Annotated in this window: 54 protein-coding genes (1 of these 54 running past the window's edge); 35 read left to right on the top strand and 19 right to left on the bottom strand. The window is 49.8% G+C overall.

The genetic code is table 11. The annotated features are described in order from the left end of the window. The 7 genes from rpsF to ACFVTB_RS21405 all read left to right on the top strand — a co-directional run. Positions 1-275: the 3' portion of a 30S ribosomal protein S6 gene (rpsF, locus tag ACFVTB_RS21435; protein WP_387753768.1), read on the top strand. 10 nt of this gene lie to the left of the window's left edge; the window shows 275 of its 285 coding nt (coding positions 11-285); its start codon lies beyond the left edge, outside the window; its stop codon occupies positions 273-275. 40 nt (positions 276-315) lie between these two features. Further along, entirely contained in the window at positions 316-852 is a 537-nt protein-coding gene (gene ssb / locus ACFVTB_RS21430) for a single-stranded DNA-binding protein (protein WP_387753765.1), read from the top strand. Positions 853-871: 19 nt separating this feature from the next. After that, positions 872-1,156, top strand: a complete 285-nt coding sequence (rpsR, locus tag ACFVTB_RS21425) for a 30S ribosomal protein S18 (RefSeq protein WP_042169765.1) — start codon at positions 872-874, stop codon at positions 1,154-1,156. Between the two features lie 480 nt (positions 1,157-1,636). After that, the gene (locus ACFVTB_RS21420; protein ID WP_387753761.1) at positions 1,637-2,071 is read left to right on the top strand and encodes a DUF1641 domain-containing protein; all 435 of its coding nucleotides are present in this window, start codon (positions 1,637-1,639) and stop codon (positions 2,069-2,071) included. Between the two features lie 35 nt (positions 2,072-2,106). Then, a complete protein-coding gene (locus ACFVTB_RS21415; RefSeq protein ID WP_387753758.1) occupies positions 2,107-3,285 on the top strand; it encodes an NAD(P)/FAD-dependent oxidoreductase in 1,179 nt (392 codons plus the stop codon). 255 nt (positions 3,286-3,540) lie between these two features. Continuing rightward, on the top strand, positions 3,541-4,719 hold the full coding sequence (locus tag ACFVTB_RS21410; RefSeq protein WP_387753755.1) for an AI-2E family transporter: 1,179 nt from the start codon (positions 3,541-3,543) through the stop codon (positions 4,717-4,719). A 134-nt stretch (positions 4,720-4,853) separates the two neighbouring features. Further along, entirely contained in the window at positions 4,854-6,026 is a 1,173-nt protein-coding gene (locus ACFVTB_RS21405) for a cation:proton antiporter (RefSeq protein ID WP_387753753.1), read from the top strand. Positions 6,027-7,168: 1,142 nt separating this feature from the next. Here ACFVTB_RS21405 and ACFVTB_RS21400 read toward each other — a convergent pair. Then, positions 7,169-8,500, bottom strand: coding sequence for a hemolysin family protein (locus tag ACFVTB_RS21400; protein WP_387753750.1), 1,332 nt, complete (start codon positions 8,498-8,500; stop codon positions 7,169-7,171). A 250-nt stretch (positions 8,501-8,750) separates the two neighbouring features. Here ACFVTB_RS21400 and ACFVTB_RS21395 point away from each other — a divergent pair, with 250 nt between their 5' ends. Together ACFVTB_RS21395 and ACFVTB_RS21390 are read left to right on the top strand one after the other, a co-directional pair. Next, a complete protein-coding gene (locus tag ACFVTB_RS21395) occupies positions 8,751-9,512 on the top strand; it encodes a DUF1836 domain-containing protein (protein ID WP_387753748.1) in 762 nt (253 codons plus the stop codon). 16 nt (positions 9,513-9,528) lie between these two features. Further along, positions 9,529-9,864 carry an MmcQ/YjbR family DNA-binding protein gene (locus tag ACFVTB_RS21390; RefSeq protein ID WP_387753745.1) on the top strand — a complete coding sequence of 112 codons (336 nt, stop codon included), beginning with the start codon at positions 9,529-9,531 and terminating at the stop codon, positions 9,862-9,864. 52 nt (positions 9,865-9,916) lie between these two features. On the opposite strand, the gene ACFVTB_RS21385 is transcribed toward ACFVTB_RS21390, so the two are convergent. After that, the gene (locus ACFVTB_RS21385; RefSeq protein ID WP_387753742.1) at positions 9,917-10,270 is read right to left on the bottom strand and encodes a DUF4870 domain-containing protein; all 354 of its coding nucleotides are present in this window, start codon (positions 10,268-10,270) and stop codon (positions 9,917-9,919) included. 223 nt (positions 10,271-10,493) lie between these two features. Here ACFVTB_RS21385 and ACFVTB_RS21380 point away from each other — a divergent pair, with 223 nt between their 5' ends. The 8 genes from ACFVTB_RS21380 to ACFVTB_RS21345 all read left to right on the top strand — a co-directional run bounded on the left by ACFVTB_RS21380 (position 10,494) and on the right by ACFVTB_RS21345 (position 20,700). Further along, the gene (locus ACFVTB_RS21380) at positions 10,494-11,567 is read left to right on the top strand and encodes an LCP family protein (RefSeq protein ID WP_387753740.1); all 1,074 of its coding nucleotides are present in this window, start codon (positions 10,494-10,496) and stop codon (positions 11,565-11,567) included. Positions 11,568-11,687: 120 nt separating this feature from the next. Continuing rightward, on the top strand, positions 11,688-12,113 hold the full coding sequence (locus tag ACFVTB_RS21375) for a CBS domain-containing protein (RefSeq protein ID WP_387753737.1): 426 nt from the start codon (positions 11,688-11,690) through the stop codon (positions 12,111-12,113). A gap of 120 nt (positions 12,114-12,233) precedes the next feature. Further along, entirely contained in the window at positions 12,234-14,225 is a 1,992-nt protein-coding gene (locus tag ACFVTB_RS21370) for an amidohydrolase family protein (RefSeq protein ID WP_387753734.1), read from the top strand. Between the two features lie 261 nt (positions 14,226-14,486). Then, a complete protein-coding gene (locus tag ACFVTB_RS21365; protein WP_387753731.1) occupies positions 14,487-15,398 on the top strand; it encodes a DUF2232 domain-containing protein in 912 nt (303 codons plus the stop codon). Between the two features lie 17 nt (positions 15,399-15,415). After that, positions 15,416-17,377, top strand: a complete 1,962-nt coding sequence (locus ACFVTB_RS21360) for a DHH family phosphoesterase (protein ID WP_387753728.1) — start codon at positions 15,416-15,418, stop codon at positions 17,375-17,377. Beyond that, the gene (rplI, locus tag ACFVTB_RS21355) at positions 17,374-17,820 is read left to right on the top strand and encodes a 50S ribosomal protein L9 (protein WP_387753726.1); all 447 of its coding nucleotides are present in this window, start codon (positions 17,374-17,376) and stop codon (positions 17,818-17,820) included. The genes ACFVTB_RS21360 and rplI overlap by 4 nt, the downstream gene beginning before the upstream one ends. A 28-nt stretch (positions 17,821-17,848) precedes the next feature. Further along, complete coding sequence (gene dnaB / locus ACFVTB_RS21350) at positions 17,849-19,213, top strand: replicative DNA helicase (RefSeq protein WP_387753723.1); 1,365 nt, start codon at positions 17,849-17,851, stop codon at positions 19,211-19,213. 200 nt (positions 19,214-19,413) lie between these two features. Beyond that, entirely contained in the window at positions 19,414-20,700 is a 1,287-nt protein-coding gene (locus ACFVTB_RS21345; protein WP_387753721.1) for an adenylosuccinate synthase, read from the top strand. Positions 20,701-20,732: 32 nt separating this feature from the next. On the opposite strand, the gene ACFVTB_RS21340 is transcribed toward ACFVTB_RS21345, so the two are convergent. From ACFVTB_RS21340 to ACFVTB_RS21315, 6 genes are read right to left on the bottom strand one after another with little or no spacing between them, the layout of a single operon-like run. Further along, positions 20,733-21,878 (bottom strand): GerAB/ArcD/ProY family transporter, encoded by a 1,146-nt coding sequence (locus ACFVTB_RS21340; RefSeq protein ID WP_387753718.1) that lies wholly within the window; start codon positions 21,876-21,878, stop codon positions 20,733-20,735. 19 nt (positions 21,879-21,897) lie between these two features. Beyond that, complete coding sequence (locus ACFVTB_RS21335) at positions 21,898-22,125, bottom strand: hypothetical protein (RefSeq protein ID WP_387753715.1); 228 nt, start codon at positions 22,123-22,125, stop codon at positions 21,898-21,900. Next, positions 22,122-23,255 carry a GerAB/ArcD/ProY family transporter gene (locus ACFVTB_RS21330; RefSeq protein ID WP_387753713.1) on the bottom strand — a complete coding sequence of 378 codons (1,134 nt, stop codon included), beginning with the start codon at positions 23,253-23,255 and terminating at the stop codon, positions 22,122-22,124. The genes ACFVTB_RS21335 and ACFVTB_RS21330 overlap by 4 nt, the downstream gene beginning before the upstream one ends. 16 nt (positions 23,256-23,271) lie before the next feature. Further along, positions 23,272-23,508 (bottom strand): hypothetical protein, encoded by a 237-nt coding sequence (locus tag ACFVTB_RS21325; protein WP_387753710.1) that lies wholly within the window; start codon positions 23,506-23,508, stop codon positions 23,272-23,274. Beyond that, positions 23,505-24,692 (bottom strand): Ger(x)C family spore germination protein, encoded by a 1,188-nt coding sequence (locus ACFVTB_RS21320; RefSeq protein ID WP_387753707.1) that lies wholly within the window; start codon positions 24,690-24,692, stop codon positions 23,505-23,507. Before ACFVTB_RS21320 ends, ACFVTB_RS21325 begins: the two co-directional genes overlap by 4 nt. Before the next feature lie 5 nt (positions 24,693-24,697). Further along, a complete protein-coding gene (locus ACFVTB_RS21315; protein WP_387753704.1) occupies positions 24,698-26,260 on the bottom strand; it encodes a spore germination protein in 1,563 nt (520 codons plus the stop codon). Between the two features lie 190 nt (positions 26,261-26,450). On the opposite strand from ACFVTB_RS21315, the gene ACFVTB_RS21310 reads away from it, so the two are divergent. From ACFVTB_RS21310 to ACFVTB_RS21280, 7 genes are all read left to right on the top strand, one after another. After that, entirely contained in the window at positions 26,451-27,152 is a 702-nt protein-coding gene (locus ACFVTB_RS21310) for a hypothetical protein (protein ID WP_387753702.1), read from the top strand. A gap of 243 nt (positions 27,153-27,395) precedes the next feature. Then, a complete protein-coding gene (locus ACFVTB_RS21305) occupies positions 27,396-28,961 on the top strand; it encodes a peptidoglycan DD-metalloendopeptidase family protein (RefSeq protein WP_387753700.1) in 1,566 nt (521 codons plus the stop codon). A 204-nt stretch (positions 28,962-29,165) separates the two neighbouring features. After that, positions 29,166-29,930, top strand: coding sequence for a response regulator YycF (gene yycF, locus ACFVTB_RS21300; RefSeq protein ID WP_387753697.1), 765 nt, complete (start codon positions 29,166-29,168; stop codon positions 29,928-29,930). Further along, positions 29,927-31,774 (top strand): cell wall metabolism sensor histidine kinase WalK, encoded by a 1,848-nt coding sequence (gene walK, locus ACFVTB_RS21295; RefSeq protein WP_387753694.1) that lies wholly within the window; start codon positions 29,927-29,929, stop codon positions 31,772-31,774. Before yycF ends, walK begins: the two co-directional genes overlap by 4 nt. Continuing rightward, positions 31,771-33,348 carry a YycH family regulatory protein gene (locus ACFVTB_RS21290; RefSeq protein WP_387753692.1) on the top strand — a complete coding sequence of 526 codons (1,578 nt, stop codon included), beginning with the start codon at positions 31,771-31,773 and terminating at the stop codon, positions 33,346-33,348. The genes walK and ACFVTB_RS21290 overlap by 4 nt, the downstream gene beginning before the upstream one ends. A 55-nt stretch (positions 33,349-33,403) precedes the next feature. Continuing rightward, complete coding sequence (gene yycI / locus ACFVTB_RS21285; protein WP_387753689.1) at positions 33,404-34,156, top strand: two-component system regulatory protein YycI; 753 nt, start codon at positions 33,404-33,406, stop codon at positions 34,154-34,156. 58 nt (positions 34,157-34,214) lie between these two features. Further along, a complete protein-coding gene (locus ACFVTB_RS21280; protein WP_387753858.1) occupies positions 34,215-35,021 on the top strand; it encodes an MBL fold metallo-hydrolase in 807 nt (268 codons plus the stop codon). On the opposite strand, the gene ACFVTB_RS21275 is transcribed toward ACFVTB_RS21280, so the two are convergent. Continuing rightward, positions 34,990-35,226: a hypothetical protein gene (locus tag ACFVTB_RS21275; RefSeq protein WP_387753686.1), complete on the bottom strand. Its 237-nt coding sequence runs from the start codon at positions 35,224-35,226 to the stop codon at positions 34,990-34,992. The two genes, ACFVTB_RS21280 and ACFVTB_RS21275, sit on opposite strands and share 32 nt — an antisense overlap. A gap of 137 nt (positions 35,227-35,363) precedes the next feature. On the opposite strand from ACFVTB_RS21275, the gene ACFVTB_RS21270 reads away from it, so the two are divergent. The 3 genes from ACFVTB_RS21270 (at position 35,364) to rlmH (ending at position 37,850) form a co-directional block, all read left to right on the top strand. Further along, a complete protein-coding gene (locus tag ACFVTB_RS21270) occupies positions 35,364-36,842 on the top strand; it encodes a S1C family serine protease (RefSeq protein WP_387753684.1) in 1,479 nt (492 codons plus the stop codon). A 160-nt stretch (positions 36,843-37,002) separates the two neighbouring features. Beyond that, a complete protein-coding gene (locus ACFVTB_RS21265; protein ID WP_387753681.1) occupies positions 37,003-37,170 on the top strand; it encodes a CxxH/CxxC protein in 168 nt (55 codons plus the stop codon). 200 nt (positions 37,171-37,370) lie between these two features. Then, complete coding sequence (gene rlmH / locus ACFVTB_RS21260) at positions 37,371-37,850, top strand: 23S rRNA (pseudouridine(1915)-N(3))-methyltransferase RlmH (protein WP_387753856.1); 480 nt, start codon at positions 37,371-37,373, stop codon at positions 37,848-37,850. Positions 37,851-38,261: 411 nt separating this feature from the next. Here the strand turns inward: rlmH and ACFVTB_RS21255 are convergent, their stop codons facing one another. From ACFVTB_RS21255 to ACFVTB_RS21240, 4 genes are read right to left on the bottom strand one after another with little or no spacing between them, the layout of a single operon-like run. After that, a complete protein-coding gene (locus tag ACFVTB_RS21255) occupies positions 38,262-39,194 on the bottom strand; it encodes a DsbA family protein (protein WP_387753678.1) in 933 nt (310 codons plus the stop codon). 1 nt (position 39,195) lies between these two features. Continuing rightward, positions 39,196-39,612, bottom strand: coding sequence for a RidA family protein (locus tag ACFVTB_RS21250; RefSeq protein WP_387753675.1), 417 nt, complete (start codon positions 39,610-39,612; stop codon positions 39,196-39,198). Positions 39,613-39,640: 28 nt separating this feature from the next. Then, complete coding sequence (locus ACFVTB_RS21245; protein WP_387753673.1) at positions 39,641-40,285, bottom strand: helix-turn-helix transcriptional regulator; 645 nt, start codon at positions 40,283-40,285, stop codon at positions 39,641-39,643. 44 nt (positions 40,286-40,329) lie between these two features. Continuing rightward, on the bottom strand, positions 40,330-40,713 hold the full coding sequence (locus ACFVTB_RS21240) for a YybH family protein (protein ID WP_387753670.1): 384 nt from the start codon (positions 40,711-40,713) through the stop codon (positions 40,330-40,332). A 178-nt stretch (positions 40,714-40,891) separates the two neighbouring features. Here ACFVTB_RS21240 and ACFVTB_RS21235 point away from each other — a divergent pair, with 178 nt between their 5' ends. The 3 genes from ACFVTB_RS21235 (at position 40,892) to ACFVTB_RS21225 (ending at position 45,054) form a co-directional block, all read left to right on the top strand. Next, positions 40,892-42,124: a pyridoxal phosphate-dependent aminotransferase gene (locus tag ACFVTB_RS21235; protein ID WP_387753667.1), complete on the top strand. Its 1,233-nt coding sequence runs from the start codon at positions 40,892-40,894 to the stop codon at positions 42,122-42,124. Then, positions 42,117-43,589, top strand: coding sequence for a Na+/H+ antiporter NhaC family protein (locus ACFVTB_RS21230; RefSeq protein WP_387753664.1), 1,473 nt, complete (start codon positions 42,117-42,119; stop codon positions 43,587-43,589). The genes ACFVTB_RS21235 and ACFVTB_RS21230 overlap by 8 nt, the downstream gene beginning before the upstream one ends. Positions 43,590-44,184: 595 nt before the next feature. After that, the gene (locus ACFVTB_RS21225) at positions 44,185-45,054 is read left to right on the top strand and encodes a DUF4085 family protein (RefSeq protein WP_387753661.1); all 870 of its coding nucleotides are present in this window, start codon (positions 44,185-44,187) and stop codon (positions 45,052-45,054) included. Between the two features lie 236 nt (positions 45,055-45,290). On the opposite strand, the gene ACFVTB_RS21220 is transcribed toward ACFVTB_RS21225, so the two are convergent. Then, positions 45,291-45,464 (bottom strand): hypothetical protein, encoded by a 174-nt coding sequence (locus ACFVTB_RS21220; protein WP_387753658.1) that lies wholly within the window; start codon positions 45,462-45,464, stop codon positions 45,291-45,293. A gap of 337 nt (positions 45,465-45,801) precedes the next feature. Between ACFVTB_RS21220 and ACFVTB_RS21215 the strand changes: the two genes are divergently transcribed. Next, positions 45,802-48,867 carry an ATP-binding protein gene (locus ACFVTB_RS21215; RefSeq protein WP_387753655.1) on the top strand — a complete coding sequence of 1,022 codons (3,066 nt, stop codon included), beginning with the start codon at positions 45,802-45,804 and terminating at the stop codon, positions 48,865-48,867. 313 nt (positions 48,868-49,180) lie between these two features. Here the strand turns inward: ACFVTB_RS21215 and ACFVTB_RS21210 are convergent, their stop codons facing one another. From ACFVTB_RS21210 to ACFVTB_RS21190, 5 genes are read right to left on the bottom strand one after another with little or no spacing between them, the layout of a single operon-like run. Further along, a complete protein-coding gene (locus ACFVTB_RS21210; protein WP_387753652.1) occupies positions 49,181-49,477 on the bottom strand; it encodes a spore coat protein in 297 nt (98 codons plus the stop codon). A 13-nt stretch (positions 49,478-49,490) separates the two neighbouring features. Next, complete coding sequence (locus ACFVTB_RS21205) at positions 49,491-49,694, bottom strand: hypothetical protein (RefSeq protein WP_387753650.1); 204 nt, start codon at positions 49,692-49,694, stop codon at positions 49,491-49,493. A 31-nt stretch (positions 49,695-49,725) separates the two neighbouring features. Next, positions 49,726-50,862, bottom strand: coding sequence for a zinc-dependent alcohol dehydrogenase (locus tag ACFVTB_RS21200; RefSeq protein WP_387753648.1), 1,137 nt, complete (start codon positions 50,860-50,862; stop codon positions 49,726-49,728). Continuing rightward, positions 50,859-51,245: a spore coat protein gene (locus ACFVTB_RS21195; protein ID WP_120749736.1), complete on the bottom strand. Its 387-nt coding sequence runs from the start codon at positions 51,243-51,245 to the stop codon at positions 50,859-50,861. Before ACFVTB_RS21195 ends, ACFVTB_RS21200 begins: the two co-directional genes overlap by 4 nt. A 12-nt stretch (positions 51,246-51,257) precedes the next feature. Beyond that, positions 51,258-51,500 (bottom strand): spore gernimation protein GerQ, encoded by a 243-nt coding sequence (locus ACFVTB_RS21190; RefSeq protein WP_387753644.1) that lies wholly within the window; start codon positions 51,498-51,500, stop codon positions 51,258-51,260. Between the two features lie 347 nt (positions 51,501-51,847). Here ACFVTB_RS21190 and ACFVTB_RS21185 point away from each other — a divergent pair, with 347 nt between their 5' ends. The 4 genes from ACFVTB_RS21185 to ACFVTB_RS21170 all read left to right on the top strand — a co-directional run. Further along, positions 51,848-52,981, top strand: coding sequence for an L-dopachrome tautomerase-related protein (locus ACFVTB_RS21185; protein ID WP_387753641.1), 1,134 nt, complete (start codon positions 51,848-51,850; stop codon positions 52,979-52,981). Positions 52,982-53,589: 608 nt separating this feature from the next. Beyond that, positions 53,590-53,865 (top strand): AbrB/MazE/SpoVT family DNA-binding domain-containing protein, encoded by a 276-nt coding sequence (locus ACFVTB_RS21180; RefSeq protein WP_387753638.1) that lies wholly within the window; start codon positions 53,590-53,592, stop codon positions 53,863-53,865. Next, the gene (locus ACFVTB_RS21175; RefSeq protein WP_387753636.1) at positions 53,866-54,189 is read left to right on the top strand and encodes a type II toxin-antitoxin system PemK/MazF family toxin; all 324 of its coding nucleotides are present in this window, start codon (positions 53,866-53,868) and stop codon (positions 54,187-54,189) included. It abuts the gene before it with no gap. A gap of 340 nt (positions 54,190-54,529) precedes the next feature. Continuing rightward, positions 54,530-57,671 (top strand): X2-like carbohydrate binding domain-containing protein (locus ACFVTB_RS21170; RefSeq protein ID WP_387753633.1); only part of this gene is annotated, 3,142 nt, incomplete at its 3' end.

Raw genomic sequence — 57,671 nt, 5'->3', positions numbered from 1 at the left:
ATGAAGTGATGTACATCATTCGTCCAGAAGTAGAGCAAGAAAACCTTCAAGCTCTCGTTGACAAATTCAATGGCATCATCAACAACGGCGGTGAAGTTACGAAAACCGATGTAATCGGTAAACGTCGTCTTGCGTATGAGATCAACAAGATTCGTGATGGTTACTACGTTCTGGTTCATTTCAATGCTACTACTGAAGTAGTGAACGAACTCGACCGCATCATGAAGATTACGGATGAAGTTATCCGTTCGTTGATCGTTAGAGACGTAGCCTAAGCCACGTTAGGATTGATTGTTCGATTGGAGGTCTGGAACGATGTTGAACCGTGTAATATTGATTGGCCGATTAACGAGAGACCCCGAATTGCGGTATACGCCAGCCGGCGTAGCTGTGACGCAGTTTACGATCGCGGTCGACCGTCCGTTTACGAGCGGACAAGGCGAACGCGAAGCGGATTTTATTCCGGTCGTAACATGGCGCCAGCTTGCTGAGACTTGTGCCAATTACTTGCGTAAAGGCCGCTTAACAGCGGTTGAAGGACGCATTCAAGTGCGGAACTACGAGAACAACGAAGGCAAACGCGTCTATGTGACGGAAGTCATTGCCGACAACGTTCGCTTCTTGGAATCGAACCGCGACAATAATGCTCCGCGTGAAGAGAATGGCGGCGGTTTTAGCGGCGGTGGCGGTGGAAGCAATAACGGCGGCGGATCTTTCGGCGGCGGCGGCTCCTCTTATGGAGGCGGCAGCGGCGGAAGCCGTTCGAACAACAACTCACGCAACGACAGCCGTGATCCGTTCTCGGATGACGGACGACCAATCGATATATCCGAAGATGATTTGCCATTTTAATTGAAAGGACGGAGAACTCATGAGCTTTAAGCAAAGAGAAGGCGGAGACGGAGAGCGTCCAGAACGCAAATTCGGCGGCCGCAAAGGCGGACGCAACAAGCGCCGTAAAGTTTGCTACTTCACAGTAAACAAAATTACTCACATTGACTATAAAGACACGGACTTGCTTCGCAAGTTCATCAGCGAGCGCGGCAAAATCTTGCCACGTCGTGTAACAGGCACAAGCGCGAAATATCAACGCCTGCTGACTGTTGCTATCAAACGCTCCCGTACGGTTGCGTTGCTTCCTTACACAACTGAGTAGGAAGTGCAATAAAACCCAGATGAGGACACTGAAAAGTGCCTTGTCTGGGTTTTTTGTGTTTTATAAGGAGTGTTTGACGACGGTATTTCACCGTTCTGAGAATATCCGTTAAAGGATGGCTTCAATATACGGTGCTTTATAAAGGCATAATAGTCATGATAAGAATCAAGTGTTTTATAAGAAAAAAATTCCAGAAGCGGATTAGAGGAGATGGCAATTCGTCCCAAAGTTACACACATGCTACGCAAATTCCACAGCTTTTTGTTTTATTTATGAGTTGTCCAGCGATAAATGTGACATTTCATAAAATAGGAATTGAACATTTTGCGAAAGAGGACTACAATGAACATATTGATTAGCTAGAGTCGTTCTCATGTTGGGCAAGGCTTGTGAATGTTTTCACATTTCACCGTTCCTATTCTTGAACGGAAAACGAACGGCTCTAATAACACAGCAAGGATAAGGGAGGCTGCAATTCGTATGTCCGAAACAGTAACGAAACAAACCGAAGGTGCTGAAGCAGTATCTGTACGTGAACTGGATGTGCTTGAACAATTGTTGAAGCCGGAAGTTCAAAGCTCGCTGAATGTGCTGGTGGAAAACCTGCCAAAGCTGGCGGAAATGGTTACGCTGCTCACGAAAGCTTATGACGTGGCATCGACCGTAGCGAATGACAAAGTATTGATGAACGACATGACACACGGCATTACTGAGTTTGCAAAACCGATCGTAGACAAAGCGAAAAACGTTGCTGCAGCAGCGGTAGAAGCCAATGATCGCGCACAAGCCGAAACGGCGACTATCGGCCTGTTTGGTCTGCTTAAAATGCTGAAAGATCCGCAAGTACAATCGACGTTCCGTTTCGCGCAGGCGTTTCTGGATGTATTGTCCGAACGTAACAAGAACGCCAATTAATCTGCATTAATACAAGAACGGAGGATAAGATTAGCATGGCTAAACAAATTTTGATTCTCGGTGGCGGCTACGGCGGTTTGCTTAGCGCCCTGACTGCACGCAAATATTTCACGCCTCAAGAAGCTGAGATTACACTCGTAAACCGTGTACCTTACCATCAAATCGTAACGGAATTGCATCGTCTGGCTGTTAGCGGTTTGAACGAGGGCAACGTTGCGCTCCCATTGAATAAGCTGTTGAAAAATAAATCGATCCAACTCATCATCGACAATGTTGAGAACATCGATCCAGAGAAAAAACAAGTTCGTTTGCTGGCAAGCGGCAACCTGGGCTACGACAAGCTCGTTGTTGCACTCGGCGGCGAAACAGCTTTCTTCGGCATTCCTGGTCTGGAAGAAAACAGCATGACGCTGAAATCGGTTGAAGAAGCGAAAAAAGTGTCTGCGCATATTCAAGCGCGTCTAGACGCTTATGCAAAATCGAAGGACGAGAAGGACGCTACCATCGTTATCGGCGGCGGCGGCTTGACCGGTATCGAGTTGACGGGCGAAATCGTCGACATGCTGCCAAAATGGTGTGAGAAGCGCGGTATCGATCGCAGTGAAATCAAACTGCACAACATCGAAGCAGGTCCAACGATTCTGGCAGGCTTCCCAGCTGAACTGCTCGAGCGTGCGAAAGAAAGCTTGACCAAACGCGGCGTTAACCTGATCATGGGCGTTGCAGTTACAGAAGTGCAAGGCACGAAGGTTATGCTGAAAGACGGCAGCTCGATCGATACGAATACATTCGTATGGACCGGCGGCGTAACAGGCAACCCAGTCGTTGCAAACTGCGGTATCGAAGTTAACCGTGGCCGCGCTACGGTGAATGAGTTCCTGCAATCGACATCCCATTCCGACGTATTCCTTGCCGGCGACAACGCTGTTGTATTCGGTCCGGAAGGCCGTCCTTACCCGCCAAGCGCGCAAATCGCATGGCAAATGGGCGAAGCGATCGGTTACAATCTGTATGCTGATTACAAAGGCATTCCGTTGCAATCGTTCCAATTCGTTAATTCCGGCGTTCTGGCGAGCCTTGGCCGCAAAGACGCAATCGGCACGGTCGGCGCAAGCCAGCTTCGTCTGAGAGGCCTGTCTGCTACGCTGATGAAGGAAGCGAGCAACGTGCGCTATCTGCAGCATGTTAACGGCCTCTCTTCGATTCTTCATTAATTAATTGAGACGGCCATAGCCGTCCGGAGCCCCCGTCCCCGTGACGGGGGCTTTTTTAACATCTCAATCAGCGACCAAAGCGGATCAAAAACGATTTTAAAACCTTTGCTACTTAATGGGCGGACAATCGTATATACAAGAGATGGGGCGTTAAAAGAAGACGTTTATTCGCGTCCTGCAGGGCGATAATGGTAAGTAGCACAACAGCTTGGACGCGACGCCTTACGAACGGCCGAGAAAGAATGGAGGAACGCAATGGAACCGCAACAGACAGGAGCAAGCCGCTTTAAACAATTTATATTGAACAATAAATTTGTCATCTTTTTGCTAGTGCTGCTGCTCATCGGCCTGAATATTTTCATATTCACCAAAATCTCTTATATTTTTACACCGCTGACCGTTTTATTCAAAACGATTTTGCTGCCAGTTTTGCTGGCCGGGGTGGTCTATTATCTGTTGAATCCTATCGTGGATGCGCTTGAGAAGCGAAGGGTGAAGCGGGTCTATTCGATCATTATTTTATTTTTACTAATCGTTGGCATTATAACCGTGCTGCTGGTGTCCGTAATTCCGCTTATTACGGATCAGATCACCAATCTGATTCACGATTTGCCGAAATTTGCGGAGACACTAAGGGTGCAGTTCGACGATCTGACAGACAGTGCGTTGTCTACGCAACTGCAGCAGTGGTTTGATTTCAACTCAGCTGAGATGACCGGCAAAATAACCAGTACCTTCACCAACTGGCTTAACAGCGCCTGGTCTAGCGTCGGCTCTTTCGTTCACACGTTGAAGGAAGTGGTGCTGGCAATTGTAACGCTTCCGTTTATTTTGTTCTACTTGTTGAAAGATGGTAAAAAGCTGCCGAAAAGAATTGTAGGCTTCTTACCGACAAGGCTGCGGAAGTCTTCGCTGGGTGTATTCGGCGAAATGAACGAACAAATCAGCAGCTACATTCGAGGACAGATTATTATAAGCTTCTGTATCGGCGTGCTGCTCTACATTGGCTACATTATCATCGGGCTCAAATATTCGCTCGTTTTGGCGTTAATTGCAGCCTGTACGGCCGTTGTCCCTTACCTTGGACCTGCGATCGCGATTACGCCTGCGCTTATCGTTGCGGCGGTCGATTCGCCGATCATGCTGTTGAAAATGGTCGTTATCTGGACGGTCGTTCAATTGATCGAAGGGAAGTTCATTTCTCCGCAAATTATGGGCAAGTCGCTGCAAATTCACCCGATTACGATCATCTTCGTTATTTTGACGGCCGGCAATTTGTTTGGCGTTGCGGGGGTCATTTTAGCGGTACCGGGCTACGCGGTGCTTAAAGTGTTTTTCACGCACCTATTCGGCTACTTTACTTCGAGATCGACGCTTTATGATGACGATAAGGAATCGGTTTCCATTGAAAGCGGTAAGGGTGCCGGTGTATAATTAAGGAAATGAATAAGCACGGAAGAGGAGGAGCCTGCCACAGCGGGCTCTCTCTGTCTTTTTGGAGCGGTATGGGGCCTGCATAATTGCAGGCTCTTTTTCTTATGCTTATAACATCAAAGGGGGCAATCTTGTTGGCATTCATTCTTACTCTTGTCATTGTCATTGCGGCTACCAAGCTAGCCGGAGCTTTATCAGTGAAACTTGGTCAGCCATCCGTACTAGGTAAACTGCTGGCTGGGGTTCTGCTCGGACCGGCCATTCTCGGCTGGGTGCAGCCGAATGAATTCATTCATTATTTTTCAGAGATTGGCGTCCTGTTGCTTATGTTTATTGCCGGTCTAGAAACAGATTTAGAACAGCTGAAGCGCAATTGGAAGTCGTCCTTCGCGGTAGCAGCGGGAGGGGTGGTGCTGCCTTTAATCGGTGGTTATGCGGTTGCTTCCGGGTTCGGCCTGAACCCGTCGGAAGCATGGTTTATCGGGCTGCTCTTGTGTGCTACTTCGGTCAGTATTACCGTTCAGACATTGAAGGAGATGGACCGTCTTGGCTCGCGTGAGGGAACGACTGTGCTTGGAGCGGCAGTAGTCGACGACGTCATCGTTGTTATTATGCTGGCTGTTATGCTGAGCTTTCTTGGGGAGGGTGCTGCTGCTGACGTATCGATCGGTTTGCTGATCGGCAAAAAGGTTGTTTTCTTCGTTGCTGTCCTGCTCGCCGGATGGTTCATTGTGCCACACTTCCTGAAGCTGTTCGCGCCGTTCCGTGTGACACAGGCGGTGATGAGCGGCGGATTGATCGTTTGCTTCGCCTTCTCGTACTTTGCCGAGAAAATGGGCATTGCCGGCATTATCGGCGCTTTCGCGGCGGGGTTGGCGATATCGCAAACCGCTTATAAAAAGGAGATTGAAACGAAAACGGAACCGATTGCCTACACGCTGTTTGTACCTGTTTTCTTCGTCAGTATCGGACTTAACATTACGTTCGAGGGCGTGGGCAGCCAGCTTCCGTTTATTATCGCAATGACGGTGCTGGCGATTCTGTCGAAGCTGATTGGCGGAGGTCTCGGCGCAAGGTTGACTGGCTTCGATACCAGATCGTCAATTGCTGTCGGAGCGGGTATGGTATCACGGGGAGAAGTGGCGCTTATTATCGCGTCGACCGGATTGGTTGGCGGTCTGCTGCATCCGGCGTATTATACGTCCATCATCTTAGTTGTCATCCTGACAACGCTTGTTACGCCGCCGCTGCTGAAAGCCGTGTTTCCAAAACCAGTCGAGGGTGGAGTGGCTGACATCAATCGGTAAGGATGATGGAGTTGATGGAGAGGAGTGGCCGCACGAGGTTTGACCGCCGACGTGTGACCGAGCACCGCGTGCCGTAATGGCACCGCACGCCAGAAGGCGCACGATGCGGAAAAACGCTAGTAGGATGGCTGGTGGTTGGTGAAAAGCAACTTAGCTCGCAGTCGTGCAAATGAAAAGCTGTGACAACGTACGATGAGGTTGCGCGCTTGCGCAGTGTGGTTTGTCTCCCAAGGGTAGAGGTGCACGATTGTCCGATTAATTAAAGAAGATGATTTTAAATAGGTAAACTGCCGAATGCATAAATACATGCACATTCAAAATTATTTTGAAAATTACATTTAAAATTCCGGCGCCCAAGGTCGCTCCTTCATCCTTCGATGGGAGTAGTGGGGCGCTTTTTCGTGCTCCATAACATATTCGTGGCTGACATTGGCGTGGAGTGGTTGTTGCGTTATATGCTAGGCTTTAATATAGAACGCCAAGTGGCAGAGTGCTGGAAAATAAGTGCAGTATTGCAGTTATTTTTTCACTATCAAGGCCAATCGGAGCAATAACTGCAAAAAGGATGTTATTGTCCGATGGTTTAGGTTAAATAAGACCCCGGAGGACGAAATAACTGCAAAAAGGCAGTTATTGCTCTTTTAACACGAGTTTTGGGACAGAATAACTGCCTTTTTGCAGTTATTGGGTATAGGGACGGATTCTGAGTAGAGGAAGGGCGCAGATGTGTTGTACGAGAAGAGGGAATAGGGGCGTAATACAGTCTTGTACGTTTGGTTAGCATGCAACAAGGTCAAAACCTGCCACTAGGCAGGTTTTGACCTGAGCGGACAGGCTCTGCATCAAAATCAGTACCTGACTGAAAAGGAGAGAGCAGCGAAGGGGCAGAGGGATTCTGGAGAAACGGTAGTGGTCGCTTTTAAAGCCAGATTCCTACCGCAACCTCTATAAAATAAAAGGAATCAGGCTTTAATGGCGATCGGAAGAACCCTCTGACCCGCAGCGCTTGCCATCACCTATAGTCAGGCACTAATTTCCATTCTGAGCTATAAAACAATACAGGCTGTCGAGAGTATCTCGACAGCCTGTAGGTATTCGTCCCGCTTGAAGCGGGGCGATGATTATAGTTGTTGAAGCTGGCCTTAAGCCGTTACGAATTCGGGCTCTTGTGCCTGCGATTCGTCTTCGATAATAAGCTCGACTTTCTTAATTCGATGCTTCGCCACTTCGCGGACGATGAAGCGCATATTCTCGTGCTTCATCTCTTTGCCCGGTTTCGGGTCGAGCATAATACTGTACAGCCAACCGCCGACCGTATCGACTTCTTCGTGATGCAGATTGACGCCGGTCAGGTCGCTAATTTCGTCGAGCAGCACTTTGCCGTCGAGCAAGTAGCAGTTGTCGTCCAGCTTCTCGATTTCGCGGCGCTCGTCGCCGTCGAATTCGTCGCGGATCTCGCCAACGATTTCTTCGAGAATGTCCTCGATCGTAATCAAACCCGATGTACCGCCGTATTCGTCCATCAGAATGGCGATATGAACGCGTTCCTGCTGCATCCGCTTAAGCAATGTCTTGACCGGAAGCACCTCGGAGACGGTCAGAACCGGATAAATAAGCTTTTTGAAGTCAAACTCGCGGTTGTCCTGGAATTCCAGAAACAGCTGCTTCGTATTGATCATGCCGACAATGTTGTCTTTGCTTCCTGTAGCGACTGGAAAGCGTGTATATTGTTCCTTGCGGATAATATCCATATTCTCGATCAACGAATTATTGGTATAAAGGCAGATCATGTCGGTGCGCGGCACCATAATTTCTTTTGCCAGCATTTCGTCGAATGCGAAGATGCGGCTTACGTATCCGTACTCGGTGTTGTTGATTTTACCGCTTTGGAAGCTGTCATTCAGAATGATCTGAATTTCTTCCTCGGAATGGGCTTCTTCATGCTCTTTCGCCGGCTTCAGGCCGAACATGCGCGTTACCGCATTGGCGGAGCCGTTCAATACCCAGATAAACGGGAACATCATTTTATAGAAAAAGATAATCGGTTTAGCGACGGCAAAACTAATAAATTCGGCCTTTTGAATCGCCCAGGTTTTCGGTGCGAGCTCGCCGATCACGACGTGAAGAAATGTAACGACGGAGAACGCGATGATAAAGGATAAAATATGGCTGATATCGCTGTTGATGTGCATGCTTTCGAATACTGGCAAAAGAATTTTCTCGACGGTCGGTTCTCCGAGCCAACCGAGTCCGAGCGCTGTAATCGTAATACCGAGCTGACAGGCTGACAAATAAGCGTCCAGGTTGCTCGTTACTCGTTGTACGGCGAGCGCATTCTTCTTACCTTCAAGCACCAATTGATCGACACGGCTCGTGCGCAAGCGGATAATCGCAAACTCCGTTGCTACGAAAAAAGCGGTCAATACGATCAACACTGCGATCAAAAACAAATTTAATCCTATACTACTGTCCATTTGGGCTCTTCACAATCCTTTATCCATTGTATTTTTTTGAAAGATAAGTGCTTATGAAATACTATACTGAAATGTACCCGTCACATGCAAATTCTCTATTTCGCGTTAGAAGTCTTGTAGGACGCAATATGGCGGAAAAATCAGAACATTAACCTCGATATTAGCCGATTTCTCGTCTTTACAACGTCTATTCGCGGGCGTATGATGAGTTCAGTTGAACTTGTAACATGCGACGAAGGAGGAAGATGAAGTGGAATCATTCACGCTCACCCGCAAGGAAATGGCTCAGCTGCTGCTGGCGCTGCACGGCTCGAACGACGAGAAACCGCTTGTCGTACTGCAGCGGGCTTGGAAAAAAGCGCACCGGGACGCTTGCGAAGCGGGCTCCACACTGCCGGCCTTCTTGTCGACCTCATTGCCTCCCGTATTGGAGAAGCTGATCAAAGGAAATGTGGTCAAAGGCTTCTCGCTGCAGGAAATATCGGCGTTGGGCCAGTTGATCGAATACTCTCATATGTCGATCACGTCTATGCAAAACTGGGTGAAGCGCGATTTCAAAGCTTACTTCTGTCCGAAAGTCGGTAAAAAATATTCGCTCAATCAGGCGGCGCTGCTGTTCGTCATAGACGATCTGAAGTCGAATCTCGATTTCGACTCGATTCGGAAGCTGTTCGATATCGTCTTCAATCGGCCGGAGGACGACTGCGACGATCTGATCGGACCGCTTGAGCTCTACGCTACCTATTCGGCGATGTTCGAAGAGCTTGACGCCAACAACGACCAACTGCTCGATACGGTCGGCCATGTGAAAGGCGTACGCAACCAGGACGCCTTGACGGAGAATGCTGTCCGGGAATCGGCGGCCAAGTTTGCAGAGCGGGTGCCGTATTTGGCGGACGGGCAAGCCGAGGCGCTCCGCAACGTGCTGATGATTGCGGCGATCTCGATTCAGACGTCATACTTTCATTCGCTCGCCAGACGATACTGCAACGCTACGCTGTTTTTGAAATAGAGAAGGAGGCGAAGGAATGGAACGTTTGATCGAATATTGTCTCAGCAAGCCAGGCGCTTCAAAGGAATACCCGTTTGGTCCTGATCCGCTTGTTATGAAGGCCGGGGGAAAAATGTTCGCGGTATTCGGCGACGATTCGATCTCTCTGAAATGCGAACCGATGCTGGCGGCCGATTTGAGAGACCGGCACGAAGCGGTCGTGCCCGGCTATCATATGAACAAGAAGCATTGGAACACGGTCTATTGGAATCGTGATTTAGACGATGAGGATTTGCAAGGCATGATCGATCACTCTTACGAGCTTGTCGTCGCGGGACTGTCCAAGGCGGCTCGAATGAAGCTGTCCGAATAGAATGAAAGAGAGGCAGAAGCGCGCAACGAATGCGGCTCTGCCTCCTTTCGTTTTAGAACTTATTGATCTGCTGCTCCGACCAATCCCCAATATAGGGAAGCTTGAAATACTTACCCTGCAGCGCGAGAAGCATTAGCGCAATCCAAAGAATGAAGGTCAGCGGTCCCAGAATGATGCCCAGCAGCCATCCGATTAACGGAATGAAGCCGAGAATAATATTTAAGACTACGAGAATCACAGAGACGACAATCGATTGCATCGCATGAAATTTGACGAAGCGGCTGTTTTTCTCGATAGCCAAAAATATGATTCCGGTAATAAAGCCTCCTAGATAGGCCAGCAAGCCAGCTACCTTAGGGTCAAGTCCGGTCGACGAACGATCCGGCTCGTAATGAGGCGTTGACATAATAGAGAGGTCACCCTTTCTATAGTTTATCCTGCCTTGATTGTATTCGTTCCAAAGATGGATTATTCCTTCTGAAACACCGCATTTTTCCCCAAATGGATGCATTTTTTGTAAAAGTTTTGTAACCTGTCGCTCCGCCGTCTCGTTTAAAATGAAGAAAGCGTGCTAGATTGTGCGTTTTTTGGAGATTCGACAGATTATAGAGTTGGGAGAAATAGCAATCATGCGAATGAATAAAAAAGGGATAGCCGGCTCGCTGGCGGTCGTTGTGCTGCTGCTTGGCGTTATTGGCTACTTTAACAGGGGCCAGCTGGCTATGCTTGGCTTCAACTGGTTTTTGCGGGATAAGGTAGAATCGACCCTCGAAAATAGCTACAAGCCGATCGATGGCAGGGAGCCGGTACCGATTTCGCAGGTCAAAGGCGACGAAGATAAACCGCTTGCGATGCTGCTGCTCGGCGTCGATCAGCGCGGCAAGGAAGTTGGGCGGTCCGATACGATGATCTATACGATTGTTCGTCCGAAGGATGGAGCGGTTCTAATGGTATCGATTCCTCGCGATACGTACGTGGAGATTGCGGGCAGAGGCAAGAAAGATAAAATTACGCACGCTTATGCCTTTGGGGGAGCGAAAATGTCGCTGGAGACGGTCGAAAGCTTTTTTCAATCGCCGGTCGATCATTACGCAGCGATCAACTTCGCAGGTTTTCGCGACGTAATTGATGCCATGGGAGGTATTTCACTCCCTATTGAAGAAGATATAATAAATAAAGATCCCGATCATGAACATTTTGTCGTGAAAGCCGGTCAGGATGTATATAATGGCAAAGATGCACTTAATTATGTTCGATACCGCGAGGACGCGGGCGGCGATATGAGCCGGACGAAGAGACATCAGACGTTCCTCTCTGCTATGCTGGATAAAGCGTCGCAAGTCGGCCAATGGACGAAAATACCGGAGTTTGTCGGCATTATGGGCGATAATTTCAATACCGATCTGCGTCCCGATCAAATGATCGATCTGGGGCAGGCGATGCTGCAAACGGGCAACCGGACGATCTACAGCTATACGCTGAAGGGCGAAGGCCATCGTCTGCAAGCGGGCGGCGCCTGGTACTTCTTCGCCGATGAGCAAGACTTGGCGGATGTTCGCCGAATGATCGCAAGCTGGATGGACGGGGATACGCGCAAGAGCGACTTGATCATTCCGGAGGCAAACGGATCGGTCAAGAGCGAGAAGCCGGTACAGTCGCTGTCGACGGGAAGCGGGACGGCTGCGGCCGAAGAGCAGGAATAGCCGGTTACTCGTCGCGATAAGCGGACATCGATCGTTGTCGTTTTTAATTCGAGCATAAAGATGGGCATAGGACGTCATTACGTCATTACCGTTAAGAGAAAGAAATGGAGTTGAATGACGATGAACATTGCGTTCTTCCTGCTGCCCAAGCAGGACGTAATTACCGTAACGCAAGAAGCAACGCTCAGGCAAACCCTGGAGAAGATGGAGCATCACCGGTACACCGCGGTTCCGATTATCGATGAACACGGCGGGTATGCCGGGACGGTAACGGAGGGCGATCTGCTCTGGTTTATGAAGAGCCGGCCGGATCTGACTTTCGAGAACGCCAACAAGGTGAAGCTGTCGGAAGTGCCGCTGCGGTTGAACAACCGGTCTGTACAAATCGACTCCAACATGGGTGATTTAATTACGCTGGCGAAGGCGCAAAACTTTGTGCCTGTCGTGGACGATATCGGCCGATTTATCGGCATTGTAAGAAGAAGCGAAATTATCGATTATTGTCAAACGATTATGCAGCAAGGCCAAACAGCCATGGAAGCTTAAAGTGGAAGCTTAAAAAAGCATCGAGCCTGATCCGAGCATGTGCATCGGCGGTGGTCTATTTTCCGGCGCTTTAGGGGAAAATATTACCATACGACGGTTTAACATCAGGAGGGGCTTTCGATGAAGGAAGAGAAGCGCCAAAAAGACGGTAACCGCAGACGGTTCCGTCTTTTTGGCTTATTTGCGCTGTTAATCGCCGCGATAGCTTTGTATCCGGGCTGGTACAAGGACGGAGAAGGAGCAGCGCCAAGGCTGGCGAGCAAGGAAGAAGCGAACCGGCCGGCATCGGCGGCAAAGGAAAGCGAGGCGGCGGCTGAGCTGGCCGTGGAATACGACCTTGTCATTGCGGGCGGGCGGGTGATTGACCCTGAGACGAAGCTCGACGGAGAGGGCTGGAATGTGGGCATTACCGGCAGCCGCATTGAGGCTGTGACCGCTAAACCGTTAAAGGGCAAACGTATCATTCAAGCGAAAGGGCTGGTTGTCGCGCCGGGTTTTATCGACAACTTGTCCTATGATCCGAATCCGCTCGGGGTGTGGCAGAAGATTGCCGACGGTGTAACGGCCAATATTGCCATGCACGGCGGTACGAAGTCGCCGGACAAATGGTACAGCTACTATGAGCGCAATGAAACGCCGGTTCATTTCGGCACCTCGTTCTTCTATACGCAGGCGCGCAATACGTTCAATCTGAGCCGTTACGACAACGCCCAGCCGGAACAGGTCGGGGAGCTTGTGCAGATGGCCGAGGAGGCGCTGAACAACGGCGCGCTAGGCATATCGTTTAGCCTTGAATATGTGCCCGGCATTACGAAAGCGGAAATATTGCCGCTGATGGAGCTGGCGCATGAATACAATGTGCCCGTCTATTTCCACGCTCGTTATTCCGATATGGAGGAGCCAGGCACTAATATTGAAGCGGTAAACGAGCTGATCGCCTATGCCGAGCAAACGGGAGCGGCCGTTCATATTGACCATATCAACAGCACCGGCGGGACGTTCTCCATGAAGCAATCGCTCGCCTTGATCGAGGAGGCGCGCGACCGTGGGCTCGATATAACGTCCTGCGTCTACCCTTACGATTACTGGGGAACGTACCTCAACTCGGCCCGATTCGACGAGGGCTGGCAATCGCGCTTCCACATTACGTTCGATGACTTGCAGATTGCCGGCACGATGGAGCGGCTGACGGCGGAAACGTTCAGCCGCTATCGTTCCGAAGGGAAGCTGGCGGTAGCGTACGCCATACCGGAGCAGGATGTGGTCGACGCGCTGAAGGCGCCTTACGTGATGATCGGCAGCGACGCGATATTGGAGCCGGGATTGAACAATCATCCTCGCGCTTCCGGCACGTTTGCTCGCACAGTCGGCTTATACGTGCGAGAGCGGCAGGTGCTGTCGCTGATGGATGCGGTGGCGAAAATGACGCTGCTCCCGGCTCAGCGGCTGGAGAAGCAAGCGCCGGCCTTGCGGAAAAAGGGCAGGCTGGCGAAGGGGATGGACGCGGATATCGTCCTATTCGATTACGGTACGATTCGCGACCGGTCCACCGTGGACAAGCCGGATTTAACCTCTTCAGGTATCCGGCATGTTATCATAGGCGGCCAATTAGCGATGGAGGACGGTAAGCTGAACAAGCGGGTCCGCGCGGGAGAGCCAATCCGCAGCCGCTTTGTTCGTTTGAAGGAAGGGGCCGGTACGCTGCAATGGGGGGAAGACCGGACGCCGGTTGTTTCGCATAACGGGACCCCTTACGTCGACATTGAGACGCTGAAACGGCATGGCTACAGCCTGATCGCGGGCGAGGGGGTGCGGTCCGGGGTGTATCGTGCGGTCAGTCCGAGCGGCGGCGACGAGTTGACCTCGGTCTTCGGCGGCAAGGCTAGCAAACGCAAGCAGACTACGCCTGTGCAGGAGAAGAATGCAGGAGAAGCGCCAGCCTTGCCGATAGGCGAGCTCATGTTGGAACGGGGACATCAGTTGGAAGCTGGCGAGACGGCCGCGCAACTGATGTCGATCGGCAATCGCGATTTTATGCCGCTGACGGCGTTCCAAGCGTTCGGATTGGAGATAGCCGAAACGAAGGACGGCTGGGCTGTTCAGTCGAAATAAAGCGAGTTGCAATTGCGAATAGAGGAAACAACAAAAGCAGCGGCGGCCGGTACAGTGCCGCCGCTTTCTTTTTTTAACCGTTATAAACGGGAATTTCGGGCGTATCCTATTTTTTGAAACGCGGGCCGAACCGCGCCGTATCAAGGAGAACGGGCAGTGGGCGGGCTGTTCGGATTGTGGATGCGATGTTAAGCTTTTGTGCTATAATGGGGTGGAACGTTTAATGGCACAATAAATCGCAGACGATTATGTACGCAAGAGGTGAAAGGTTTGAATCCTGGATTGAAATCAGTTCTTTGGAGCGTAGCGGCACTGCTGCTTATTTTGACGCTGGCCGTGCCGGGACTGAATTTGTTGACGATTATGGTCATGATGGTGCCATACGTCGTGCTCTATACGATGCTGACAACGCGCTCGTTCTTATTTCACTTGATTCCCGTGTGGGTGATTGCAGCTTTGCTGCTCGGACCGGCGGTGCTCATTATTGCGTTGTTCTTCCTCGTTCCAGCCGTCGTTATGGGACAATTATACCGCAAGAAGGCGCCGGCGCCTTCGGTACTGAAGCGAACCTTTGCGGCGCTGCTTGCGCTGCTGCTGCTGGAAATGATCGTATTCCAGTATGCGCTTGGCATATCGATGGTCGATGAGCTGACCAATACCGTTCGGACCATGATGAGCGAGATTCAAGCGCAGAACGTCCTGCCGGAACAATGGACGGAATCGCATACGGATGCGCTAATTCGGACGATGATTCATTCGATTCCGCTCGCTTTTATGGTGATTTCGTTTCTATTTACGGTCGTTGCTCATTATATTTCCCGGCGCGTACTGCGGGCCGGCGGAATCGACGTTCCGGCTATGCCGGAAGCGAAGGACTGGAGATTGCCGCGCGGACTGGTGATGCTGTACTTGATCGTTTATGTAATGGCGCTGTTTGTATCCGCCGAGAGCAACTCCTTTTTCTCTGTCGCTATCGTGAATCTGCTGCCGCTGCTGCGGCTCGCATTCGCGGTTCAGGCTATCGGATTTTTCTTTTATATCGCGCATGAACGCCGCTGGAACAAAGTAGTCCCGGTACTGATCGCCATCCCGGTGCTGCTCATTCCGCCGCTTCACCTTATCGGCGTGCTCGATGCCGCCTTCCCAATCCGAAAGTCGTTTAAGAAAAATTAGCACAGGAGCGAATAGGAATGCCGAAGTTTCTTGTTAAGCGATGGCATGGCATGCATCAAGTTTGGGCCCTCGTATTTATGATTTTAATGACGGTGACGCTGGCCTGGTTTCATTGGCTTCCGGGCCTGATCGGCCTGCTCCTGACAGGAGCGGTCGGGGTCTATACGGCGCTGGCCGAGAAAGCGTTCCGCAATGATTTGAAATCCTATCTCGGAACGCTGTCGTACCGGGTGAAGAAAGCCGGCAACGACGTGATCGGCGAGCTTCCGTTCGGCATTATTTTGTACAACGAGGAGAAGACGGTCGAATGGCATAACCCTTTTATCGCGCAAATGATGGGACAGGAGTCGGTCGTCGGACAACCGCTGATCGAGCTTTTCCCGTCTTTGCAGCAGGCGAAAGATAAGGAGGGCGCCATTGAGGCGACAGTCGGCAGCCACGTTTACCAACTCATTTTCAAACAAAAGGAACGGCTCTTATACGTTAACGACATTACGGAGTTTTGGAAGCTGGGTAAAAAGTACGACGAAGAGAGGCTGGCGCTCGGCATCGTTATGATCGACAGTCTGGATGAAGTAACGCAAGGGATGGACGACCATCAGCGGAGCTCGCTTCAGTCGAAGGTGACGACGGAAATTACGGAATGGGCGCAGCGCTATCAAGTTTTCTTGAAAAGGCTGACGTCAGACCGGTTTCTGCTCATTACGGACCAGAAGACGCTGCGTCAATTGGAGCAATCCCGTTTCCTCGTCCTAGACGAAGTGCGGGAGATGACCGCCGATCAGAAAATTCCGATTACGCTCAGCATCGGCTTTGCGGCGGGTGCGGAGAGCATTGTCGAGCTCGGCGCCTGGGCGCAGTCGAGCCTCGATATCGCTCTTGGCCGAGGCGGCGATCAGGCGGCGGTCAAGTTCGGGGGACGGCAATCGTTCTACGGCGGCAAGACCAATGCGGTTGAGAAGCGGACGCGCGTTCGCGCGCGGGTGGTTGCCCATGCACTGCGGGATTTGATTCGCGAGAGCAGCAACGTCATTATTATGGGGCATAAGATGCCCGATATGGATGCGGTGGGCGCGGCGATCGGCGTGCTGAAAGCGGCCCAGCTCGGCGGCAAAGAAGCGTATATCGTGCTCGAAGGCACGAACCCTGCGATTGAAAAAATGATGGAAATGCTGCGCGAGGACGACCGTTTCGCGAAGCGGTTTATTTCGCCGGAGCAGGCGATGAGCTTGACCGATTCGCATACGCTCGCTATTGTGGTCGATACGCATAAGGCGTCAATGGTCAAGGAGCCGAAGCTGCTGACCATGACGAACCGGATCGTTGTCGTCGACCATCATCGTCGCGGCGAGGAGTTTCTGTCGAATGCGATTCTCGTCTACATGGAACCGTACGCTTCGTCGGCCTGTGAGCTGGTGACGGAGCTGCTGCAGTATATTCACGACCGTGTCGTGCTCGACGTGCGGGAAGCCACAGCGCTGCTCGCGGGCATAACCGTCGATACGAAAAGCTTCTCGTTGCGGACGGGAGCGAGAACGTTTGAAGCGGCCTCGTTTCTGCGCCGCAACGGAGCCGACTCGATGATGATTCAGCGGATGCTGAAAGAGGACTTGGAAGAGTACGTACGCAAGGCTGAGATCATTAAGCACGCCGGCGTATATTACGATCATATCGCGATTGCTGTCGTTGAGCCCGGGCGGAAGGTGCCGCAGCTGCTGATTGCGCAGTCGGCCGATACGCTGCTCAATATGACGGACATTCAAGCTTCGTTCGTCATCGGTGAAAGACAGGATGGCCTAATCGGCATCAGCGCCCGGTCGCTGGGCGGCATGAACGTTCAGGTCGTCATGGAAAGAATGGGCGGGGGCGGGCATTTGACCAACGCCGCCGCCCAGTTGGAAGGCACGGTCGCAGAAGTGGCCGACAAGCTGAAACGGGTATTGGAAGAAATTGAAGCGGAAGAGGGGTTATTCGAATGAAAGTGATCTTTTTGAAGGATGTTAAAGGGCAAGGAAAGAAAGGCGAAGTCAAGGAAGTGTCGGAGGGCTACGTACGCAACTTCCTGCTGCCGCAAGGGCTGGCTAAACCGGCTTCGGACGGCAACCTGAAGACGCTGGAGGTTCAGAACGCCTCGGAAGCGAAGCGCAAGGCGCAGGAGAAAGCGGATGCGCAGACGCTCGCGAAAAAGCTGGAGGAATTGACCATCGTCATTAAGACGAAGGCAGGAGAAGGCGGCCGGTTGTTCGGCGCCATCACTAGCAAGCAAATCGCCGAAGCGCTGGAAAAGCAAACCGGTATTAAAGTCGATAAACGCAAAATCGATCTGGACGAACCGATTCGCGCGTTGGGCGTGACGCAGGTTCAAGTGAAGCTGCATGCAGAAGTTAAAGCCAAACTGAGCGTGCAAGCGGCGGAAGAATAAGCGAGAGAGCGGAGGGGAGGGATGCTGAATGAGTAACGAGCTGATGTTTGACCGCGTTCCGCCGCAAAACCTGGAGGCCGAGCAAGCCGTTCTGGGGGCGATTCTGCTGCAGGCCGAAGCACTGATTACCGCGATGGAGCGGGTGCGCAGCGAAGACTTTTACAGCGTTCCCCACCAGCACATTTACGAGGCGATGGTCGAGCTGGGTGAAAGCAACCAGCCGGTCGACCTCGTCACGCTGACGGCCCACTTGCAGGATCAGCAGCTGATCGAGGAGATCGGCGGCGTCACCTATTTGGCCAGGCTGGCAAGCGCTGTGCCGACGGCGGCCAACGTCGATTATTACGCGCAAATCGTCGAAGAGAAATCGATGCTCCGCCGTCTGATTCGTACGGCGACCAATATCGTGTCGGACGGCTATGCCAATACGGACGAGGTCGGCGTCATGCTGAGCGACGCCGAGCGCAAAATATTGGAAATCTCCAATCGCCGCTCCGGCAGCGGCTTCATCTCGATCCGAGATGTTCTGATGGAAGTGTTCGATAAGGTCGAGGGGCTTTATAACAATAAAGGCAAAGGAATGACAGGCATTCCTTCCGGCTTTACCGATCTCGATAAGATGACGTCGGGCTTTCAGCGCAGCGACCTCATTATCGTTGCTGCCCGTCCTTCCGTCGGCAAGACGGCCTTCGCGCTGAACATTGCGCAGAACGTCGGCGTACGAGCTCGCGAGACAGTCGCGATCTTCAGTCTCGAGATGTCCGCGGCCCAGCTGGTTCAGCGGATGATTTGCGCCGAGTCGAACGTCGACGCCGGCCGTATGCGGACCGGCTATCTGGAAGGCGACGACTGGGAGAAGCTGACGATGGCGATCGGCGCCTTGTCCGAGGCGCAAATCTTCATTGACGATACGCCGGGCATTACCGTCGCCGATATTCGCGCGAAATGCCGCCGTCTGAAGAAAGAACGCGGACTGGGCATGATTCTGATTGACTACTTGCAGCTCATTCAAGGCCGCGGCAAGGCGGGCGAGAACCGGCAGCAGGAAGTATCGGAAATTTCCCGTACGCTGAAGCAGATCGCCCGTGAGCTGGAAGTGCCGGTTATCGCGCTGTCGCAGCTTAGCCGGGGCGTTGAGCAGCGGCAGGACAAGCGTCCGATGATGTCTGACCTTCGGGAATCCGGCTCGATCGAGCAAGATGCCGATATCGTATCGTTCCTTTATCGTGACGATTACTACGATAAGGAATCGGAGAAGAAGAATATTATCGAGATTATCATCGCTAAGCAGCGGAACGGTCCAGTCGGAACGGTCGAGCTTGTTTTTCTTAAGAACTACAACAAATTCGTGAGCTTGGATCGTTCCCATGATGATCCGTCGCAAGCCTCATAAGGTTTCTGAAAATATCCGAACAATTGTATGGGCAACCGTGCAATTGTTCGTTTTTCGTTTGACTTCTGTCGGGCGGACTGCTACACTATTAGTGCTGTCTTCCGGCGAATGACGGTTAGCCTCTTTCGAGCGCTAACGCACCGCAGTGCGGTAGACGGTAATTTTCGGTGTGCGCAAGGCACCCGGACGGGGGTATGTTTATGTCTACGGTAGTTGTTGTCGGTACGCAATGGGGAGACGAAGGGAAAGGCAAAATTACCGACTACTTGGCGGACGGAGCAGACGTTGTTGCACGTTACCAAGGCGGTAATAACGCCGGACACACGATTTTGATCGACAATAAAAAGTATAAGCTGACGATGATCCCATCGGGCATCTTCAATCACAATAAACTTTGCGTCATTGGCAACGGGATGGTTATCAACCCGCAAGCGCTGATCGACGAAATTAACTATATTCATGAAAACGGCTTTTCGACCGAAAACCTGAAAATCAGCGACCGCGCGCATGTTATTATGCCGTATCACCTGGTGCTGGACGGACTCGAAGAAGAGCGCAAAGGCGACAATAAAATCGGTACGACGCGCAAAGGCATCGGCCCGTGCTACATGGATAAAGCAGCGCGTAACGGCATCCGTATCGCCGATCTGATGGACGCGGAGGAATTTGAGTCCAAGGTTCGCCGTCTCGTCGTAGAGAAGAACCAAGTGATCGAGCAAGTGTACGGCGGCGAGAAGCTGGACGCTGACCAAATCGTACAAGAGTATTTGGTCTATGCGGAAGTTCTTCGTCAATATGTAACCGATACTTCGGTTGTGTTGAACGATGCGATCGATACGAACAAGAAAGTGCTGTTCGAGGGCGCGCAAGGCGTTATGCTCGATATCGACCAAGGTACCTATCCGTTCGTTACATCATCGAATCCGTCCGCAGGCGGCGTCTGCATCGGCTCCGGCGTCGGTCCTTCGAAAATTCAGCAAGTTATCGGCGTAGCCAAAGCGTACACAACGCGCGTAGGCGACGGTCCATTCCCTACGGAGCAAATTAACGAGATCGGCGATCTGATCCGCGATAAAGGCCACGAATACGGTACAGTTACGGGCCGTCCGCGCCGTGTCGGCTGGTTCGACACCGTCGTTGTCCGTCACGCTCGCCGCGTGAGCGGCATCACCGGCTTGTCGCTGAACTCGCTGGACGTGCTGACAGGTCTTGATACGGTTAAAATCTGCACCGGCTACAAATACCGTGGCGAAGTGATCGAGCATTATCCGGCTAGCCTGAAAATGCTGGCGGAATGCGAAGCGGTCTACGAGGAAATGCCAGGCTGGTCCGAAGATATTACAGGCGCGAAGACGCTTGAGGATCTTCCAGTGAACACGCTCAACTACTTGAACCGGGTATCCGAGCTGACAGGTATTCCGATCGCGATCTTCTCCGTTGGACGGAACCGCGAGCAAACGAATCCGGTCGTTGACATCTATAAATAAGCTATGCGCATAAAGAAGCGCCGGTCTCGTCATTAGGACGAGGCTGGCGCTTTTTCGCGCAATTTGGCATTATCGGCTGCTGCAGCGTTCCCTGGCGGCGGCTTCTGCCCCCGCAGCAAGCTGACAAGGAACAGCAGCAAAGGGACAAGGAAGGCGATTGTTAAATAGAGCAGGGCAAATTGAAACGGCAGCGCGTAAAGCTCAATCATCGAATGGAACGACCACTTGCCGAGCTCGAACACGAGAATGGCAATCGGCAAGACGAGCGGCCGGTAATCTGGAAGTCCAAACCACTGTGCAAATCCAAGGGCGGAAGCGTAATGGAGCATGACGCAGCGGATAAAGACATCGAGCACCCAGAACAGCACAATGAGGGAGTCCAGCCTTGAAACAAAGCTGAACAGCGAGACATACCGCGTCAGCATCATAAACGGATAGTTGAAGGAAGTGACCGCTTCTCCCAGTACGAGAAGTACGATCAGCATCGTCCCGGTAAAGGTGACGACCGTCCAGCAAACGGACAAAAATCCCCATTTTGCCGCTTTATCCGGGTCTCTTAGGAACGGCAGAAAAAACGTCGTGTACGCAAACATGGGAAACCAAATTTGCATGTACACCATTGCTTTTGTGATGGACATCCAGTCGGATTCAAGCAGCGGCAGCATATGATCGACCTGAATGTTTCCGGCCAGCGGCATGGAGAGCAGCAGCGTAATAATGACGATAACGGGCGCCAGTATTTGCGCGCAGCGGGCGATCACTTCTACGCCTAGTCTTGCGGCAAATGCGCTGACTGCCAGCATGGACGCCGAAATGATGAGGCCGGGGGTCTCATCGAAAAAGGCGGTGCCCATAAAATCGGTAAATTGCCGCATTTGATGCCCGTTCTGAAACGTCATAACGACCAAGAAAACGAGACCAAACGCTTTGCCCAGAGGCTTGCCGACAATTTGTTCGGCATATTGGACAAGCGACTGTCCCGGATACAGCCGATGCAGCCGAACCATAATTGCGACGGCCGCAAAGCCAACGATGGAGGCGAGCGACGGAATGAGCCAGCTGGCGGTATGCGCATATTTGTACAGCCGGAAAGGGGAAGTGAGCATAGCAGTCGCGAGCAGCGACAAATAAGTCATACAGGCCAGCTGAGCGCTTGATATTCGGCCCTTCTCCAACATTATTCATTCCTCCTCTCTACTAGGGTGCAAAGCTCTTGGCGATCGGATCAAAGAAAAGCTTCAGAAGCTGCCTCGGACCCGGAAAGTCCGGATAGGCGGCAATCGTTACAGCTATCGAGAGGGTGGTCAGCCAGAAGAAGGCATACACCGCGGCGGTACGCCGGTGCAACAGCTTGCCGATGTCGATAATCGGCAGGAAAGCGAACAGCAGCCCAATGCCGACATAGTGCCAGAAGCCGGGCGTCATACAGCGGCTTCCTCCCTTCCTCCGCCCGGTTCCTCCGCTTGCGCAGGCGGCTTCGCACGCGTGAACGCTTTACGCATCCAAGCGGCTGCCAGCAGGAGCAGCGGCAAGACGATGCCGGACAGCGTATAGAATAACGGCAGTTCGAAATCCTTCGTTTGCCCGAATTGCGTGGTCGATATATTCCAGACACTAATGGCGACGAGCAGCATTCCAGCCGGCAGAACGATCGGCTCGTAGCGGGGCAAACCCAGCCATTGCGCAAGTCCGACTGCGCCGCAGTAATAGCCGTAAATGATGCGCAAAAAGAAAGCCGTCACCCAAACCATCATCATCAGCGACTCCATATGCTCGAAAAATTCGCTGAAGGCCGCATAGCGAGTTAGGACGAGGAACGGATAGTGATACGTCAATGCGGCGCTCCCGAGCAAGCTCACAATATGCCAATTGACGAAAATCATCAGCAAGCAGAGCAGGATAGGAGATAGACTGAGCCACAGGGCCGTTCTTGGCGTCTGTCGCACATTAGGAATATAGAAAGCGCCAAAGCTGAAGAGGGCGAACCACAGCTGGAGCGCGAATCCGCCGGTCATCGGCGGGCCGATGCCATGCTCTAGGAAAGGGCTGATCGGTACTAAATCCGGATAGAGCGGAAAAATAATCACGCAGAGAATAACGCAGGTTAGCGGAAAGAAGAAGGTCGCCAGGCGCGCGATTACCTCGATTCCGCTTTTGACGGCAATGGCGCATACGAGCGTCAGGCATGCGCCGAGCACTATGGGAGGCGTTAGCAGGTAGAAGGAGCCGCTTAAGAAATCGATCAATTGCTTGACGACAAAGCCGGTCGAATAAAAAATAAAAAACAGGACCAGCAGCGAGAGCGCTTTGCCCGGATATTTGCCGAGAATCGCCTCCGCATATTGAACGATGGTCATGCCCGGATAAAGACGATGCAGGGCGATCAGCGTCCAAATGACGATCAGGCCGCCTATGCAGCCGAATATCGGAGCCACCCACATGTCGAGACCCGCGAAAGAGGCCGAAACGCTTGGCGATGCCATAATGGTCGTGCCGCTGGAGGACAGAAACATCAGAATGCAGAGCTGTGCGGCAGTGATGCGTGCTTTTAACATAACGGAAGAACCTCCTTTACGACATCGATGAAGAATGGGTTAGCTTCGCAAGAAAAGAAGCCAATGGCTCAAGAACGAATTCGATAAACTGCTGCGGTCCGGGAAGGTCCCGATCGAACAGCAGGACGAGCGAAAGCAACCATACGGCTGCAAGCATAACGGTGAATATCGTTTTGGTGCGACTGTCGGTAAGATTTCGCCACTCCGCCAGAGCAATCAGCAAAGCGGCGCATGTCGTGTAGAGGACGTTCACCGTTTACCGCCTTCCTGGATATCCTTCGTATGGTTCACGTTCTTGCCGACCAATCCGGTTCTCATAATGGTGATATGCGCCTCATAGCGCACAGGAATCGTCGGAAACAAGGTGTCCCAGGCGGGCTTCATCTCCCGCCACTGGCTAGGATAATGCCGATGAAATTGGTTAGCGAAGCCCAGAATGTCCGTATTGGCTTGCTTTGCCGCGGTTACGGTCCGTTTAATCCGCTCCACCACGGCCTTCTCGTACTGCTTTTGCAGCGGTTTAATGACTTCCGGCTTGGCAACGTCAGCGGAGGTCGTGTTCTCGATCAGGCTGCCGGTGCCCTCTACTTTAATTTTGATGCCCAGACGGCCGTCGACCATCTCCGGCTTGATCCAACAGTGGCTGTCGGCGAGCTGAACAGAGATGAGGCCGGGCTGGTCTTTCAAGGAGGTCGTCAGCGTAGCCTGCCTAATTTCATTGCGCAGCCACAGCATGCCGCGGGATTTTCGCTCGTCAAACATCGCATTCATTTTCAAGTTTTTAAAGGAGGCGGTCCCGCCGATAAAAGGCGAATCCCGATTGCCGGACGGCTTGATGCTAACCCAAGGAATAACGGCCGCATGCGCTTCATCGGCTAGCATAACGATTACGTCGAGCAGCGTCATATTCAGGCTGTCATGCAGCACAGTCATTTCTCGCAGCATTTCCGCGCTGTTGCGTTCGATACTCGGCTGCCATTGTAATATCTCATCCGCCGATCCTTTGCTAACGAACAGGTTGGCCCGTTCGCGCGGATGCGGGTGACGGCTTAGAAAATCCATCGGATCACTGATGCCGTGCTCGGCCAGCCTGCTGCTAATAATGAACACGTCGGCTTGCCCCCAGAAAAGCTTGCGAGACAGCAGCTCTTGCAGCTTCGATTCGGCGTCGGCGGTGTTGACGCCGACAGCGCTCTCGATGAGCGCTTTTTTATTGCCGATTTTCGGACCGCCGCCTTGGGATTGCTCCGGCGATCCGCCTCCGGAGCTGTCGGTTGGCGTATAAATTTGAATCGATAGCTTTATTTTTTGATCATCGGTCAAGTCGAACCCTGCCGCGGTGACGATCGCCAAATCGTTGATTTCGATGCGGTCCCAGCAGCCCGTCAGCAGGAGGGCGAAGAGCGGCAGAATAAGCAAAGCCCGTAGTGCGCGCATCGGAATCATTCCTTTTTTAATCGGTTATAGGGGGTGCGAAACCGGAATTTATTCCACAGCGTTCCGGTAAAATGAGGCCTGGTTGTCATCGCCCTTCGAGGGGCGCGTATCAGCGTGTCTTTCAACTGGTCCCACTCCATAGGGGCGAGCGGAGACATGTAAGGAACGCCGAAGGACCGGAGCGACAGCAAATGAATGAGCACGAGCAGTCCGCCCAGAACGACGCCGTACAGACCTAGAATACCGGCGCAGAACATGATCGGGAACCGAATAAGCCGAAGCGCCAGGCTGAACGAGTAGTTCGGGATTAGAAACGAAGCAACCCCGGTTATGGCGACGACCATGACCATCGGCGACGATACGATGCCTGCCGAGATGGCTGCTTGCCCGATGACGAGCGCCCCGACGATGCTGACGGCTGCGCCAACCTGCTTCGGCAGCCGAATGCCGGCTTCGCGCAGCGCCTCGAACGTAATCTCCATAAGCAGCGCTTCGAAAAGTGCGGGAAACGGGATTTGTTCGCGGGATCTTGAGATGGTGAGCAGCAGCGTCGTCGGAATCATCTCCTGATGAAAGGACAGCACGGCAACGTAAATCGACGGCATGAACAGCGCAATGAAGACGTTCAGCAGCCGCAGCCAACGAATGCCGGTGGAGACGAAGGAGCGTTGGTAGTAGTCTTCCGGCGATTGCAGCATCATGGCGAGCGTTACCGGCGCGATCAAGGAGAACGGGGTACCGTCGATCAGCAGGGCGACCCTACCTTCGAGCAGCGCCGCTGCCACCACATCGGGGCGCTCGGTTGCCTGAAGCTGCGGAAAAAGCGACATAGGGTCGTCTTCGATCCATTCCTCGATGCCGTTGCTGTCGATAATGCCGTCGTTCTCGATCCGCCCGAGCCTGTTCTCCATTTCTTCAATAAGACCGGGATCGGCAATGCCTTCGATAAAGGCGATAGCTACCGCTGTTTTGGTATACCGGCCAATATGGATCGTCTTCAGCTTGAAAGCCGGCGTATGCAGCCTCCGCCGCAAGAAGGCGGTATTCTGGCGAAGCGATTCGACGAAGCCCTCGCGCGGGCCGCGCACGACCGTTTCCGCTTGCGGCTCCTCCGTCTGGCGTCCGAATTGGGCGGCCAATTCGAATGAGGCGGCTTGCTTGAGGCCATCCGCCATCAGCACCGGATTGCCGTCGGAGATGCTGTCAACCAACTGCTGAATATCATCGATGGTCTGCATCGAGGAGATGGCTGTCCGCTGCGTAAGGGCAGTTATAGAAAGAGGCTTTTTCAGCTCGGTTTCTTTGAGCGGAGCGATGACATGCAAATCGAGCTCCTTCGTATCGGTCATGCCCTCGATATAGACAACGGCCGCTGAATGGCCGTCGGCCAGAAGGAACGGATAGAGTATAAAATCGGAGGCATTCCGAAACAGTTCGCGAAGGACGGCTAAATTCGCAGCAAGGTTGGGAGAGAGCTTCTTGGCAAGCAGTGCGCGCTGCTTCGATAACAGCTGCTCGAGCTGCCGGTCGTTTCCTCCGCTATTCTGCTGTTGCGCCTTGTCGTCCATCCCGATTCCCTCCAGTGGTCCACATGTAATCGATAGGATGTTCAATCATTATGAAAATGATGCAAAGTATGGAAATGATTCGATTGCAGAGAGAATGCAACCTTCCATTTTTGACCATAATGATAGGAAAGAGACGGGGATAATCGCTGCAAGACAAAGGCGGAGCTGATGAAAGGTAGGATGGATGCACATGTGGAAAATGACCGGATGGCTGGCGAAGACGGTAGCGGCCGGACTTATTATAAGCTTCTTGTCGATCTGGACGACGGGTTATATCGTGAACAGCTATGTTGAGACGCTGCTGAAGCAGTACAATCTGCCGATCGAGGTGCAGCCGATGGCGCTCTCGGGGGTATGGGGCAAGCTGTGGGGCGCGAAGGCGGCGGACAAGCCCGAGCGTGGGCAGCCGAGCGATAGCGAGGCGATCGATAAGGGCAGCCAGGGCCAAGGAGAAGGCGTGAGCGAAGGCAGCGATCCGGCGTCGGTCGACGCTTTCGCCGAGAAAGCCCCTATAACCGGCATCGGCGGCGGAGGCGGGTCGAAGGCGGCAGGCGCGGGAACGGAAGCGGGCGAAGGAATCGTAGACGAGAATGGGTCTGGAGGCCCAGGAGATGGTGCCGCAGGCGGTCAAGCGCCATCGATTGACGGGACGGAGACGGCGATTACGACCGAAAGACTAGGTCAAGTGAAAGAGGAAATGACTGAGGCCGATAAGGAGGAATTGTTCGGATTATTGATGAGCAAGCTGCCTCAGGAGGCTTGGCAAACGATCTCTCTTTACATGGAAAATGGACTGACGGACGAGGAATTAACGGCGGTTCAGCAGATTATGGCGCAGCATCTGGATAAGCAGCAATACGAACAAATGATGAATATTCTGAAAAAATATTAATCAACCTCTCTACCAGGAATTGTTGCTCCTGCCGATAGGCATATGATAAAGTATTAGGCGAGTGATCCGACAGGAGCATTCGCCTTTTTGTATGTTAAGACTTTATCCGTGCAGCATCGACTGAAAGGCTTAGTTCCAGACGCGAAGCGACTGCGATTGCCGACAAAATGAAAGGCAGCCGCTAGCGATTCCGTGTCGGAAATTTAGACTATAGAGCAGCAGTATCGCAAAAAGGAGACGATCATGACCGTTTTTAGGCCAAAGGATCGGGTTCGAAAGGCATGGGACGCTACCGTTCAAGCCTACCGGAACTTCCGACCCGAGCGATTTACAGGCAAGAAACAGCAGCAGTCGTCAAGTCAAGCGACGATCTCTTCCCCTTGGTGGCGGAAGAAGCCGGTATGGTGGACGGCTGGGCTGTTAGTCGTACTGGCGGCAGGAGCCGGTGTCGGCGTCAATCAATATATAAAGGCAAACACAGTAGACTACTATAATGTATATATGAATGGCGCCATGGTAGGAACGATTCAAGATCCTTCGGCCGTCGATCAACTGATCGACCAGGAGACGGAGAACGTGAAGCAAGCGAATCCGGACGTCACGATGGTCCTCGATTCAGGCGAAATTACTTACAGCAATGAAAGTGCTTTCAAGGCGATTCCCGAGACAGAGCAAACGCTGGGCAAATTGCAAGGCATGTTCTCGTCTCATGCGGTCGGCGTCGAGCTGAAGGTCGACGGCAAAGTGATCGCTATTGTGAAGGATCAGGAGACGGCAGATGCGATTCTGACCCGTGTGCAGACGAAGTACGCCCCGAATCTCGCGGCGGCTAAGAAGAAGAGCGGCGAAGTGAAGGCGCTCAGCTTCACCTCCACAAGCGCGAGCACCGAGAAGGCTCCGACCAAGAATGGCACGCTGCTGCAAGAGGTAGCGTTCGTCGAGCAGGTAACGTCGGGTACGGTAGAGACCGATCCTTCGAAAATTAAGGACGCTGCAGAAGTGTACAAGCAGATCGTGCAGGGCGACATCAAGCCAACCAAGTATACGATTCAGAAGGGCGATTGCATCGGCTGCATCGCCGACAAGTTTGATATATCGCCGGAAGTCATCTATGACAACAACCGCTGGATCGAAGAGGACAAGATCAAGGCGGGCGATGTGCTTGACCTGACGGTCTTGAAGCCAGAGGTGACGGTCAAGACGGTTGAGAGCGTAACAGAGACGATTACAATCGAACCGCCGGTCGAGGTCCGCAAGAGCGACACGATGAAAGCCGGCGAATCGAAGGTGATCAGCGAAGGCCAGAAGGGCTCGAAGCGCGTTACATACCAGGTTGTGAAGCAGAACGGTTATCTGGTTAGCGAAGAACTGGTCAGCAGCGATATTGTCAAGGAAGCAGTCGCTTCCATTGTGATTAAAGGTACGAAGGTTGTGCTTGGCGAAGGATCGGGACGGTTCGCGATGCCGGTCTCCAATTGGTCGCTTTCCAGCAAATACGGCAAGCGATGGGGCCGTGCGCATAAGGGCATCGACATTACCGGCAGCAAATCGATTCTGGCCTCTGACGACGGCGTGATTTCCTTCGTCGGCAACAAGAACGGGTATGGCAAGGCCATCGTTATCAACCATAAGAACGGCTACGAGACGTTATATGGACATCTCAGCTCGTACAACGTACGGGAAGGGCAAATCGTCGAGAAGGGCGATAAGATCGGCGTTATGGGCAGCACTGGCCGATCGACGGGCGTACATCTGCATTTCGAAATTCATAAGAACGGCGTCGTACAGAATCCGCTCAAGTACTTATAATCCTTTATAAAGAAGTGAAGCGAATACCGTCCCGGCTGCGGCTGCGGACGGTATTCTTTTTTTTTCGGCAGCAATCGTCATAGGAGGGTGTGTTGCGCGTCAAAGTTTGGCAGCGGCGGCATGCAAGTTTCATTGTGAACCGTCCCGGTTGGTATGGTAAGATAGAAGTATCTAAAAATTGGACAAGCGACAGGCGGTGTAACGATGCACGGGAAAATATTAGTGGTCGATGACGAACAGCCAATAGCCGATATATTGAAGTTTAACTTGGAGAAGGAAGGGTACCAGGTCATCTGCGCGTTTGATGGCGGAGAGGCGGTACGGCTGGCGGAAGAAGAGAAGCCGGATTTGATGCTGCTCGACTTGATGCTGCCGGTGAAGGACGGCATGGACGTCTGCCGCGAGGTACGCTCGAAGGGGCTGCAGCTGCCGATCATTATGCTGACGGCGAAAGATACGGAAATCGACAAGGTGCTCGGACTGGAGCTTGGCGCGGACGATTACGTCACAAAGCCGTTCAGCACGCGGGAGCTGCTGGCGCGGGTGAAAGCGCATTTACGCCGTCAACAGAAAATGGCGGAAGCGCCGACTGAAGCGGCGTCCGGCAGCTCCTCCGATGCGGCGGCCGCAGAGCGGGAGAAGCAAGGGCTGAAGCTGTTCAACCTGTTCATCGATACCGACATGTATGTGGTGTACAAGGACGGCGAGCCGCTTGATTTGACGCACCGCGAGTACGAGCTAGTCTACTATATGGCGCGAAACAGCGGGAAAGTGATGACGCGCGAGCATTTACTGCAAGCGGTATGGGGCTTCGAGTATTTCGGCGATGTGCGGACGGTCGATGTAACGATTCGCCGTTTGCGTGAGAAGATCGAGGATGATCCGAGCCGTCCAGAATACATTATGACGCGGCGCGGACTCGGTTATATGATGCGCAATCCGAAATCGGGAGGGTTCGGCTACGCATGAACGGAAAGCGATTTTTTCGCACCATTCAGGTGAAGCTCGTCATCATTTATTTGCTGCTCATTCTGGTAGCGATGCAGCTGATCGCCGTCTACTTTATTAGTACGGTCAAGACGTCGCTCACCGACAACTATACGAACAACTTGAAGGAACAGGCCGATATTTTGTCCAAGCTGGCGGCGCGCAATTTGGCGACCAAGCCGACTGGCGATAGCGAGGCTTCGGCGGAAAGCGCCGAGGATTTGAGTCTCGTCGTCCGCAATCTATTCAGTATTAGCGGAACCGAGGTGCAGGTACTAGACGGCAACGGGCGAGTCGTCGCGACGTCGCTTCAGGTGCCGGAGTCGTATATCGGCAAGAAAAATACGTCGCTTGCCGTCAGTCGGGCGCTGCAAGGCATCTCGGATAACGAAGAGGAAATTATCGACGAGAACGGCGTCCGGAAGAAGATTATTACGATTCCGGTTACTTACAATGATAATGAGCGGGTCGTCGGGGCTGTCTATATGGTCGCCTCGATGGACAGCCTTTACGACACGGTGAACCGGGTCAATCAAATTTTTATATCAGGAACGCTCATTGCGCTAGGTTTGACAGGCTTGCTCGGGGTTCTGCTTGCGCATACGATTACAAGTCCGATTCAAGGGCTGACCCGCCAAGCGGCGGCCGTGGCCGAAGGGAGATTCGACGAGCAGGTGCCGGTGCTGGGAGACGACGAAATCGGTCGACTCAGCTTGGCGTTCAATGATATGACGACCCGGCTCAAGGAAGCGTTGTCCGTGAACGAGGAAGAGAACGAGAAGCTCGGCTCTATTCTGTCGAACATGAGCGACGGTGTTATCGCAGCTGACGAGAACGGAAAGATTATCGTCTGGAACCGCCGCTCGTTGGAGATGCTCGGCGTAGAGACTTGCAAAGGCTGCAGCATGTCCGATCTGCTTGGATTGACGGAAGCGAAGCTGCAGGAGCTTCGCCAGGGAGTCAAGCAGACTTTTATTCTCCATCGCCATGAGGATGAAGAAGAACAGGATGAAGCGGAATCGGTGCTGCGCGTTAGCTTTACATCGATTCACCGCCGCGACAAGGGCATTACCGGAACGATCGCGGTGCTGCAGGACGTGACCGATCAGGAACGGCTGGAGCAATCGCGCCGTCAATTTGTCGCGAACGTATCGCATGAGCTGCGCACGCCGCTTACGACGATTAAGAGTTATGCCGAGGCGCTCGACGACGGCGCTATGGCCGAGCCGGAGCTTGCGCATCGATTCGTCGGTGTCATTCGCAACGAGACCGAGCGCATGATTCGGCTCGTTACCGATCTGCTGCATCTGTCGCGCCTCGATTCCAATCAGGCGCCGCTGCGCCGCAGGCAGACGAATATTCATGAGATGCTGGACGAGGTAGCCGATCGCTTCTCTTTCCAACTGCGGCAGAAATCGATTCGTGCCTCGATTCGCGTGGAGCGAAGCTTGAAGTCGGCGTGGCTGGATCGCGATCAGATCGATCAGGTGCTCGACAACTTGATGTCGAACGCCATCAAGTATACGCTCGACGGCGGCACGATCGAGCTGGGTGCGCGCAAGCCCGACGACGGGACAATCGCAATTAGCGTGAAGGATACCGGAATGGGCATTCCGAAGAAGGACTTGTCCCGCATTTTCGACCGCTTCTATCGGGTGGACAAGGCGCGGTCTCGCAATATGGGGGGTACAGGCCTCGGCTTATCGATTGCCCGGGAAATTGTGAAGGCGCACGGCGGCACGATCGCGCTGAGCTCCGAGTTGAATGAAGGCACGACGGTCACGTTTACACTTCCGGCGCTGCAAGAGGAAGGTGAACCGGTATGATCGAGAAGGCGAAGACGATGCTGCTGGTGCTGCTGGTCTCGATAAGCCTCGTACAGTCTTACATGCTGGCTTACAGCATGCCGGGCCTCGGCGCGACAGTGAAGACGGAGCAGGATATTATTAACGCAGAGCCTCTTGGCATGCCGTCCGATCTGGATAGCGTAATCGCGCCGGAGGAGATGATCATCCATTTTGGCAGCGATAAGCATACGGTGCTGTATCCTGGCACCACGTTTTACGATATGATTTTGCGGGGACGCATTCAAGGGCGCGAATTTAAAGGCTTTCAGCGGAATCCGGTTAGCGTTCTGAATTGGGACGAAGTGCGCCGCAACGATATGGGCGTGGAGCTGCGGTTCCCGAACGGGCTGCCGATCGATTTGCTGAAGAAGCTGCTTAAAGTGCAGGGCGATCTGCTGTTCTTGAATGAAATGATCGATCGCATCTGGATTTTTAAAACGAGCGATACGGAGGTCGTTCGTACCTTCTTCTTCACCGCCGACGGTGAGACTGTCTATGAATCGACGCAGGCCGATTTGACGGTGCGCGACGTGCAGGACTATGTCGGCTTCGGCGAATACCAGACGAAGTATGCGGTGACAAGCGACGGTATCTATCTGCCGTCGAAGCCGATCCAGTCGGTCGAATCGATCTATGGCTACGAGACGTATTCACCGGATTTGATGCAGCGCAACCTGTTCTTCGATCCGGCGACGACGAAAGCGCTGAAGGACCGCAATGGCTCACAAATTTTCACCGACGGCAAGCGAGGCTTGCAGGTCGAGCAGAACGGCATGTGGATCATCTATACCGACCCAGCCGCTTCGCAAAGCGTCGACAACCTGCTTGGCGAGAATGTATTCGCGTCGGTCGAGTACGTCAACTCCCATGGGGGCTGGGACGGCTCGCATCTGTTCGTTAATACCGAATATGTGGGCGACGGCAAGGCGGGTAGAGTTGTGCAATTCCAGCAATATCTGGATCACTACCCGGTCATTCCAGCGCCGCATTTCCAATATGGACGCATTCGTCTGACGATGCAGCAAAGATTTGTGACGGAGTATACTCGCTCGCTTATTACGCTCGCTAAGAAGGCCGATTCCCGTGAGCCAAGATGGCTGCCAGGCGGCGATGATTTGAAGGCGGCGCTTGATCAATACGAGCGCCGGTCGGAGGCGGTACGCGTATTCCCGGCCTTGCAGGCCGAACCGCAGCTGGAAGAGCGAAAGTTGAAGTTCTCGCCGGTATGGGTGGTGCAGCTGGCGGATGGAACGCAGGACGTGCTGCTCCACGCTTATCCGCGAGGCTATGTACCGCCGAAGTCGGATGAGGATGACGAACCGGACAAGGAGAGCGGCGGCGATCATAGTTCGCCGCCGCCTGCAAACGGCAGCGGCAATAACGGTAGTGGCAGCAATGGTGACGGGGGCAAGGAAACGCTTGATGCCGGATCAGCGGACAAAAGTGCGGATGCGGGCAAGCGTACCGGCATAGACACTGATGCGGACGCAGGCAAAGACAAAAGCATGGATGTTGGCGCGGTTTTTAACGGTACAAATCTAGGGCCAGGCTGATGCACGGGGAAACGTGCAAGCTTAGGACTGATCTTGGGAGCGGAGGTGAGGACCGTTGGATTGGGGCAGAGCGAAGAATGTTTTGATATTGACCTTTTTGCTGCTCAATATTTTGCTTGGTTATCAGCTGTGGGGCGATATTCGCGAGCAGCTGAACGCCAACAAAAATACGGCCGAGCTTCCGCCCGAGACGTTGACGATCATGAAGCAGAAGCGCATTGAGCTCGACGCGACGCTGCCGCTGGATACGCCAAAGCTGCGTGACTTGACCTATCAGCTGCAAAACGGAGGATCTGATCGGCAGGATACGGTGCAGCTGAAAATGCCGGTCGACAGCCGAATTATTTTTACCGAGAAGGATTTGCTGAATCAGCTGGGCGGACAAATTCCGGACTTGGCGCAGTACCGGTTCGATCTTCTGATGAGTACGGATCAGGTGTTTGTACTTTACAAGATGGTCGACAATCATCCGATGTTTGATGTGAGGCTGGAGCTGTACTACAGCAACCAGAAAATTACGGCTTACAAGCAGATGCGTGTAGAGGTGCTCGGTTCCGGTGAGGCGAAGGAGCAAACGGTGCTGCCGGCTTCGAAGGCGGTCGCGCCTTTTATTGAAAGGAACTTGCCGAACGGCTCGATTATCCGCGACATCCAGCTCGGCTACCACGGACAAACGTTCGATACCGATACGCAGGTGTCGGCGCCTTATTGGCGGGTCGTGCTGGAGGATGGGCTTGTCTACTATATTCATGCGATCAGCGGGGAAGTGGCGCAGGATAAAGAGCATGCGGCGGAGAAGAGTTCATAGGCAGGCAGTGAGAATGGAAAGGCCCACGGGAGCGGGAGAAAGGACTGGACGAGGCGACATGGGATTGCGATTTACGGTGCTGGCAAGCGGCTCTACGGGCAATGCAACAGTAGTATACAACGGGGACAAAATGGTGCTGGTTGACGCCGGCCTGAGCATGAAAAAAATGGACGAATTGCTGCGCGAGCAGGGCGTGGCTGGCCATCAGCTGGACGCGCTGTTTGTGACGCACGAGCATTCGGACCATATTAAAGGGCTGGGCGCATTCGCGCGTAAGCATCAGCTGCCGATCTATGCGAACGAAGCGACATGGGGGGCGATGGAACGTCATGTCGGTGCAATCGAAGCGGACAAGCGGGTTGTGATCGAGACCGGCGAGGACATGCGGATCGGCACGATGCAGGTGCGGTCGTATCCGATTTCCCACGACGCGGCGGAGCCGGTCGGGTACACGTTCGAGGACGACGGCGAGAAGTTGAGCCTCGCGACCGATCTCGGCTATATGAGCGAGAAGGTGAAGCGGGAAATCATAGATTCGGACGTGCTAGTGCTAGAGTCGAACCATGATACGGAAATGCTCCGCATGGGGCGCTATCCGTGGAATATTAAGCGGCGCATCCTGAGCGACGTGGGCCACTTGTCCAATGTGGCGGCAGGCGAAGCGCTGTGCGAGTTGATTACAGATCGGACGAAGCGGGTTTATTTGGCCCATTTGAGTCTCGACCATAATTTGATGGATTTGGCGAAGCTGACGGTGACGAGCGTGATGGAGGACAACGGCCTCTTTTTCAAAAAGGATGAGAATCCGCTGAGGGAGACGTATCACGACCGCCCTACGGCATGGGATGAAGTGAAGCGGAAATAAGAGATTCCATTTCGGCGTCGAGCTGTTCCGCTTTGGCGTTCAGTTCGTCGCGGGTAATGACGTTTTTATCGACTAAAAGCTCCAGCATGGCGCTTAACGTCAGAACGGTACGGTAGTGTTCTTCTTTCAGGTCGGCAAGCTTGGCGACTAGCTGAACTTGCTCCCAAGAAGAGGAAGCGGAATTTGTGCGAGTTTTTGTTTTCATAGATTGTGTGCTCCTTTCAGAAATGCCATAATGAAAGCAATGAATCTATTATTATTTTAGTCACGTTTTCCGAAAACATTCCTATACAGACAAATAGTCTTGCGGCAGCGGGCAGCTGCCTAAGAGGAGCGATAGCAATGAGCTTTTTCAAGGATGATTTCTACTCGACGAAAGTATCAAGGCGAACCCGTTCCGCTCAACAGCGAGACGGGTTGTCCTTTCCCCATACAAGACGCAGCGGAAGTGGAAGCGGACGTACCCGCAATTGGTCCACGCTGCGCATAGCCTTTGTATCTTCTTTTACGAGCGCGGTGGCGGCCACGTTGCTATTCGCGGTCTTTTTCGGCGGTCACGGTGGTGCGGGTGGCGGCGGTTCAAGCGTCCCGGCTTCCAGTGCGGCTGTCCAGACAACGGATTCGCTGGAGCAGCGGACGATTCAGGCTTCGGCCAAAGTAAGGCCAGCCGTGGTCAGCATTATCAATGAGCAGACGATGCCTTACGGGCTGGGCGGTTTTCTGGACCGGAACGGGAAGAAAGGCAAAGCGGACGGCGGTTCGTCGTCAGGCTCTGGCTCGGATTCCGGCTCAGGTTCGGATGCGAATAAGGATGCCAGCGGCGGGGCTTCTTCTGGAAAGCTCCAGGAGGCGAGCGTCGGGTCGGGCGTTATTATTGAGAAAAAAGGCGGAAAAGCCTATATTTTAACGAATTTTCACGTGATTGACGGAGCGGAACGGCTGACGGCCGTTATGGTCTCTGGTGAGCGCCGCGAGGCCGAGCTGATCGGCAAAGACCAGATCACCGATCTGGCGGTCATTGCGATCGATGCGAAGGGCATCGAGGCGGTCGCGGAACTGGGCGATTCGTCGAAACTGCGTCCGGCCGAATTCGTCATTGCGATCGGCAACCCGCTGGGGCTTGGCGATTCGTTGTCGATGGGCATCGTGAGCAAGACTCATCAGATCGTGCCGGTGTCGCTTAATCAGGACGGCGTATATGATTGGGAGCAGGAAGTGATCCAAGTGGACGCTTCGATCAACCAAGGCAACAGCGGCGGACCGCTGATCGATTTGAACGGCCGCGTTGTAGGCATTAACAGCATGAAGATTTCGCAGATCGGCGTTGAAGGACTGGGGTTCTCCATTCCGATCAACAACGCAAGACCGATTGTGGACAGCTTGATTGAGAAAGGCTACGTGCCGCGTCCGTATTTGGGCGTGTATACGATGGATTTGGAGCAATATTACGCGCAGCAGGATTTCAATGACCAGTTCGGCTTCTTCGACGAAGAGGAAGACGGGGCTGGCGACAGCAGTGCGAGTGAAGGCCCCGATGGCGATGCGGCTGCAGAGGATATGCCGGCGCTGAAGCTGCCGGATGACGTGTTTAGCGGTGTGATCGTGCTTGAAGCTGTTGGTCCGGCCAATGATGCGGGGTTGAAGTTCAACGATGTCATCGTTAAGCTCGACAAGCAAAACGTCGGCAGCACGATGGAGCTGCGCAAATATTTGTACGCGAAGAAGAAGGTCGGCGACAAAATCGAAATCACCTTTTATCGCGACGGCAAGTTGAAGACGACCTCGTTCAAGCTCGGCTTGAAGACGAACGAGGATGAATAGAAGTGTGAGCAATTGAATCAGTTTGGCTGAGAGGCTTCGGCTGAGGATGATGGGACGAGGAAGTGGAAGTCTTTTTTTCTTCACAGCGGGGTGAGGGTTCTGGTATGCTTGTAGTAGCCCAATTTAAAAACTTGGATCTGAGGAAGAGGAATCGACATCTATGTATTGTGTATGCAAACGGCATGTAGAGCTTGCGATCGATAAATTTGTAGACGAGTATGAGGATGCGCCTGATATCGTCGACTTGAAGGAAACCGAGTTTTCCGACTGGGACCCGCCGCGCAGCTGCGATCTGTGTGAGGATAATGCGGAGTTTTTGGTGGTGTAGGAGATGGAGGAGCCAGCCTTATTATGGGGCTGGTTTTTTTTGTTTTGTGAGGCGGGGACGATCTGGCTGGTGTGTGGATACCGGTTGCTTTGGGCAGCGGTGATAGGCTAAGCTGAGAAAAACGATACGACGCATGTATGATAAGGATATAGAGAATGAGCTAGGAATGATGAATGGCGAAAGACGAAAGGGACGGGGTTATGCAAATACAGATTGTATGTGTAGGTAAGTTGAAGGAGAAATATTGGTCGCTGGGAGTCGACGAATACGCGAAGCGATTGGGCGCGTATGCTCGGATCGATATTCGAGAGCTGCCGGATGAGAAAACGCCGGACTCGATGAGCCAGGCGGAGGAAGAGCAGGTTCGTGTCCGCGAAGGCGAACGTATTTTGTCGGCGTTAAAGCCGGATGCTCATGTCGTCGCTCTCGCCATTGACGGCGATACATGGTCGAGCGAGCAGCTCGCCGCCCACTTGGAGAAGCAAGCCGTATACGGCGGCGGCTCGGTCGCTTTTGTCATCGGCGGCTCGCTTGGCCTCTCGCCAGCTGTTTTGTCCCGCGCCGACAAGAAGCTCAGCTTCGGGCGAATGACTTATCCGCATCAAATGATGCGAGTGATGCTGCTGGAGCAGGTGTATCGGGCGTTTAAGATTAATCGGGGGGAACCGTATCACAAGTAGGGCGAAATTTATTAAGAGAGGCCTGTTGGTTATTAATAAGGAATAATAGTTGGCTTTTAAATAGTGAATGATAAGTAATAAATAAATATAATAAATTCAAGGGCATCCGGTTGGGTGCCTCTTTTATTCGTTAACTCAGCTTTCACTCGAATCTAATAGGCCAAATTGAGTAGAAACATTTCGGAATAGGAAATAATTCATATACAATTCTAATAGGTATTCTGTAAAATAAGAATATCATGGTAGACGAGGGGAAAACCTTGCCCTTGCGTGAAGGTTCATTGTATGGACTGCTCTAACGGGAAAGATAGTTGAATACAGTGAGATCAAAGAAAAGGCCATCCCGCGAAGGATGGCCTTAAAGCTTGCCTTATTGACAAAGTAACGTTAAGTTAGGCTGCATTTCGAGAATTAATTTACATTTCTCCAGAAAAATCCGTACTTTACAGGAACACACTCAACCTGTCCTGCTTGCTCCAAACGTTGCAATTCAGCCAAAGTCTCTTCGTTCGAAGCATTAAGCATAACTCGAATTTCCTTAGTACCCAGGAAATTGTATTTCTGAAGCAATTGTTTAACCGTATATACCCTTTGATTGGGTTGCAAGGAGCCGTTAGCCACCTTGTTTAGCGCTTCAACATATTGCTGATAGGGACGATATCCGGATACCTTGGCACCTTGACCTTTTTCATCAACAATGAGAATCGTCGGAAAACCTCTAACCCCTAATTCCGCACCCTCTTCCATTTCTTGATAGAACAGTTCTGCCGTTGCAGGATCATGATAATTGCGTTTAAATAGTTCCGTGTCTAAACCAACATCAATGGACGCCTGGACAAGGGCTTCCTCCTTGGCAATGTTGATCTTCTCCAGGAATACCATCTCCCGAAGCCGTCTCAGGTAAGCGTCTGCCTGCTCCTTCCCTTGTAGTTGGGCAGCTTTGAACGCAATTGAAGGCGGGTATGAGGAATGAAGCGGATCTTCCAGCCATACATCACCATCCATGGACATGCCGGAATGCCTAGCAATTTCTTCCCAATGGTGAGCCACATCAGATGGCTTGGAAATGCCATTGCCTGCATCAGCGAAATGCTCCCAGCCTGGCAGTAGCCCACCCATTCGGTATTCAATCGTCAACTGAGGGGCATATTCCTCCTCCAGCTTACGAATGTACGGCTCCAGCGCCCAGCAAGCAGAACAGATCGGGTCAGTGTAATAAATCATTCTGAATCTCCGTACGGGTTCAAGCTCAACCTTGACTACCTCATAATCTTGTTCGTCTTCATGCTCCGAACACAACCCTGTTTCGAGATCACAGGAGATCATTTTATTGTTCTCTGCCATTTTAGTTCACCTCACTTGATAGAGGGCGGTCTGTCCCTCTCTTGTATGCGATACACTCAATTTCAACAAGTGCGTCTTTGGGTAATTTGGCGATTTGAACCGCAGCCCGTGCTGGCAAAATTTCACCCGTAAAATAACTGCCATAAATGTCGTTAACCGTTGCGAAATCATCCATACTGCTAAGGAAAATCGTAGTTTTCACAACCTCATCCAGACTCAAAGAAGCTGCTTCGAGCACAGCCTTGAGATTATGAATCACGCGATGGGTTTGTGGTGTAATTCCGCCGCTAACGATCACACCTGTCTGTGGGTCAAGCGGGATTTGACCGGAAACAAACAGGAAATCTCCAGCCATGACAGCTTGTGAGTAGGGCCCAATAGCTTGGGGGGCATCCGCAGTGCTTATTTGTGTTTTCATAAAAAATCTCCTTTATTAGTTATAGTAATTAGAGCTCTTTGAGGTAGCGGTAGATCGTCTGATCCGAAGTTTCGAGGCGTTGAGCAACCTCGGAGACAGCCCCCTTTAATAGAAAGACTCCTTTATCATTAAGATCCTTTACGATTTGTTTCTTCTCATCAATCATCAAGCGGGAGACCTCCAGTTTGTATTTATGAATTGCTTCCGTAATAAAGCTATGTAGCAATTCTTCCATGGAGGATGTGAACGATTCTTTTTCCGGGCCGGCAGGATGTAGTTCTTCCGGTTCCATCAATAGATCTTTGAGTAACGTTTGGGCATGCTTCAGCGCTGTAGTATCTACATTTACACACAACATCGCAATCACATTCTGGTCCTCATCCTTGATAAAATAGGTGGATGAACGCAGCGTTTGATTTTTACCTTTAATTATTCCTGGGTAATTGGCAATAAAAGCCTTGTTCTCATATTCCTTGTCATGAATAATCTGAAGAGCAAAATCGGTTATCGTTCCACCGACCTGTCTTTCAGTAATATGATTGTTACTAATGGCCACAATAGAGCTTTCGAGTTGACGAAGATCATGCAGAATCACCTCGCAATTCTTCCCGCATATGTTCGCGATAAATTCTACCATTGGTTTATAAGAGTTAATAATTTCATCAGGTGACAAAAAAACCTCTCCTTAATCTAATGTTCCCGTAGAAGGGACTATATTTATGATTGCACTGCCCATTCCAGACCATGGGGATTATCAATAATGAGTACCCACGTCCCGTCCGGCTGACGGCGAACGACATCAGAAGACTGGCCTTGAACACGAATCTCTCCGCTCAAAGGATCCTTCATAGTCCATTTAGAAATGACAAGTGCTGTATCTTCAAATTCTAGCACCTTCTTAGGAATCAACTCAAAATCAAGATTGAGTTCCATCATATTACTGAGTCCTTCACGGATAGCATTCCACCCCTTGACGACAACACCTGGTTGGGCCACGAACACAGCTTCAGGATCATACAACGTCATTAGTTTGTCCGGGTCACCCGTTGGAAATAATCTACTGATTCCTTCTAGTACCTCAATCGGTGTATTTGCTGCCAAAACTGGCACCTCCTAAAATCGTTTAATTTCATGGTGATAATAATAAATTATCATGTTGACATTTTTTTATCAAGTCGTTATTATTTCACTAACACTACATGACATCAAACATGACACAATCGATAATCTATGTTATGTAATGTTACATTAATAAAACTCGATGGGTGGGACTGTAAACATGGATATCAAAAACAACATGCGTGAGGGTTTCAAAGATTTACAAGGGGGACTATTTGCAAGTGTCCACAAAGCGGATGTAGGAAATGCTGTATCGGATCTGATGAAAAGAGGCGTTGATCTAATGTGTTGGGCCGACCCCTTTTTTCCGGACCTTGTGATCCCACAAAGTGTAAAAAAAGCTACCATTGACGCAATTGATAGCGGCATGGCTACCCATTATACAATGCCCATCGGTAATAGCGACCTTAAACAAGCGATAGCCGTCAAATTACAGGAAGATAACCAAATGAACGTGGATCCAGAACGGAATATTCTAATCACGCCGGGTTCAGACTCTGGTTTGCTTTTTGCAATGATGCCTTTCATTAAAGAGGGCGACGAAGTACTCATTCCTGCCCCCAGCTACCCAAGCAATTTCCTGAATCCAAAGCTGCTGGGCGGCATTGCCGTCCCTGTTCCTCTCAAAGAAGAAAATAACTATCAAATTGAGATTGAAGAATTCGAGAAAAGACTTACCCCGAAAACCAAAATGGTTCTTCTGACGAATCCGAACAATCCTACAAGTACGGTGTTAAGACGCGACAGTCTCGAGCAAATTGCCAAGTTTGTCATTGAGCATGATTTGGTGTTGGTTGTAGACCAAGCATTCGAGGATGCGATCTATGATGACATCGAGTTTGTCTCGATTGCAACATTGCCTGGAATGTGGGAGCGGACAGTCAGTGTATTTTCAATTTCTAAAGGGATGGGACTAAGCGGCTTCAGAGTAGGTTATCTAGTTGCAGATGACAAAGTAATCGACGTATTGTACGGCTGTACAGTGAATGTACTCGGAGCGACGAATACGGCTTCACAAATGGGAGCAATAGCAGCAATACGAGATCGCAGCTTCGTGAAAGAGTACAATGCAATCTTTGAGCGTAGACGGAAAGTTGTCTATGAAACGATGAATTCCATTCCGGGTGTGTCCATGGCTATGCCGGAGAGCGGATTCCTCTCTTGGGTGAATATTTCACAATTAGGGACTTCAGCCGAAGTTAGCAAATATCTAATCGATCATGCCAACGTTGTAGTAAATGAAGGCACACCATACGGTGTAGGGGGCGAAGGATACATTCGTATCGTCCATGGATGTTATAAAGATGATAATGTCCTCTATGCGGCACTGGAACGTATAAAACAAGCATTAATTCAGATGAATATTGAGAAGGGGGCACCGATTCATGGATAACAATATTTTAGAGTTCAGAGGCGGCAAGTCCATGGCTTTCATTCCAATCGTGGTTTTCCTGCTATTTTGCATCCTGTTCTTTACAGTGTTCAAGGTATTTGATATGACAGGACTAGCCATGTGTGCGTTTCTTTCTATTATCATCGGTGGAGCATTCTCCAAAAACTACAAAAAATACTGGAACGCTGTTATCTTAAAAGGAATCGGTAGCCCCATGGCCATTACTATTGCAACGATTCTGCTCGTAATCGGGATGTTCTCCAAGCTGATGGCCAAGAGCGGTGTGGCCGAAGGGTTTGCATGGCTTGCAAGTTTGCTGGGTTTGCACGGCGGAGCGTTCACCTTATTCACTTTTATCTCGGTATGCATTATTTCCGCTGCGACAGGAACATCGATTGGAACACTATTTACAGCTTTTCCTGTATTCTTCGTATCCGGAATTCTGCTGGGCGCTGATCCAGTTGTTTTAGCCAGTGCCATTCTATCCGGTGCCATTTTCGGGGATAACATTGCGCCAATCTCGGATACCACTGTAGCCTCAGCTTCAACACAAACCTATACCCGTAAGGAAGGGACAGCGGAAATCTCCGGCGTAGTGACCACACGATTTAAATATGCTATAGCCGGAAGTATTCTTGCTTGCGTATTCTTCTATGTGTTTGGTTCCGGCAGCCAGGTAATTACGACCAATACGGCTACACTGGAGAGTGCAAATCCTAAAGGCCTTATTATGCTGATTCCGGTAGTTGCCTTGCTTCTCGTGGCAGTGAAGACAAGAGATATATTCAAAGCCATTCCTGTCGGGATCGCTGTAGGTGTAGTCGTTGGTTTAATTTCAGGAGTATTTACTTGGTCAGATGTGTTCTCTTTAAAGGATGGTGCTGTAAAAGGATTCCTGTTTGAAGGTTTTAATAATATGGTCAGTACAGTGCTCTTCGTTTTATCGCTCTTCGGAATTATGGGTATACTAATAGCGAGCTCAACAATGGATAGAATCGCTAGCTATATTTGTAATAGCCGTATGGCTAAAAGTGTACAGGGTGCCGAGTTTGCCATAGCGGGGGGAGTAATCATTGCTACAGCTCTGGTAGGCGGAGTGACAAGCGCTTCGATCCTTACCTTTGGTCCAGTTGCAGATGAGATTGGAAAACGTAAAAATCTCCATCCATTCCGTCGTGCCGTTCTTGTGGATTGTTTCTCAATGACCATTGCAGCAGTTATACCCTTCCTAAGTGCCTTTATATTTATTGTAACTTCAATTACTGGCTCCCTAAGAGCCGAATACAGCTTTATACCGGAAATCAATCCGGTCTCCTTGTTCTTGACCTCCTTTTATCCATTATGTCTGTTCGTTGTACTCCTATTTTCTGTTCTGACCGGCTGGGGCCGCAAATTCGAAGGTCCTGACGGTATTCCAATCACTGAAAATGCTGAAAACATGGATATCGACACTGTTAATGTATAAGCGACTCCAGATGCATCCTATACGTATTAACCTCCTGCCCAACAACGTTCGAGACCACATTACCTGCTAATAAGTCATTTTCGATTCAGACAAGACTAAATAGCCAGTTACCGGTAAATTCCCGGCGGACTGGCTATTTACATTTGATCGTAATATTCCCGCGTCACAGAAATGAAGGAACTAGCCGCCAGTTCCGTACAAGTAGAGAAAGATATGAGAGTAAAGATACACCGGACTCACGCTGCACGACTGTCGCCGCTGGGTCCGGTCGGAGGTTTTATGGGGCTGATATGGTGGAGTAGGTGTACCGGGCAGAAAACCTGACAAAGTTCGTGCCTAATGCGAAAGTGGTCAAACAGGGTGCCTCTTGATTTCGCGCTATCGAAAATACGTAGAAAAAACATCAAATGATTTCGCCTTATAAAATTGTTAAGGTACAATTGTATGCAATAAGACTTATAACGAAATTAAGTTATTGATATATCGCGCCAATGACATATTAGGAAACAGTGCTTTAATAAACGAGAAGGCGGAATAATAGGAAGCAGTCTCGCTAAAGCGACCGGGTCAATGGAGGCTATGAAGGAGTGTTTCTGTGAAATATTTGACTCAAGAATGGTATGAATTATGCCAGCGGACAGGACTTCATTTTGGCATGAGGGTGCATAAGGGCGCCTATGTACATGACGAAGCACTTTATTTGCGACTCTATAAAAAGAAGGAAAAGGAATTTATGAGTCAGAGGCGCGATGTTTACGACGTCGATCCCCGGTTTATGCTGGGGCAGGATGGCGCGCAAGGTGTAGCTCTCGATAAATGGCCCTTGGACGGAGATCAGATCAGTGAAGAGGATACAATGGTCTATCACATGTCTGCTGAAGAAAGGGATCGCATACAGCAATTAATTGCCGCTTACGATGTCCGGCCTCCTTTTGATGAAGTGAAATGTAAGGAAGAATTCAGTGAGATTCAGGAATGGGGACGTATGGAAGTGTTTCATAAAATTCCGGGCGAGCTGTCCTCACGTATTGCGGATATGCGGGTGTTTGCGCTGGGTTACTGTACGAGAGAAGTACTGCGCGAGCTGAAGCAACTGAGCAAAGAAAATGAAAAACGCATGATACTGGTCTTGGATGAATTTAGGCGGACACAACAAGCGGAGGACATTCCCGAACATATCCGCAGCCAATTCGGTTTTCACGATTGCACCGTGACCGAGCTTACGTCTGGCAAGCAAATGGTTATGCGACTGGATACGCAAGGTGGATTTACCAATAACAACAAGGTTACATTTGATGCAGTTGACGAAATCATCAGACAAGACGAGCACATTGTAGGCAGCTGCTGGATTTATAATGAGCTGTATCGTACGGATTGCGGCTATGAAGTCCATGTTCTGTTTTCGGGCGAAGGAATGTCTGAACTGATTATTCGCTGCGCAGACATTGTTGTAGAACAAGAATGAGGAAAGCATGGACTCGACTACATAAATATATAAAGCAACAAAAGGAGCATGCCGCGCCATGCTCCTTTTACCTTTTTCGCCGATAGCCCAGTTACGGTGAACCTTATCATAAGTGACGGCGAAAAATTAAGTGAAAAAGGTCTCTCGCCATATATTCGCCCTCGGGTTACTGGTGGTTTTGGTTTATCTGAATTCATTTAGGTTGAGAACCGCACCCCTGTTCTGGAGCATGTTGCTCACACCGAATCACCGTGCAAGGAGGTTTCCGTGTTTACTCCAGCCCAGCGATCATATAGTTTGAGCAACTCAGCTTGATAAGCGTCAATCGATTGCCCTGCTAAACCAGCATCAAGTGCCTGAACGTTGTTATAGAGCCTATCAAAGCGGCTCCGTAATTCATCCCATTCCATTAGACCATCCCCCATATTCGGATTCGAGTAAAGCATAGAGGAGAAGCGGGATTATTACAAACTTGATTTCCGTGAACGATTATAAAGGGTTTATGGAGAACTTGTCCCGCTGCTTCCGCTCTCATGGTTTCTGGCAGTAGTTCGGTAAGCTCTACGTTGCGGGGCGAAAGGACTGCAAAAACGCAAGTCTGTTTTGAAGCACGTAATGCCGCCGCGCGGCACACCTAGGCGTATTTTTGCTGCTTAACTCGGGCTAAAAAGGCGGTAATAATATGAAACGGTACTTGTTCATTTCATTAACGAGAGGAATATAGCATTTTTTGTCGAAAATATGCTTATGATAACCAGAAGAAAAATTTTTTTCACAGTGGGCTACTTTTTCCTAATCCTAACGGCAATGCGAATCATATGGATACTTTTTCAAACTACTCCTGATCATCTTCATGCCATTAAGGGTGAATTGGATTTACGAAATTGGGAATTCACGGACAATCGTACGCTATCACTCGATGGGCAATGGGAGTTTTATCCTCGTGTATTGCTTCAACAGAAGAACAATAGCGAGCACTTCATCCCCGATGATAAAGTGTTTATTGATGTGCCGGGAACCTGGAACAACGCTATAGATGACGATAAAAATCCAACCTTCGGTTACGGAAGCTACCGTTTACGGCTCCTGATCCATCCTGATAAAGACCAATTGTTTAGTATCCGTGTGCCCAGTATCGCTTCCTCCTCTAAGCTTTATGTCAATGGACGCTTATTGGCCCATTCCGGTAATCCTGCCGCTACCGCAGAGCAATACACAGCTGGCAATGTCCCTTATACCGCTTCTTTTGCCACCGATCAGAGCGAGATCGAAATTATTATAGTTGTAGCAAACTATACCGACCGTTTGTCGGGAGGTCTGTTTTTTCCTGTTAAATTCGGCACTGATCGTGCTATCGCCAAGGCTGTCGGATTTTCAGTAGTCGCGCAGCTAGCGGTTTGTCTTCTCCTTCTGATGCATGTCATCTATGCATTGCTCTTATATTGGATGGGAACTAGACAGAGAGCACTGCTCTATTTTGTGATACTGATGCTTTGTGCTATTATCACAATCCTGATCGACGATGATCGGTTATTGCCGGCTTGGTCTGCTGTAAACTACCATTGGACTTTAAAGCTATATTACCTGGCATATCTTGGCGTCGCCGCGTTTATGACTCAATATATCAAATTGCTTTTGCCCGAATATGCAACCTATAAGAGCTTCCGTTGGTATTCAATCCTATGTGCAGTTTATGCCTTGTTTGTGCTGATTCTGCCGGTCAAAACGATCATGCTTGCCGATACTCTTCATACATTTATAATCGTTGTCCCTTTCTTTGTGCTCCCAGCCCTAATATACCGTTCAGTTAGAAAGGGCAATGAAGATGCGATTTATTTATTATTCGGTTTAACGGCTTTAACAACGAGTTCGATCTGGGGCGTTATTAAAAATACAGGCATCATTGAAATGAGCTTCTACCCTTTCGATATGGTCATTAACAGTGTCGCCTTTGGTGCCTTCTGGTTTAAAGGTTATTTTCGTTCCAACTTGCAGAGAGCAAAGCTCACAGAGCAGCTTCAAAAAGCGGATAAGCTGAAAGATGACTTTCTGCTTAATACCTCTCATGAGCTGCGAAACCCATTGCACGGCATGCTCAATATAGCCCAGACCGTCCTAAATAGCGAAAGCAGATATGATGAAGATAAAAATAAAGAACATATGAAGCTGCTTATTTCTGTAGGAAAACGGATGTCCTTCTTGCTGAATGATTTGTTGGATGTAACGATGCTTAAAGAGAGCCGTGTGCGGCTTCAGGTCGAGAATATTCAAGTGCAAACCCTTGCTACAGGTGTATTGGATATGCTGCGATTTATGACAGAAGGCAAGTCCATTCGACTTATTCATAACATCCCTGATAATTTCCCCTACGTTATCGCAGATGAGAAACGCCTGATTCAGATCCTGTTTAATCTGCTGCATAATGCTGTGAAATTCACTAACGAAGGCTCTATCACAATAGGGGCACAAGTTATAGATCATAAAGCCCACATACATATCACGGATACTGGAATTGGGATGGATCTGGAAACACAGCAAAGAATTTTTCAACTCTATGAGCAAGGTGAAAGGGAACAAACCGCAAGTGTAGTTGGACTTGGACTGGGATTAACCATCTGTAAGCAGCTTGTAGAACTGCACCATGGAACGCTTTCTGTCAGCTCCACACCAGGTCATGGCTCCTCTTTCACTCTAACCTTGCCTTTATCTGATATTTCTCGTAATCAAGATGATGCTGATTCTGTTGCTCTGCTCTCTTCAGGCTATTTAGAGACCGCAGCAGCTAGTTCAAGCTTAATTTCCGAAGCTAATACTACATTAGCTGAAGATAGGCCTAAAATTTTAGCTATCGATGACGACCCAATTAACCTGAACATCTTGGTCAATGTTCTGTCTATAGAGCGATATGATATCGTAACAGCTACAAGCGGGGCTGATGCATTAGCTTATCTGGATTCTCAAGAGTGGGATTTAATTATTACCGATGTGATGATGCCCCTTATGTCCGGTTATGAGGTTACGCGGTCCATACGTGATCGTTTTTCTGTATCGGAGTTGCCAATCCTGCTGCTAACTGCACGCAATCGGCCCGAGGATATTGAGGCAGGCTTTCTGGCGGGAGCTAATGATTATGTGACAAAGCCTGTTGATGCGATGGAGCTGAAGTCACGTGTGAGATCATTGACCGAAATCAAAAAATCCATCAGCGATCGGTTGCGGATGGAAGGAGCATGGCTTCAAGCGCAAATTCAGCCGCACTTTCTATTCAATACTTTGAATGCCATCGCAGCTTTAAGTGAGTTTGACTCAGAGCGCATGCGCAATTTGCTTGTTGAGTTCGGTAAATATCTCCAGGGAAGCTTTGATTTCCGCAATTCCGAGCGTTTGATCCCGCTGAATGATGAACTGGACCTTGTTCGATCTTACCTGTTCATTGAAAAAGAACGTTTTGAAGAACGTCTTCAAGTAACTTGGAATATCGATGAGAGCATGGAGCTTCTTGTTCCCCCGCTTTCGATCCAACCGCTGGTTGAGAATGCCATCCGCCATGGCATCTTGATGCGTACCGAAGGCGGGAGCATTCATATTCAAATTCTGGATCTTGGCTCCTACGCTGAGGTGTCAGTGGCAGATAATGGTGTCGGGATGGATAATCAGACCCTCCAGCAGCTGGAGAGTAAAGAATCCAGACGAAAATCAGGCATAGGTCTGACTAATACTAATCGCCGCCTAAAGCAGCTTTATGGCAGCGGTTTGCAAATCCGAAGCAATCTCCATCAAGGCACTACGGTTACCTTTATTGTTAAAAAGTGAATAGGGAAGAAAACTCGATAACAGACTGATATAAGGAAGGATCTATGGGTTTGTAGATCTGCTCCTGACCGACATGATTCATAATCAATTTTTGAAACCGTGGAGCTTTGTTTAATTTTATGAGCAAAACAGTGGAAAATCCTATGCAGTGGCACACTTAGGCCGATTTTTCGCCGATAGCCCCGTTACGCTGAACCGTATCATAAGTGATGGCAAGACGAAGCCCAAATAAGTGAGGAGTGTCTTCTGCTAAAATCAAAAAAACGCGCATGAACCAAGGCGGTTTGCGCGTTTTTTCGGGACGAATATGGAGTCAGGGCAGAATGTTCATAGCGGTCTGAATATTTTTCAGATCGAGTTGAATTTGCTCCGGAAGATGGTAGGGATGGTATAGGCCCCGCTGCATCATGTAGTTCGTTATCTTTTCATGGGAGTCTAGAGCTTCGTTGAGTTGTTTCATCAAAATTTGCTTGATATCGGGGGTGGCACATTCGGTTACGGCCATGGCGTAGTTTCTGACTCCGCTTTTGGTGTTCATCAAAAAATCCATTGCGATCACGTCGTCGGTCAGCGTATGAAGCCCTGTCATGTGTTCTAAAAGGGTGTTCATATATCTATCTCCTTTAGGTTAGGGTCACTTTAGACAGCACTCCACCGAGCTCCTGAAGCTGCTGCTGTGATAATTGGACGTCTTGCTGCAAAATTTGCCTAAGCTCTGGGTCGGTTACCAGAGCTTGCATGGTTTTGGATTTGGTCATGCAAACAGTCTTGAACGCAGCCATTTCATGAACCTCCAGCATCTCATGCAAAGCGTAATTGGTATTCATTCGGATTGTCCTCCCCTGTATTTACCCATATTCAGGGCTTTAAGATGACTTTGATGCAATCGTCCGTTTTCGTATCGAACACTTCATAGCCGCGCTTGGCCTCGCTGAGCGGAATGACGTGCGTAACAATGTCTCCAGGGTCGACTTTCCCCGACGCAACCAAATCGTACATATAGGGCATATAATGAATGACCGGAGCTTGTCCGGAACGGATATTCACGTTACGTTGCATGATGTCGCCGAGCGGGAATCCGTTATAGCGTCCGCCGTATACCCCAGTGACTTGGATGGTCCCGCCTTTGCGGACAGCCTGAGACGCAATGATAAATGCGCTCATGGTGCCGCCTTGCAGTTTCAAACCGCTAGCTAGAAATTCGAGATCGCTCATCTTGCCGTCCATTCCTACCGCATCAATGACGACATCGGCGCCGCCTTTGGTCATTTCCTTGAGATTGTTGCCGATATTCTTATCCTGTTCGAAGTTTACGATTTCCACCTTGTTCGTTCGCTTCGCATGCTGTAAGCGGTAATCGACATAGTCAACGGCGATGACTCGCTTTGCTCCCTTCAGCCAGCAAAATTTCTGGGCCAAAAGTCCGACCGGACCGCAGCCGAGCACGATGACCGTATCTCCATTCTTGACGCCTGCGTTATCTACGCTCCAGAATGCCGTCGTCATGGCATCGGCGATCAAGCATAGCTTTTCGTCCGGTTGCTCGCAGTTTTCAGGAATCGTGAAGGAGGTAAAATTAGCATACGGAACTCGTAAATACTCGGCTTGCCCGCCAGGATAACCACCAGTCGTTCCGGAATAGCCGAAATAGGCGCCCATATCCCCGTGTTCGTTTGAATTGTCGCATTGGCTTTCCAGCTGGTTTTTGCAAAAAAAACATTCTCCGCATGCAATGTTGAAAGGGATGATCACACGGTCGCCTTTCTTTACCTTCGTCACGCCGGGGCCAACTTCTTCTACGATCCCCATCGGTTCATGCCCGATGACATAATTCTCCTGAAGGTTAGGGATCATCCCGTGAATAAGGTGAAGGTCAGAACCACAAATGGCGGTACTGGTGATCTTTACAATCATATCGTCCGGTTTCTCAATCTTCGGATCCTGCACCTCCTTGACCACGACATTTTTAATCCCTTGATACGTTACCGCCTTCATGCTTTGTGTCCTCCAATATGTTCATCTGGGGTCCGATCAAACATCCCTTTACGAGACGTATCATCCGGGAACAAATTCATCTGCCCGATCATCACCGTATTTTTCGCTGAAAGCTGGTCGAGTTGGTACTGTTCGTTCAGCTCGTAAGGATGGAACCATTTTTTACGAATCATAAGCTCCGTGATTTCTTGGTGCAGTGCAATCCCCTGCATAAGATGATTGCGCAGCAGCGCTCTTACATCGGGAGAGGCCGTTTCCGTCAGGGCGATGGATAAATTTCGCACACCCTCCTTGGCACGAATAAGGAAGTCCATTGCAAACGTCATATCTGCCATCTCCGGCATATTTAATGAATTAATCGGGTCTAAATAATCGGTGTTCATTGGCGCTCCCCTTTAATGAGTGATAGGTGTCGGGCTATTCGGAATAGGCGCTTGGAATGGGGCTCTTGCGTAGATGGCTTGGAGCTCGGCGATCTGTTGTGTGGATAGAACGACGTCCTTCTGCATTAACGCTTTCAGCTCTTGGTCAAAGACCAAACCTTGCATAAGTTTTGACTTAGCGAGGCAGAGCGTTTTGAAGTTTAACGCTTCATGCAGTTCAATCGATTCGTGTAGCGCTAGCGTTGGCGTATTCATTGCGTTACTCATCCTCCCTTCTTTCATCAAAGTTAGATTTTCCTACGCGTTGAATCCTATCCTAAAATGGATTACCGAAAATGTAGGGTCCGAATATTCCCGGCAGCAATTGACCCAAGCGGAGGAATTTTAGATTAAGCGCAACCTCCGCATACGCATTGGCAGAGACAAAAAAGAGCCTTCAATTCCACTTTAATAGTGGCTTTGAAGGCTTCTTCAATTTATTTCCGGGACTGCCTCACTGCACTAAACCTCGTAAATTTATTTTTATTATCCAGGCAATTGAACCACATTCAGCCATATTATAGGTGATAGCGGTTCCGAATCGGTTGAGGAGGATATTATACATGATGCTGCCGAGTGAAAAGTATTTCGGTAAGTTTGAGGCGGTTTTTTTATTTTATGGAGCCATGCCTACAGGTGTTACAGTTTCTGAAACCGGTCGTATTTTTATTTGCTTTCCGAAATGGGGAGACGACGTTACATTTACAGTGGCAGAAATCGTTCACGGTACATTACAGCCTTATCCTAGTTTAGACGCTAATTTGGTAAACCAATCGAGTATCACAACGTCCTTCATTAGTGTTCAAAGTGTCGTTGCTGACGGAAAGGGAACGCTTTGGGTGCTGGATACTGGGGCTCCTAATTTCTCAGAACCCATTAAAGGGGGGGCGAAGTTAGTCGCTGTGGATTTAAATACAAATACCATAAGAACCGTATTTACATTTACAGAGGATGTTGTTCTGCCAACCACTTATCTAAATGATGTCCGATTTGATTTTCGGGTTGGTAAAGCAGGTTATGCTTATATAACGGATTCGTCTTCTAGAGGACCGGGAGCCATTATTGTCGTTGATTTAGAAACCGGTTATGCGTGGAGACGGTTAAACGGGGCAAATGCAACATCGCCCGATCTCTTTTTCTTACCGAAAGTTGAAGGTGAAATCCTGATGAATCGAAACAAAGACGGTTCTACTTCCATGTTTAGATTGGCATCCGATGGTATAGCGATTTCCCCGGACGGCAAGATATTGTATTTTTGTCCTCTCTCCAGTCGTCATCTATACTCGATTTCAACGGAAGCCCTAAGAGACCGAACGATACCGGATATGAATTTACAGGATCACGTGAAGTATTGGGGAGAAAAAGGTGCTTCAGATGGAATGATCACCGATGCAAAAGGAAACGTTTATGCTGGAGACTATGAAAACAATAGTATTCGAAAGATATTGCCGAATGGAATAATGGAAACCATCGCGCATGATCCGAGGATTTTATGGCCGGATACTTTTTCTATTGGTCCAGATCAATACTTATATTTCATCGTGAACCAATTACATCGGCAGGCAAGATTTCATTATGGAAATGACCTGCGGCAGAAGCCTTATAGCTTACTCCGTATGAAAATAGACGAACCACCTGCTCCTTCGGAAATTCGCCGATTGCCAGGTAATGAAGTTGTTGATATATCTCGCCAATGACATATTAGGAGACAGTGCTTAAATAAACGAGAAGGAGGATTACAGGAAGCAGTCTCGCTAAAGCGACCAGGTCAATGGAGGCTATGAAGGAGTGTTTCTGTGAAATATTTGACTCAAGAATGGTATGAATTATGCCAGCGAACAGGTCTTCATTTTGGCATGAGGGTGCATAAGGGCGCCTATGTACATGACGAAGCACTTTATTTGCGACTCTATAATCCGGGCTTGTCATAGTCACGGTCAACAAATACCTGGTTTGGAACTTTCCAAGCAGGGGATGGAAGATTCGATCCCCAGAGCAATGCCACACGTGCAGAAGCGTTGCAGGTCATCTTGAAGGTGTTGGAACTTAAACCACAGTTGAAGAAGTTGCTCAATTCACTGAGCTAGTATTTGTGGAACATTCCGGCATGGGCGAAGGGTCAGTATTGCGATCGTACAACAAGCAGATATCAAGAGGCTGTCTCCAAAGAGAAATCTTCGGAGAAGCCTCTTTTTTCTGCTCTAACCGTAAACCGGACAATTATTCAGCAGTTCTAAGCTCTAATGTATCTTTCCTAGTTTCTTTGTATATACTAGTATATACGTGTTGTTGGAGGTGTGATAAAATGGAGAAAAGAATTGGAAAAAGGGGAGAAATCTACATGTCGACCACCATACAAAAGTGGGGAAACAGTCTAGGCATTCGCATTCCCAGCCAGATCGCCGAACGTATTGCGGTCAGCCAAGGATCTGAAGTTGACTTGGTTGTGAGTGATGATCATACGCTCATCGTAATACCAAAGAAGAAAAAGCCGACATTAGAAGACTTGTTGGCCCAATGTAAATCGGATAATCGCCATGACGAAATTGATTTCGGAGTAGAAGGGAAGGAATTGCTTTAGATGAGTGCAGACCGAGGAGATCTAGTGTGGATAAACTTTAATCCCCAAGCAGGTCACGAACAGGCCGGAAGAAGGTCTGCAATCGTGCTTTCACCACAAGCATTCAATGAGACGACGGGTTTTGTTTCCGTTTGCCCAATCACCCATACAATTCGAGGCTGGGGATATGAAGTATTGCTCCCCGATGGTTTGGTGTTTAACGGGGTGATTTTGACGGATCAGATTAAAAATCTTGATTGGCGAGCTAGACGCATTGACATTGTTGGGAAAGTCCCGAATGAAGTGGTTAATGAGTGCTTAGATAAAATACACACATTTTTATAGCAATTGTTAATCTAATAATAACGCTTATAAAGTTACTGATAGTTGTAAAGAGTCTGATCGATTGTTGATCAGGCTCTTGTTGTATTTATGATGATACGGAGAACCGTATCATAAGTGACGGCGAAAATTGTTGCGGCATACTACTTTAGTAGGACTACAATCTCCTATAGTTGACGTTAGTATTAAGTAGCAACATAGAGCCTCAAAGAAAGAAATATAACGGTAACTGCTGGAGCGATTGGATTTCTTGCGATGAGAACTCGGTTGCTACCGGAAACGAAGAAGAACGGAAAGACGGATATTTATTAACTCTATGAAAAGGAAGGTTGAGGAGAAGATAGTGCGAAAATATACAGGAATTTTATTTATATGTTTACTGGTTATTGCCCTGCAGTTCAGTTCCATTTCAAACGTTTTAGTTACATACGCCTCAGGTAGTGGCAATGACGTGACAAGCCAAGTAGCTTCTCAATTCATTCAAGGTGTAGATCCGGTCACTGTACAAAAGGACGGAGAATTAGATAACGGAACAGATATTAAGTGGTCAATTACGGTAAACAAGGAGAATGTATCGGTAAATAATGCAGTGCTCGTTGATATGATTCCAAATAGTCAGGTTCTTGATAAATTCTCGATTCGAGTGAATGGAGGTTTACCACCAGGATCTGTAATAGATAATGTAAGCAGTGTATCTATTCCATTGGGCAATATTACAACGAAGCAGGAAATTACCTTTACTACGTCATTAAAGGAAACAGCCTTTCTTGCGGCGCTAGATGCAGGAGATACGTCCATTCCTGTAACGAATACCGCTTACCTTGAGCATGATGATAACGAAAGAACAGATGCTTCTCCGAAAACTGTAAATATTCCACTGAATATTTTAAGTAAATCGGGAAGTTATAATTCTACAACGACAGCGAACAATACAAAAAATATTACTTGGACGATTGTCGTGAATGAAGCTGAGCTTAAATTGAACAATGCCACTATTAAGGATACACATCCTGCTGGGCTAACTTACATTGCTGGAACAGCAACTGTAAATGGTGCTAATGTTACTCCGGTAACAAGTGGCTCAGAGCTTACCTTCAACCTAGGTAATATTACAAACGAGGTTACGATTACGTACGAAACTGAAATTGCGCCAGCTCGTTTTCAAACAAATGGCTCATATAATTTCACAAACGAAGCAGTCCTTACTTGGGATGGTCTTACTGGAACTGGAGTAGTGAAAAATGCTTCAGTAGGTGTTGGAAGTAACTTAATCAACAAGTCAGGTGCGGGCTATAACCGAGCGAACGGTGTCATTTCATGGTCAATTGATATTAATAGTGAAAATATTAGATGGGCTGCACCAACGATTACGGATATAATTCCAAATGGTCAACGGTATATTCAAGGGTCTGCTCGAATTGTGGACCAAGACGGTATTACTTATTCTGGCGGTAATTTTGACTATATTCCTGGAACTGCAACACTTATTTATGTGTTTGATTCTGCTATCAATTCCAAATACACCATTACTTTTGATACAAAGCCAGGTACTACAGAGAACATTACAGCTAATTCTAGCGGCAGCTTTTCAAACACAGCAACCTTTAGTAGTGGTGCAATTAACCGTAGTGATCCAGGCACGCAGAACTATACAAGTAATGTTTTGAAAAAGGATGCGGAAGGCTATGATCTAAATGTAGCTGAGCGTACAATTACGTGGAAGCTGACTGTCAATGAAAACGGTGCAACAGCTCCAAGTGCACCGAAAGCAGGAACTGATCCTAGCTTGTACGCTGCTATTGCACTTTCAAATGTACGCATCGTCGATGATATTCCTGATGGACTTACGTTCATACCTGGTAGCGTCAGAGTACTTGATCGTAGCAGTAATCCTGTCAGCGGTCTCGTAACTGTTACTGGAACAGATGTCGTAACCTTCGATTTTAACTCGAGTATTACGGAGCAATACACCATCTATTTCGACACTGCGGTTACGGATCTATCCAAGTTTATTTCGCAAAATAATACGTTGAATAATGGTAATTTCGATGTTACGAATGAAGCAACATTAATTCATGATAAAACGACAGGATCTAATACTGATCCTGCAACTCAAACCATTAGCAACCATATTGTAAGTAAAAAGGGTATACCAACCGCTAATGGCAACAAGTATATTGATTGGGTTGTATATTTGAACTCCAATGCAGTTAATCTTAATCAGCTGCTGGATGTCGATAGATTCTGGTTAATCGATAACCTACAAGCAGGCCTTGAGCTAGACACAACAAGTGTAGGGTTAATCGCATATAGTGGAGCAATTAACGTACCTAGCAATCTTCCGGCAAACGGAAATGATGGTTTAGGTGCAGGTACACCGGTTCCTCTTAATGGCTCACATATTGTCTATGATGCGACGACAAGAGAATTTAGATTCAATTTGCCGAATGGTACGATTGATAAGGCGTATAAGCTTTCGTTCCGTACGTATGTAACTGAAACGGTAACCTCCGGAACCAACTTTACGAACAGCATTAATCTGTTCGGTTCAAAAAGTGATGTCGCCGTTCCGATTGATGGCGCTTATCAGTCAAATGATTCACGTCAAGTAACGTTCCTGCTATCTGGAAGCATGGGATACGGTAATCTTGGCAAATTTATCGTTAATCTTGTTGATTCAGATGATAACAACGTTAAATTATCCGGTGCAACCTTTGCTTTATATGATCAATATGGCAATAAGGTTCAAGAAAAAAGAACCGTAGATGGAGAACTGGAATTCAATCGAATCAAGTTTGGCTTGCCTTACTTTATAAAGGAGGTAGCCGCGCCAGCCGGTTATCTACGGAGCGGAAATGTAAGTGTGGACGGGACTCCGGCAGCAGCTACGACAACAGGCGCAGTGGTAGAGGACGCTATTCCATTGACGCTATCAGCTTCGCATAATCCCAAGTATTTGGAATTAGTTTTTGCTAATGAAGAGATTAAAGTGCCGGTGCCGTTCATCAGCCCTGTGAGCGCAAACTTTGATAAGAAGGTATCCGCCCAAGCGGACGTAACGACAACGATGACGCTGAATGGAAATACGCTAACAAGTGTCGCGAATGGTATAACTTCGCTAACGTTAGGAACGGATTATACCGTTGTGGGCAACACAGTTACAATCCTGAAGGCGTACTTGGCGAATCAGTCGGTTGGTACGATAAACTTGACATTCACATTCAGAGGAGGAGCAACGCAGACGCTTGCGATTACGGTAAGTGATACGACGCCAGGTAACAGTGCGATTACCCCAACGTTCGCTAACTTCGATAAGAAAGCATCCGCCCAAGCGGATGTGACGACAACGATGACGCTGAATGGAAATACGCTAACAAGTGTCGCGAATGGTATAACTTCGCTAACGTTAGGAACCGATTATACCGTTGTGGGCAACACAGTTACAATCCTGAAGGCGTACTTGGCGAATCAGTCGGTTGGTACGA

The sequence above is a fragment of the Paenibacillus sp. NPDC058071 genome (assembly GCF_042885235.1).
Lineage (GTDB): Bacteria > Bacillota > Bacilli > Paenibacillales > Paenibacillaceae > Pristimantibacillus.
This window is presented reverse-complemented; position numbering and strand designations above follow the sequence as displayed.

What these genes read in the sequence shown, in the direction of transcription:
- ssb (WP_387753765.1), top strand. Translation starts at nt 316, where the DNA reads ATGTTGAACCGTGTAATATTGATTGGCCGATTAACGAGAGACCCCGAA.
- rpsR (WP_042169765.1), top strand. Translation starts at nt 872, where the DNA reads ATGAGCTTTAAGCAAAGAGAAGGCGGAGACGGAGAGCGTCCAGAACGC.
- ACFVTB_RS21420 (WP_387753761.1), top strand. Translation starts at nt 1,637, where the DNA reads ATGTCCGAAACAGTAACGAAACAAACCGAAGGTGCTGAAGCAGTATCT.
- ACFVTB_RS21415 (WP_387753758.1), top strand. Translation starts at nt 2,107, where the DNA reads ATGGCTAAACAAATTTTGATTCTCGGTGGCGGCTACGGCGGTTTGCTT.
- ACFVTB_RS21410 (WP_387753755.1), top strand. Translation starts at nt 3,541, where the DNA reads ATGGAACCGCAACAGACAGGAGCAAGCCGCTTTAAACAATTTATATTG.
- ACFVTB_RS21400 (WP_387753750.1), bottom strand. Translation starts at nt 8,500, where the DNA reads ATGGACAGTAGTATAGGATTAAATTTGTTTTTGATCGCAGTGTTGATC.
- ACFVTB_RS21390 (WP_387753745.1), top strand. Translation starts at nt 9,529, where the DNA reads ATGGAACGTTTGATCGAATATTGTCTCAGCAAGCCAGGCGCTTCAAAG.
- ACFVTB_RS21385 (WP_387753742.1), bottom strand. Translation starts at nt 10,270, where the DNA reads ATGTCAACGCCTCATTACGAGCCGGATCGTTCGTCGACCGGACTTGAC.
- ACFVTB_RS21380 (WP_387753740.1), top strand. Translation starts at nt 10,494, where the DNA reads ATGCGAATGAATAAAAAAGGGATAGCCGGCTCGCTGGCGGTCGTTGTG.
- ACFVTB_RS21375 (WP_387753737.1), top strand. Translation starts at nt 11,688, where the DNA reads ATGAACATTGCGTTCTTCCTGCTGCCCAAGCAGGACGTAATTACCGTA.
- ACFVTB_RS21370 (WP_387753734.1), top strand. Translation starts at nt 12,234, where the DNA reads ATGAAGGAAGAGAAGCGCCAAAAAGACGGTAACCGCAGACGGTTCCGT.
- ACFVTB_RS21360 (WP_387753728.1), top strand. Translation starts at nt 15,416, where the DNA reads ATGCCGAAGTTTCTTGTTAAGCGATGGCATGGCATGCATCAAGTTTGG.
- rplI (WP_387753726.1), top strand. Translation starts at nt 17,374, where the DNA reads ATGAAAGTGATCTTTTTGAAGGATGTTAAAGGGCAAGGAAAGAAAGGC.
- dnaB (WP_387753723.1), top strand. Translation starts at nt 17,849, where the DNA reads ATGAGTAACGAGCTGATGTTTGACCGCGTTCCGCCGCAAAACCTGGAG.
- ACFVTB_RS21345 (WP_387753721.1), top strand. Translation starts at nt 19,414, where the DNA reads ATGTCTACGGTAGTTGTTGTCGGTACGCAATGGGGAGACGAAGGGAAA.
- ACFVTB_RS21340 (WP_387753718.1), bottom strand. Translation starts at nt 21,878, where the DNA reads ATGTTGGAGAAGGGCCGAATATCAAGCGCTCAGCTGGCCTGTATGACT.
- ACFVTB_RS21335 (WP_387753715.1), bottom strand. Translation starts at nt 22,125, where the DNA reads ATGACGCCCGGCTTCTGGCACTATGTCGGCATTGGGCTGCTGTTCGCT.
- ACFVTB_RS21330 (WP_387753713.1), bottom strand. Translation starts at nt 23,255, where the DNA reads ATGTTAAAAGCACGCATCACTGCCGCACAGCTCTGCATTCTGATGTTT.
- ACFVTB_RS21320 (WP_387753707.1), bottom strand. Translation starts at nt 24,692, where the DNA reads ATGCGCGCACTACGGGCTTTGCTTATTCTGCCGCTCTTCGCCCTCCTG.
- ACFVTB_RS21315 (WP_387753704.1), bottom strand. Translation starts at nt 26,260, where the DNA reads ATGGACGACAAGGCGCAACAGCAGAATAGCGGAGGAAACGACCGGCAG.
- ACFVTB_RS21310 (WP_387753702.1), top strand. Translation starts at nt 26,451, where the DNA reads ATGTGGAAAATGACCGGATGGCTGGCGAAGACGGTAGCGGCCGGACTT.
- ACFVTB_RS21305 (WP_387753700.1), top strand. Translation starts at nt 27,396, where the DNA reads ATGACCGTTTTTAGGCCAAAGGATCGGGTTCGAAAGGCATGGGACGCT.
- yycF (WP_387753697.1), top strand. Translation starts at nt 29,166, where the DNA reads ATGCACGGGAAAATATTAGTGGTCGATGACGAACAGCCAATAGCCGAT.
- walK (WP_387753694.1), top strand. Translation starts at nt 29,927, where the DNA reads ATGAACGGAAAGCGATTTTTTCGCACCATTCAGGTGAAGCTCGTCATC.
- ACFVTB_RS21290 (WP_387753692.1), top strand. Translation starts at nt 31,771, where the DNA reads ATGATCGAGAAGGCGAAGACGATGCTGCTGGTGCTGCTGGTCTCGATA.
- ACFVTB_RS21280 (WP_387753858.1), top strand. Translation starts at nt 34,215, where the DNA reads ATGGGATTGCGATTTACGGTGCTGGCAAGCGGCTCTACGGGCAATGCA.
- ACFVTB_RS21275 (WP_387753686.1), bottom strand. Translation starts at nt 35,226, where the DNA reads ATGAAAACAAAAACTCGCACAAATTCCGCTTCCTCTTCTTGGGAGCAA.
- ACFVTB_RS21270 (WP_387753684.1), top strand. Translation starts at nt 35,364, where the DNA reads ATGAGCTTTTTCAAGGATGATTTCTACTCGACGAAAGTATCAAGGCGA.
- ACFVTB_RS21265 (WP_387753681.1), top strand. Translation starts at nt 37,003, where the DNA reads ATGTATTGTGTATGCAAACGGCATGTAGAGCTTGCGATCGATAAATTT.
- rlmH (WP_387753856.1), top strand. Translation starts at nt 37,371, where the DNA reads ATGCAAATACAGATTGTATGTGTAGGTAAGTTGAAGGAGAAATATTGG.
- ACFVTB_RS21255 (WP_387753678.1), bottom strand. Translation starts at nt 39,194, where the DNA reads ATGGCAGAGAACAATAAAATGATCTCCTGTGATCTCGAAACAGGGTTG.
- ACFVTB_RS21250 (WP_387753675.1), bottom strand. Translation starts at nt 39,612, where the DNA reads ATGAAAACACAAATAAGCACTGCGGATGCCCCCCAAGCTATTGGGCCC.
- ACFVTB_RS21235 (WP_387753667.1), top strand. Translation starts at nt 40,892, where the DNA reads ATGGATATCAAAAACAACATGCGTGAGGGTTTCAAAGATTTACAAGGG.
- ACFVTB_RS21230 (WP_387753664.1), top strand. Translation starts at nt 42,117, where the DNA reads ATGGATAACAATATTTTAGAGTTCAGAGGCGGCAAGTCCATGGCTTTC.
- ACFVTB_RS21220 (WP_387753658.1), bottom strand. Translation starts at nt 45,464, where the DNA reads ATGGAATGGGATGAATTACGGAGCCGCTTTGATAGGCTCTATAACAAC.
- ACFVTB_RS21215 (WP_387753655.1), top strand. Translation starts at nt 45,802, where the DNA reads ATGATAACCAGAAGAAAAATTTTTTTCACAGTGGGCTACTTTTTCCTA.
- ACFVTB_RS21210 (WP_387753652.1), bottom strand. Translation starts at nt 49,477, where the DNA reads ATGAACACCCTTTTAGAACACATGACAGGGCTTCATACGCTGACCGAC.
- ACFVTB_RS21205 (WP_387753650.1), bottom strand. Translation starts at nt 49,694, where the DNA reads ATGAATACCAATTACGCTTTGCATGAGATGCTGGAGGTTCATGAAATG.
- ACFVTB_RS21200 (WP_387753648.1), bottom strand. Translation starts at nt 50,862, where the DNA reads ATGAAGGCGGTAACGTATCAAGGGATTAAAAATGTCGTGGTCAAGGAG.
- ACFVTB_RS21195 (WP_120749736.1), bottom strand. Translation starts at nt 51,245, where the DNA reads ATGAACACCGATTATTTAGACCCGATTAATTCATTAAATATGCCGGAG.
- ACFVTB_RS21190 (WP_387753644.1), bottom strand. Translation starts at nt 51,500, where the DNA reads ATGAATACGCCAACGCTAGCGCTACACGAATCGATTGAACTGCATGAA.
- ACFVTB_RS21185 (WP_387753641.1), top strand. Translation starts at nt 51,848, where the DNA reads ATGATGCTGCCGAGTGAAAAGTATTTCGGTAAGTTTGAGGCGGTTTTT.
- ACFVTB_RS21180 (WP_387753638.1), top strand. Translation starts at nt 53,590, where the DNA reads ATGGAGAAAAGAATTGGAAAAAGGGGAGAAATCTACATGTCGACCACC.
- ACFVTB_RS21175 (WP_387753636.1), top strand. Translation starts at nt 53,866, where the DNA reads ATGAGTGCAGACCGAGGAGATCTAGTGTGGATAAACTTTAATCCCCAA.